The 57,671-nt window shown below is 44.3% G+C and carries 39 protein-coding genes, 4 tRNA genes and 2 pseudogenes; 34 read left to right on the top strand and 11 right to left on the bottom strand.

Annotated features, from left to right (window positions below; genetic code table 11):
- The first annotated feature begins 5 nt into the window (after positions 1-5).
- A complete protein-coding gene (locus NYP69_RS04525; protein WP_004131216.1) occupies positions 6-470 on the top strand; it encodes a sterol carrier family protein in 465 nt (154 codons plus the stop codon).
- A gap of 77 nt (positions 471-547) precedes the next feature.
- Here the strand turns inward: NYP69_RS04525 and NYP69_RS04520 are convergent, their stop codons facing one another.
- The gene (locus NYP69_RS04520; protein ID WP_004131217.1) at positions 548-973 is read right to left on the bottom strand and encodes a DUF3073 domain-containing protein; all 426 of its coding nucleotides are present in this window, start codon (positions 971-973) and stop codon (positions 548-550) included.
- A gap of 155 nt (positions 974-1,128) precedes the next feature.
- Between NYP69_RS04520 and trpS the strand changes: the two genes are divergently transcribed.
- Complete coding sequence (gene trpS, locus NYP69_RS04515) at positions 1,129-2,220, top strand: tryptophan--tRNA ligase (RefSeq protein WP_115757082.1); 1,092 nt, start codon at positions 1,129-1,131, stop codon at positions 2,218-2,220.
- Between the two features lie 115 nt (positions 2,221-2,335).
- Here trpS and NYP69_RS04510 read toward each other — a convergent pair whose 3' ends face one another.
- Positions 2,336-4,141: a threonine/serine exporter family protein gene (locus tag NYP69_RS04510; RefSeq protein ID WP_004132401.1), complete on the bottom strand. Its 1,806-nt coding sequence runs from the start codon at positions 4,139-4,141 to the stop codon at positions 2,336-2,338.
- Positions 4,142-4,347: 206 nt separating this feature from the next.
- On the opposite strand from NYP69_RS04510, the gene NYP69_RS04505 reads away from it, so the two are divergent.
- The 13 genes and pseudogenes from NYP69_RS04505 to NYP69_RS04445 all read left to right on the top strand — a co-directional run bounded on the left by NYP69_RS04505 (position 4,348) and on the right by NYP69_RS04445 (position 18,412).
- A complete protein-coding gene (locus tag NYP69_RS04505) occupies positions 4,348-7,104 on the top strand; it encodes a phosphoenolpyruvate carboxylase (protein ID WP_473412981.1) in 2,757 nt (918 codons plus the stop codon).
- Between the two features lie 188 nt (positions 7,105-7,292).
- Positions 7,293-7,952 carry a carbonic anhydrase gene (locus NYP69_RS04500; protein WP_115757084.1) on the top strand — a complete coding sequence of 220 codons (660 nt, stop codon included), beginning with the start codon at positions 7,293-7,295 and terminating at the stop codon, positions 7,950-7,952.
- Positions 7,946-9,088, top strand: coding sequence for a permease (locus NYP69_RS04495; RefSeq protein ID WP_004132405.1), 1,143 nt, complete (start codon positions 7,946-7,948; stop codon positions 9,086-9,088). The genes NYP69_RS04500 and NYP69_RS04495 overlap by 7 nt, the downstream gene beginning before the upstream one ends.
- Positions 9,085-9,900: a TIGR03943 family putative permease subunit gene (locus NYP69_RS04490; protein WP_004132407.1), complete on the top strand. Its 816-nt coding sequence runs from the start codon at positions 9,085-9,087 to the stop codon at positions 9,898-9,900. Before NYP69_RS04495 ends, NYP69_RS04490 begins: the two co-directional genes overlap by 4 nt.
- A 109-nt stretch (positions 9,901-10,009) precedes the next feature.
- Positions 10,010-11,341: a hemolysin family protein gene (locus NYP69_RS04485; RefSeq protein WP_004131228.1), complete on the top strand. Its 1,332-nt coding sequence runs from the start codon at positions 10,010-10,012 to the stop codon at positions 11,339-11,341.
- A gap of 25 nt (positions 11,342-11,366) precedes the next feature.
- A complete protein-coding gene (locus NYP69_RS04480; RefSeq protein WP_004132408.1) occupies positions 11,367-11,846 on the top strand; it encodes a Dps family protein in 480 nt (159 codons plus the stop codon).
- A 97-nt stretch (positions 11,847-11,943) separates the two neighbouring features.
- Positions 11,944-12,017, top strand: a tRNA-Ile gene (locus NYP69_RS04475).
- A gap of 32 nt (positions 12,018-12,049) precedes the next feature.
- Positions 12,050-12,122, top strand: a tRNA-Ala gene (locus NYP69_RS04470).
- Between the two features lie 283 nt (positions 12,123-12,405).
- Positions 12,406-14,802, top strand: coding sequence for a heavy metal translocating P-type ATPase (locus NYP69_RS04465; RefSeq protein WP_473412980.1), 2,397 nt, complete (start codon positions 12,406-12,408; stop codon positions 14,800-14,802).
- A 190-nt stretch (positions 14,803-14,992) separates the two neighbouring features.
- Entirely contained in the window at positions 14,993-16,501 is a 1,509-nt protein-coding gene (locus NYP69_RS04460; RefSeq protein WP_473412979.1) for an FAD-dependent oxidoreductase, read from the top strand.
- A 199-nt stretch (positions 16,502-16,700) separates the two neighbouring features.
- Positions 16,701-17,743 (top strand): annotated as a pseudogene (locus tag NYP69_RS04455) (M48 family metalloprotease).
- Between the two features lie 100 nt (positions 17,744-17,843).
- Positions 17,844-17,917: transfer RNA gene (locus NYP69_RS04450), tRNA-Gly, on the top strand.
- Positions 17,918-18,100: 183 nt separating this feature from the next.
- Positions 18,101-18,412 (top strand): hypothetical protein, encoded by a 312-nt coding sequence (locus tag NYP69_RS04445; protein WP_014554263.1) that lies wholly within the window; start codon positions 18,101-18,103, stop codon positions 18,410-18,412.
- Between the two features lie 408 nt (positions 18,413-18,820).
- Here NYP69_RS04445 and NYP69_RS04440 read toward each other — a convergent pair whose 3' ends face one another.
- The gene (locus tag NYP69_RS04440) at positions 18,821-19,711 is read right to left on the bottom strand and encodes a Fic family protein (RefSeq protein WP_020757056.1); all 891 of its coding nucleotides are present in this window, start codon (positions 19,709-19,711) and stop codon (positions 18,821-18,823) included.
- 336 nt (positions 19,712-20,047) lie between these two features.
- On the opposite strand from NYP69_RS04440, the gene NYP69_RS04435 reads away from it, so the two are divergent.
- Complete coding sequence (locus NYP69_RS04435) at positions 20,048-21,304, top strand: ATP-binding protein (RefSeq protein ID WP_473413079.1); 1,257 nt, start codon at positions 20,048-20,050, stop codon at positions 21,302-21,304.
- Between the two features lie 73 nt (positions 21,305-21,377).
- On the opposite strand, the pseudogene NYP69_RS04430 reads toward NYP69_RS04435, so the two are convergent.
- Positions 21,378-24,099 (bottom strand): annotated as a pseudogene (locus NYP69_RS04430) (Rib/alpha-like domain-containing protein).
- A gap of 279 nt (positions 24,100-24,378) precedes the next feature.
- Between NYP69_RS04430 and NYP69_RS04425 the strand changes: the two are divergent.
- The 10 genes from NYP69_RS04425 to nagA all read left to right on the top strand — a co-directional run bounded on the left by NYP69_RS04425 (position 24,379) and on the right by nagA (position 36,470).
- Positions 24,379-25,311: a DUF4862 family protein gene (locus NYP69_RS04425; protein ID WP_004131251.1), complete on the top strand. Its 933-nt coding sequence runs from the start codon at positions 24,379-24,381 to the stop codon at positions 25,309-25,311.
- Positions 25,312-25,376: 65 nt separating this feature from the next.
- Positions 25,377-26,393, top strand: coding sequence for an ROK family protein (locus NYP69_RS04420; RefSeq protein ID WP_473412978.1), 1,017 nt, complete (start codon positions 25,377-25,379; stop codon positions 26,391-26,393).
- A gap of 62 nt (positions 26,394-26,455) precedes the next feature.
- Positions 26,456-27,124: an N-acetylmannosamine-6-phosphate 2-epimerase gene (locus NYP69_RS04415; protein WP_004131256.1), complete on the top strand. Its 669-nt coding sequence runs from the start codon at positions 26,456-26,458 to the stop codon at positions 27,122-27,124.
- A gap of 322 nt (positions 27,125-27,446) precedes the next feature.
- Positions 27,447-29,012: an ABC transporter substrate-binding protein gene (locus NYP69_RS04410; RefSeq protein ID WP_473412977.1), complete on the top strand. Its 1,566-nt coding sequence runs from the start codon at positions 27,447-27,449 to the stop codon at positions 29,010-29,012.
- 196 nt (positions 29,013-29,208) lie between these two features.
- A complete protein-coding gene (locus NYP69_RS04405) occupies positions 29,209-30,114 on the top strand; it encodes an ABC transporter permease (protein ID WP_004131261.1) in 906 nt (301 codons plus the stop codon).
- Between the two features lies 1 nt (position 30,115).
- Positions 30,116-32,140: a dipeptide/oligopeptide/nickel ABC transporter permease/ATP-binding protein gene (locus NYP69_RS04400; RefSeq protein ID WP_004132421.1), complete on the top strand. Its 2,025-nt coding sequence runs from the start codon at positions 30,116-30,118 to the stop codon at positions 32,138-32,140.
- A complete protein-coding gene (locus NYP69_RS04395; RefSeq protein WP_016635891.1) occupies positions 32,137-32,997 on the top strand; it encodes an ABC transporter ATP-binding protein in 861 nt (286 codons plus the stop codon). Before NYP69_RS04400 ends, NYP69_RS04395 begins: the two co-directional genes overlap by 4 nt.
- A gap of 178 nt (positions 32,998-33,175) precedes the next feature.
- Positions 33,176-34,135 (top strand): dihydrodipicolinate synthase family protein, encoded by a 960-nt coding sequence (locus NYP69_RS04390; protein ID WP_421778714.1) that lies wholly within the window; start codon positions 33,176-33,178, stop codon positions 34,133-34,135.
- 193 nt (positions 34,136-34,328) lie between these two features.
- Positions 34,329-35,141, top strand: a complete 813-nt coding sequence (gene nagB, locus NYP69_RS04385) for a glucosamine-6-phosphate deaminase (protein ID WP_473412976.1) — start codon at positions 34,329-34,331, stop codon at positions 35,139-35,141.
- Between the two features lie 69 nt (positions 35,142-35,210).
- The gene (nagA, locus tag NYP69_RS04380; protein WP_473412975.1) at positions 35,211-36,470 is read left to right on the top strand and encodes an N-acetylglucosamine-6-phosphate deacetylase; all 1,260 of its coding nucleotides are present in this window, start codon (positions 35,211-35,213) and stop codon (positions 36,468-36,470) included.
- A gap of 107 nt (positions 36,471-36,577) precedes the next feature.
- On the opposite strand, the gene NYP69_RS04375 is transcribed toward nagA, so the two are convergent.
- The 4 genes from NYP69_RS04375 to tgt all read right to left on the bottom strand — a co-directional run bounded on the left by NYP69_RS04375 (position 36,578) and on the right by tgt (position 42,043).
- Entirely contained in the window at positions 36,578-37,369 is a 792-nt protein-coding gene (locus NYP69_RS04375) for a FadR/GntR family transcriptional regulator (RefSeq protein WP_016636256.1), read from the bottom strand.
- The gene (locus NYP69_RS04370; protein WP_473412974.1) at positions 37,353-40,076 is read right to left on the bottom strand and encodes a sialidase family protein; all 2,724 of its coding nucleotides are present in this window, start codon (positions 40,074-40,076) and stop codon (positions 37,353-37,355) included. The genes NYP69_RS04375 and NYP69_RS04370 overlap by 17 nt, the downstream gene beginning before the upstream one ends.
- A 180-nt stretch (positions 40,077-40,256) precedes the next feature.
- A tRNA-Leu gene (locus tag NYP69_RS04365) sits at positions 40,257-40,339 on the bottom strand.
- A 366-nt stretch (positions 40,340-40,705) separates the two neighbouring features.
- A complete protein-coding gene (tgt, locus tag NYP69_RS04360) occupies positions 40,706-42,043 on the bottom strand; it encodes a tRNA guanosine(34) transglycosylase Tgt (RefSeq protein WP_473412973.1) in 1,338 nt (445 codons plus the stop codon).
- Positions 42,044-42,336: 293 nt separating this feature from the next.
- On the opposite strand from tgt, the gene NYP69_RS04355 reads away from it, so the two are divergent.
- Together NYP69_RS04355 and NYP69_RS04350 are read left to right on the top strand one after the other, a co-directional pair.
- Positions 42,337-44,229 carry a S1C family serine protease gene (locus tag NYP69_RS04355; protein WP_473412972.1) on the top strand — a complete coding sequence of 631 codons (1,893 nt, stop codon included), beginning with the start codon at positions 42,337-42,339 and terminating at the stop codon, positions 44,227-44,229.
- Between the two features lie 9 nt (positions 44,230-44,238).
- Entirely contained in the window at positions 44,239-44,949 is a 711-nt protein-coding gene (locus NYP69_RS04350) for a nitroreductase family protein (protein ID WP_473412971.1), read from the top strand.
- A gap of 79 nt (positions 44,950-45,028) precedes the next feature.
- Here the strand turns inward: NYP69_RS04350 and NYP69_RS04345 are convergent, their stop codons facing one another.
- Together NYP69_RS04345 and rlmB are read right to left on the bottom strand one after the other, a co-directional pair.
- Positions 45,029-46,762 carry an ABC transporter ATP-binding protein gene (locus NYP69_RS04345; protein WP_128813910.1) on the bottom strand — a complete coding sequence of 578 codons (1,734 nt, stop codon included), beginning with the start codon at positions 46,760-46,762 and terminating at the stop codon, positions 45,029-45,031.
- 46 nt (positions 46,763-46,808) lie between these two features.
- Positions 46,809-47,804 (bottom strand): 23S rRNA (guanosine(2251)-2'-O)-methyltransferase RlmB, encoded by a 996-nt coding sequence (gene rlmB / locus NYP69_RS04340; protein WP_032839766.1) that lies wholly within the window; start codon positions 47,802-47,804, stop codon positions 46,809-46,811.
- 223 nt (positions 47,805-48,027) lie between these two features.
- On the opposite strand from rlmB, the gene NYP69_RS04335 reads away from it, so the two are divergent.
- The 6 genes from NYP69_RS04335 to NYP69_RS04310 all read left to right on the top strand — a co-directional run bounded on the left by NYP69_RS04335 (position 48,028) and on the right by NYP69_RS04310 (position 56,664).
- Positions 48,028-50,985, top strand: coding sequence for a cation-translocating P-type ATPase (locus tag NYP69_RS04335; RefSeq protein ID WP_473410646.1), 2,958 nt, complete (start codon positions 48,028-48,030; stop codon positions 50,983-50,985).
- A gap of 90 nt (positions 50,986-51,075) precedes the next feature.
- Complete coding sequence (dcd, locus tag NYP69_RS04330) at positions 51,076-51,657, top strand: dCTP deaminase (protein WP_004131288.1); 582 nt, start codon at positions 51,076-51,078, stop codon at positions 51,655-51,657.
- A gap of 294 nt (positions 51,658-51,951) precedes the next feature.
- Positions 51,952-52,827: an alpha/beta hydrolase gene (locus NYP69_RS04325; protein WP_004131290.1), complete on the top strand. Its 876-nt coding sequence runs from the start codon at positions 51,952-51,954 to the stop codon at positions 52,825-52,827.
- The gene (locus NYP69_RS04320) at positions 52,824-53,288 is read left to right on the top strand and encodes a nucleoside deaminase (protein WP_473412970.1); all 465 of its coding nucleotides are present in this window, start codon (positions 52,824-52,826) and stop codon (positions 53,286-53,288) included. The genes NYP69_RS04325 and NYP69_RS04320 overlap by 4 nt, the downstream gene beginning before the upstream one ends.
- A 240-nt stretch (positions 53,289-53,528) precedes the next feature.
- A complete protein-coding gene (locus NYP69_RS04315) occupies positions 53,529-54,497 on the top strand; it encodes a ketopantoate reductase family protein (protein ID WP_032817083.1) in 969 nt (322 codons plus the stop codon).
- Between the two features lie 214 nt (positions 54,498-54,711).
- Positions 54,712-56,664 (top strand): alpha-glucosidase, encoded by a 1,953-nt coding sequence (locus NYP69_RS04310; RefSeq protein ID WP_473412969.1) that lies wholly within the window; start codon positions 54,712-54,714, stop codon positions 56,662-56,664.
- A 56-nt stretch (positions 56,665-56,720) separates the two neighbouring features.
- Here the strand turns inward: NYP69_RS04310 and NYP69_RS04305 are convergent, their stop codons facing one another.
- The gene (locus NYP69_RS04305) at positions 56,721-57,503 is read right to left on the bottom strand and encodes an SIR2 family NAD-dependent protein deacylase (protein WP_473412968.1); all 783 of its coding nucleotides are present in this window, start codon (positions 57,501-57,503) and stop codon (positions 56,721-56,723) included.
- Positions 57,504-57,671: the final 168 nt, after the last annotated feature.

Raw genomic sequence — 57,671 nt, 5'->3', positions numbered from 1 at the left:
CAAATATGGCTGTTATACGAGAAGCGGATATAAGTGGCGCTAAAAAATCGTTTGAAACGTGGGTAAATAGTGCAAAATCTTATATAAATTCTATGAAAATAGATTCTACGAACAATAAAAAAGATTTGTGCTGCATAAACACAAGCGAAATAGGCGTTAGCGTAAACGATGAAGCAATGGCTGTTAGATACTCGCTTTATGTGCTAGAGCATATAGCTCCAGGATGCGCTGTAGAGGTAAGAGTGGCGCCTTGGGGAGCTGTAAAAATCTTAGAAGGACCACATTCAGATCCGCATAATTTAACACCGCCAGATGTTATAGAACTTGACCCAGATGTTTGGTTGCGACTTTCTTGCGCAATAACAAAATGGGATTACGAGCAGCAAATTGGGAATATAAGCGCAGTTGGAGAGCGAGACGATTTAAGCAATTTGCTGCCCGAACTTACAAAAGCTCTTTTTAATAATTAATGCTAACTAAGGGTATTTGCCTACATGCTTATCTACATATAGAATTAAGCGTTCTTGTGCAAATTCTTGTGCAAAAATTACTTGTTCTTATGCATAAAACTAGGCATAGGCATAGGAATGTGATGATGAACAACGCCAGAATTGCTAGACGACTTGTCTTTAGTAGCGGCCTGAGCGGCAGACTGAGCAGCCCACTCGGCGTAGTCGTCTAAATCGTCATCTCCACTCGAAACGGAATCATGCAAGCTACCAACACTATCATTACCAGCATTAGTGTTGGTGTCTTTAGAATCATCTTCTACAGATAAGCTTTCGGAATCATCTTGATTATCTAGATAATCCTCATTCTTGTAGCTATCAGATTCAAACGGATCGAAGGATCCTTGACCAGGCTCGTGAGTATTAAGCTCTTTAGCAAGCTCGTCGTAATCCGTATCGGTCGTCAGGTATTTGAGCTTACGGGCAATTTTCTGTTGCTTTGCCTTCTGTCGTCCGCGGCCCATCTGACCCCCTCTAATTTACCGAAACAATCAATTCATCACACAAGAGCGTACCACTTTGCCGCAACAGAGTATATTGTCTGAGTGAACTTTTACCATAAAAGCCATATTTTAGGCGTAAAAATCGCAAGAAAAATTGCGTGTGTAAGGAGTTAGAAATGGCAGAAGAAGCACAGGTTACAGCTGCTGGAAACGAGATAAGCGCAAGCTTTGTGGCAGCTCAAAAACGTTCAGACGCAACGCTTGAGAAGCTAAAAGCAAATCCTAGCTCCTTTACAATGCTTACGGGAGATAGGCCAACAGGAAGACTTCACTTAGGTCATTACTTTGGTTCGATTCGCGAGCGTGTCGCAATGCAAAATCTTGGCGTAAACACAAACGTGATTATTGCAGACTATCAGGTGATTACGGATAGAGACACTGTTGAGCACGTAGAAGATAACGTGCTAAACCTTGTTCTTGACTACATGGCTGCTGGAATTGACCCTAAGAAAACCATGATTTTTACGCACTCCGCTGTGCCTGCAGAAAACCAGCTTATGCTGCCATTCTTGTCTTTAGTTACAGAAGCCGAATTGCATAGAAATCCTACTGTTAAAGCCGAAATGGAAGCTTCTGGTCATGCCTTAACAGGACTTTTGCTTACATACCCAGTGCATCAAGCTTGCGATATTCTGTTTTGCAAAGCAAATGTTGTGCCAATTGGCAAAGATAATTTGCCGCATATTGAGATTACGCGCACGATTGCTCGCAGATTTAATGAGAGATACGCAAAGAAGAATCCTGTTTTTCCAGAGCCAGCTGCAATTCTTTCGGATACGCCAGAAATCCCAGGATTAGACGGCCGCAAGATGAGCAAGTCTTACGGAAACTCGATTATGCTTGGCGCAAGTGCAGAAGAAACAGCAAAGCTGATTAAGAAGAGTCCAACTGATTCTGAGCGCACAATTACTTTTGACCCAGTGGCTCGTCCGCAAGTTTCTGCGCTTTTGACTACTGCTGGTTTGGTTACAGGCAGAGATCCAAAAGATATTGCGCAAGAAATCGGCAACGCGGGCGCAGGAGCACTAAAAGCGTACGTTATTGAATCTGTAAACAACTTCCTTGCTCCACACCGCCAGCGTAGAGCGGAATTGGCCAAAGATATGGATTCAATTCGAGATATTTTGCATGATGGAAATGCGCGAGCTGCTGCGATTGCACAAGAAACACTTGATCAAGTACGCGAAGCAATGAATATGAAGTATTGATTAATTCTTGCTTGATAAAGCTTTCTTGATTGCATATTTTGATTGCATGCAAATAGAACGCGCATAAATAAAACGCCCAGTAGTAGCTGGGCGTTTTATGTTTATTAGCTTATGACTAAATGTCGTATCGCCAGCTTTTATCTGTTATAACGCGCGCAACTGCAAGCCCTAATGGCAAGCAAATAATCACCATAAACGCGCGGAAAGTCCAGTCTAAAGCAGGAAGAGTATTAAACTGACCGAGATAGAACATTGCGCGATACATATAAAGTCCAGGAACCATAATCACAATAGATGGAACCGTAAGACCAATGCGCGGATATCCCAAGTATTGCGGCGCCCAGCCTCTATGCACAATTGCACGCCAAGCGGAAGCCAAAAGACCAGCAAGCAAAGCGCCAGTAAACGCTGCGATCTCTGCAGCTACGCCAAAATCAGCCATTGTTAAGCGCAAAGTATCGGTAATTGCTCCGATTATTCCAGCAACAAAACACATTCGTTGAGGAGAATTAAACAGAACGGAGAATCCCCACACGCCTGCAAACGCTGTAATCATTCTAAGAACAGCATTAAGCCAAGGATTTAAGCCAAGCGGAGTAAAGCCTTGAGGGTCTAGCTGAACAAGGCTTGCAACCATCCAGCCAGCAAGAGTGCCCATTAGAATAATCGCCATTGTGTAGCAAAGCCGCTGAATGCCAGAAGGAAAATCAATCTTAGCAATATCTAAGCCACCTGTAATAAGAGGAAAACCTGGAATTACAAACAAAACAGAGCCAATATAAGCCGTATTGTGATGCAAAGCAGAAGGGTCAAAGCAACCAATAATGCGCAAAGAAGCAATGCAACTTAAAGCGCCAACAGCAACAGCAATAAACGTTACAACGAATTGGTTTAGATGATGCATAAACATGCGTCTTCTAACGTAGTGGCCTATTCCTGCGCCAATAAAAGCACCAAGCATGTCGTAAGCGCCACCGCCAAGCAAAAATGCGAAGGATGCGCATGCTACTGCAGAGGCAAGGCCCGCAAACCAAGGTTTATAAAGAGGTTTGCGGTTTTTTATTAAGTCTAAGCGGTCGTGAACTTGACGAACTGTAAGCGGCGCGGAAAAATCGCCAGCAGGATTTGCGTTAGAGGAAGTAGAAGAATTGTTTTTAAGATCTGAATTCAAATTATTTTGGCTATTTTGAGCATTTTTAACATTCTTGACATTTTTAACGTGAGAAAAATGCTCAACATACGTTTTTTCTGGCTGGAGCGCAAAAATTCCGCGAGGTTTTTCTTTACGAATCGCCTCTTGAATTGCCATTTTTTCTTCGACTTTTGCAGCATTCTCCTCTGACTGCTTAGCTGTTTGAACAATCGCGTTCTCGTTACTGCTAGCTTGAAGAGTATCCACTAATTCCTTGGAAACAGTGGCTTTTGAATGGTATAAGGAATCGTTTCCAAGTTTAACGTTAAACCAGTCTGCAAAATGTTCGAGCAACCAAATTCGCTCAGTGTTTACGCCAGTAGTAGGCAAATCAACAACTTCTGTAATTCGCTCGTGCTTATCTGTGCAAGTAGCTTCAATATCTGTTAGATTAACGTCTGCACGAACGTTCACGCCCATAGGTTCGCCAACCCTATGCATAAGCTCGCGAACGCGGTAGCTTCCAGTTCCAGCGCCTAAACCTAAAGCACCAACACGAATAATAATGCTGGATTTTGCTGCAATTCCAGCTTGCGTAACTGGTTTATCCCAATCGCGCTCAACATCTTCCATATCTAGCGGAATCGCGTGCGTTTGAAAACGGCCAGAAGGCTTTCCAACAATATGGCCAGTCGAAAGTATTTTTGGCTTATTACTATCGCTGTTACTGCCGTTATTATTGCTGCTATTGCTATCGCTGCTATCCGCGTTATTCTCTTCTATGCTCACAATTTTTTAGTATACGCATTGCATTGCCTATAAAAATTTATATAAAAAATTTATACAAAAAATCAGTCCTAAGGTCGGTTCACAATTATTTTGGAATCTCGCTGGAAACAAAGGCTGTGGGCTTGCAACTTTTGACCTAAATAACCGCGGAGGAGCCGTGGAAGTCGAATGACCAAGCAACCTTATGACTAGCACAAGGAGGTCTGATGACAACTCAAAATCAACAGGTAACTCCAGCAGACGCAACGATTGTAACGTCTGGTTTAGGGCGAAAAGGTCCCGAGGAGCGCGAACTGCCAGCATCGCTTAAGCAAGACATGGATTTGTGCTTGCATATTCTGCGCGATGTTTTAGGCGAATTTGATGAAAAATTATTAACCGTATTTGACGAAGTGCGCTTAAATGCTGTAGACGCAAGTGCAGCACACTTTAATCAAATGCTTGATGCTCAAGAAACAGAAGACGACGGATTAAGCAAGGCTGTAGAAAAAATCAATGGCATGGATTTGCCAGATATGCAATTGCTTGCGCGCGCGTTTGCTACATACTTCCATCTTGCAAATCTTTGCGAAGAAAACTACAGGGTTTCTGTGCTTCATCAGCGCGAATGCGATGTTGAGGATTCTAATCCAGTGGATCCAGTGAACGAGCTAACTTGCGCATATCACAAGTTGCTTACAGAAATGAGCCCTGCGCAAGCTAAGGAATTACTTGCAAAGCTTGAGTTCCACCCAGTTTTTACTGCGCACCCAACAGAAGCTAGGCGCAAGGCTGTAGCTGGTAAAATCCGCAGAATATCGCAGCTTTTAAGTAAGCACAATACTTTAGGTGGATCGGATAAGCGCGAGAATTATCGTAAGCTATACAACGAGATTGACGCATTGCTGCGTACATCTCCAATCGCACTTAAAAAGCCAACTCCTGTTGAAGAAGCAGACACGATTCTAGATATTTTTGACGCCACTTTGTTCAACACAATTCCTCTGGTTTATCGCAGATTTGACGATTGGCTGCTAGGTAAGAAGGCTGGCTTAGTGCCGCCGCGTTGCCCAGCGTTCTTCCACCCAGGAAGCTGGATTGGCTCCGATAGAGACGGAAATCCAAATGTTACGGCAAAAGTTAGCAGGCAAGTTGCTAGAAAGTTTAGCGACCACGTTCTTGCTGCTCTAGAAGCGCGTACGCGTGAAGTTGGAAAATGCTTAACAATGGAAACGCGCACAACTCCTCCAAGTGTTGAGCTTTTGGAGCTTTGGAATCGCCAGCGAGAAATGAGCGAGCAGCTAACGGAAAGCGCATCCGACGTTTCCAATAGCGAGCCGCATAGAGCCGTTATGCTTGTTATGGCAGATCGTTTGCACAGAACAATTAGCCGAGATACAGACATAATGTATCATTCTTGCGAAGATTTTATTGAAGACTTGCACATTGTACAAAGGTCTCTTGCGGCTGCTGGCGATTCGCGCGCGGCTTATGGTCCATTGCAAGATCTTATTTGGCAAGCGCAAACATTTGGATTCCACATGGTGGAAATGGAGTTCCGTCAGCATTCGCTCGTGCATTCTCGCGCTTTGGAAGATATTCGCGAACACGGTTTGCATGGTGAGCGTGGATCTCTTCAGCCAATGACTCGCGAAGTTCTAGACACTTTCCGCGCGCTTGGTGCTATTCAAAAGCGAAATGGTATGCGCGCTGCTCGCCGCTACATTATATCGTTTGCAAAGTCTGCTCAGCATGTTCGCGATGTGTTTGAGCTTAATCGCCTTGCGTTTGCTCACCCACAAGATGCGCCAACAATCGATGTAATCCCGCTTTTTGAGCAGCTTGAAGACTTGCAAAATTCGGTTAATGTTCTGGAAGAAATCATTAAGATTCCAGAAGTTCAAGCTCGCTTAAAGGCCACTGGCCGAAAGATGGAAGTTATGCTCGGCTACTCCGACTCTTCCAAAGACGCTGGCCCTACTTCTGCAACGCTTGCTTTGCATTCTGCTCAAGAGCGCATTGCTCAGTGGGCTAAAAAGCACGATATTGACCTAACGTTGTTCCACGGCCGCGGTGGTGCTGTTGGACGAGGCGGAGGCCCTGCAAACCGTGCTGTTTTGGCTCAGCCAGTTGGGTCGGTAAACTGCCGATTTAAGCTTACTGAGCAAGGCGAGGTTATTTTTGCTCGCTATGGTAACCCAATTTTGGCGATTCGCCACTTGGAATCTGTTGCTGCAGCAACTTTGCTTCAGTCGGCTCCAAGCGTTGAGAAAACAAACACAGAGATGACGCATAAGTATGCGGATATGGCTCAAAAGCTTGATGTTGCAGCGCATAATCGTTTTATTGATTTGCTTCAAACAGATGACTTTACGCCGTGGTTCTCAACCGTTACTCCGCTTAGCGAGATTAGTTTGCTTCCAATCGGCTCTCGCCCTGCAAAGCGAGGCCTTGGCGCAAAGTCTTTGGATGATTTGCGCACAATCCCGTGGGTTTTCTCTTGGGCACAAGCTCGAATCAACTTGGCAGCGTGGTACGGCTTGGGTACAGCTTGCGAAAAGTTTGGCGACTTGCAAACTTTGCGCAAAGCGTACGAAGAGTGGCCACTTTTCAGCACTTTTATTGACAACATTGAGATGTCTTTGGCTAAAACGGATGAGCGCATTGCTTGCATGTATCTAAGCCTTGGAGATCGCGAAGATTTGAGCGATAAGGTGCTTTCGGAAATGCAACTTACGCGCAAGTGGGTTTTGCAAATTGTTGGAGATAAGTGGCCGTTGCAACATCGCCATGTGCTTGGCCAGGCAATCCGCGTGCGCTCGCCTTACGTGGACGCGCTTTCTGTAATTCAGTCACTTGCATTGCATAAGTTGCGCAACAAGGTAGATAAAGAAGAGCTTAGCGAAAGCCAGCAAGCAGAGTTTATTTACTTGATTCTTTGCACAGTTTCTGGTGTTGCTGCAGGCTTGCAAAACACTGGATGATTTTAATAAATTACTGAATCAAGAAGGCTCTCGTATTTGCGAATTGCAATACGGGAGCCTTTTTGATAATAGGCTTATATTCTTAAACAAAATTCTTATTTACTACGAAAGATACAATATATTTTAAGTCAAAAATTTTACACTTTAAGCAACTGAAAATATTGCCAATGCCAGTGTAGGAGGTAATAATGCAAGAAGAAGTCAGCGAAGATTTTGCTAATGAAGATTCAGTTTTAGCTACATCGGTATTAAACGCAATGCTTGCAGGGAATCGCAAATTTGCAGACGGCAATTCAGATCATGCAGGCGTAAATTCAGAATCGCGCATGAAACTTATTGACGGTCAGCATCCTGGAGCTGTTGTGCTTTCGTGCGCAGATTCGCGAGTTGCTCCAGAATTTATATTCGACGCTGGTTTGGGCGATATTTTTTCTGTTCGCACAGCTGGAGAAGTGTTGGATGATGCCGTAATAGCTTCGCTAGAATACGCTGTAAGTGATTTGGGGGTAAAAGTGTTGGTTGTGCTTGGGCATGAGCATTGCGGCGCTGTACAGGCTGTTTTGCCGAACGTGCAAAAGCTGGTTTCTGAATACGGCGAAGATAAAACAAGCGAAACAATTGAGTCGAGCGAGTCAATATTACTGCGTTCTTTAGGGCCTGCTGCGCTCGCAGGTGTTGAGGAAAATTTAGATACAGATGATATTGAACGTATTCACGTGTCTAATATTTTGGCTGAAATTTGCGAAAAATCACAAATAATTCGCGAAGCTGTTTTCAAAGACGCTTTGATGCTTGTTGGAGCAAGGTATCGAATGAGTGACGGCTTGGTGGAAGTGTTGTCATGCTAAAAACAGAAACCGAAGCAAAAACAACGAGCCAAGTAGAAAAAGCAAGTAAAGCAAAACAAGCAAATTCTGCAAACTATCTTTTTTTGATTGCAGGAGTGCCTTTTGTAGCTCTTATTATTGCAATGCTTCCAGCTTTGCAAGCGCGCAACCCGTGGTTGCCTGTAAACACTGTTATTAGGGGTGTTTCTGGCTTGCTTTTGCAAGCTGTTCCTTTTACGCTAATTGGTGTTCTTGTTTCCGCTGCTGTAGAAACATGGGTTACGGAAGATTTTATTGAAAAACACGCTCCAAAGTCTATTGCAAACGGCTTTTTGGCTGCGATTTTTGCAGGTGTGTGCGTTCCTGTTTGCGATTGTGTTGTTGTTCCAACTTTTTCTCGTCTTGTTGCGCGAAAGCTGCCATTGCCTTGTGCTGTAACGTTTTTGTGCGCTGTTCCAGTGGTAAATCCTGTTTCTATTTGGGCTACTTGGTACGCGTTTGCGGACGTTCCAGCAGTTGCTGTAACTCGAGTGGCTTTGGGTGTTGGTGTGGCTCTTTTAGTGGGTGTTAGCTTTGTGATTTTTCCTGTAAAGTCGCAAGTTTTAAGGCGAAATGTATTGGAAAAAGTTCGCGCTGATTGTTCGGATTGTGCGGATTGTGCGTATTGCGGCGGCTGCAATAAGTCGCAAAGTGGCCATTCTTCGTATAAAAATTCTTCCAGCTTTAAGTCTGGTATTAAAAATAGTTTGAAAACTTACGCACATCACATTTATTCAGATTTTATGCGACTAATGCCAATAATTTTGTTTGGAACGATAGTTGCTTCGATTATTCGCGTTTGGCTTGGTGCAGATCCTGCATCAAAGGTTAATACAACAATTGTTTTTGTGGCAATTCCAGCAATGATGTTAATAGCGTATGCAAGCTCACTTTGCTCCAGTTCCGACGCTGTAATCGCGCGCTCTTTGGCCTCCTCGCTTCCAATGAGTTCAGTAATTGTTTTTCTGCTTTTTGGGCCAATGCTAGACATAAAAAATACGCTTATGCTTGTTGAAGATTGCAAAACTAGCTTTGTTTTGCGCTTAATTGCAACGATTGTTGTGTTCTGTTTGTTTGCTGCGCTTATTGTTCATTTTGCGTGGGGAGTAATGCTGTGAGTGATATAAATTCCGCAAATTCCGCAAATTCTGCAAAATTGTCTAAAAAAATAACATTTGCAAGCATTATTCAAGCATTGTGTTTATTTTGTTTTTCTGCAACTTTAATGCACAGTGCTCTAAGTGGATCTTATGCAATTTTGACTACTCCGCGCGCGTTTGCTTATCTTATTTTTGCTGCGATTTTGCTTTTGGTTTTGGGAATTTGCTCACTTTTTGGACTTTTCCCTGCACATGCTAAAGATTGCAAAAAAATAATGGTTTCAATTGTAGTGCCAATGCTTATTATTTTGATTCCACTTCAAATGTCTCAATCGTCGCTTGCGAGCGGTTTTGCAAAGTCTGCAGGTTTTGACGAGTATGCTTCTGGTCGCGCAATAGCAATCGCGTCTAATCGTAAAAATAATAAAAAAAATTTAAGCGGATTAGATGTAGTTAATAAAAAAATTGTTGTTGCAGACGATGATTTTGGCAATTGGTACAACGAAATTGACCATAATTTTGATAAATACAAAGATTATACGATTGTTGTAAAAGGGTTTATAAGCAAAGAATCTACGCTTTCTAAAGATCAAGTTCGCATATCTAGACAGTTTATGTCTTGTTGCATTTTAGATATGAGCCCGTTTGGTTTTGTTGCACAAATGCCCAAAAATATGCGATTTGAGCATCATCAATGGGTTGTTGTTAAAGCCAAAATAGCCCTTGGGAAAGTTGGGCTAAAAGGTTATTCGCAAGATGGAATTGTTCTTAAAGTTGAATCCGCTAGCGATTTGAATAAAGCGCCTTCGGGGTATTTCTATAGAACTTGATTGCGCGTATTTGTTTATTGTCCGCATATTATCCGCATATTATCAACATTATTAACATTGCTTTTATACGCACTTTTTATATGAGCTAAATTCAACTAAGATAGCAAGTATGTCGTTGGGTTTTAACATTGCACTCATTGTTGTGTTCCTTTTGTTTGGTTCCATATTTGCAGCAACCGAACTTGCGCTTGTTAACTTGCGATCGTCGCAGCTGGATCGCATGGAAGCTCAGGATGCGCGAGGAGCGCGCGTAGCAAAAATCGCCCGCGATCCAAACACTTTTCTTTCCACTCTTCAAATCGGAGTTACGCTTTCTGGTTTTCTTTCGGCATCTTTTGGCGAATCTGCAATAGCACCTCATGTTGTGCCATTAGTGGAGTCTTGGGGTGTTTCAAAACATGTAGCAGGCCCGCTTACGACTATTGTTTTAACGCTTATAATATCGTATTTTTCAATCGTAATTTCTGAGCTTGTTCCAAAAAGAATCGCAATGCAGCGATCGGAGCAAATCGCAAGGACTGTTGTTCCTGCAGTAGACGTGTTCTCTAAAATATGCAAGCCCCTAATATGGTTGATTGCTAAGAATACCAACGGTTTTGTGCGCCTTCTTGGGTTCGATCCAAACGAAAAAGAAAGTGAAGTTTCCGACGAAGAGTTGCGCGTTTTAGTTAATTCCAATAAAAAACTTAGTCAAGATGAGCGCACGATTTTAGACGATGTTTTTGACGCTTCCGAGACGATTGTTGCAGAAGTCATGCGTCCTCGTGCAGACGTTGAGTTTTTGGATGGCTCACTAAGTCTAGAAGATGCTGCTGCAAAGATTCGCGAGCTTCCGTACTCTAGGTACCCAGTAACAGGCAAGGATTTTGATGATGTTATTGGATTTGTTCACGTTCGAGATTTGCTGGATGTTAAAGATCCAAACGCAAAAACAGTAGCAGACGTAACTAGAGAGGGAATAAGTCTTCCTGGAACGTCTAAGTTGCTCCCAAGTCTTGAGCTTCTTAGAAAGCGAGGGGTTCATCTTGCGGTTGTTATTGACGAGTATGGTGGAACGGATGGCATTGTAACTCTTGAAGACATGACCGAGGAGCTTGTTGGAGATATTCGAGACGAGTACGACTTGCCAGATGAGTCGGATTTAAGCCGCGATAGCAAGTCTACAGCGTTTGTAAACGGAGTAGCTACTGTTGATGGCGGAATGACGATTGAAGACTTTGCAGACGTTACTGGAATCGAATTGGAAGATGGCCCTTACGAAACGGTTGCAGGGTATTTTCTGGCTCGCACAGGCTCGATGGGTAAGGTTGGCGCTGTTTTGCATGATGCGGATGGCTACGATATGACTGTTGCAGAAGTGGATGGTCGTAGAATTGCTACGATTGAAGTTAGAAAAACAGAGCAAAATAAAGATTTGAACAAAATCAATAACAAAAATTAATAAAAAACAAAAAATGGAGGATACTATGGCTTTAATGCATATTGTGCCAGGTTTAGACGAAGTTTCTAGCGAAAAAGCTATTGCGGTTTTGCAAAATCGCTTAAGCCACGAGCAGGAAGCTGCTTTAGTCTTAAAGCATGCGCATTGGAATGTTACAGGCCCAGACTTTATTGCAGTTCACGAAATGCTTGACCCTCAAGTTAGTGAAGTTTTGGCTCAAGCAGATGAGACAGCTGAGCGAATTGCAACGCTTGGAGGCTCGCCATCGGGTCGCGCGGACGATATTGTTGCATCGCGCACATGGAAGCGTTTTTCTCTTAGTGGCAGAAAATCCACTAAAGAATATTTGCAAGCATTAATTGAGTATTACAACGATATGATTGCGGACGATAGAAATGCCATTGCACAGCTTGATAATCTTGATATTGTTAGCTCAAATATTATTCAAGACCATGTTCAGCAGCTTGAAAAGTTCCAGTGGTTTATGCGCAGTCATTTAGAGTAATTTTGTAGAATAATTTTGCGACACGCTTAGATTTGCTATTTGACATTTTTGTTTCATGTGCTAATCTAACTACTTGTATGTTTTCAACATACAAGTTGGGCCCGTAGCTCAGGTGGTTAGAGCGCATCCCTGATAAGGATGAGGTCGGAGGTTCAAGTCCTCCCGGGCCCACGAAATTGAACATCTTGTTCTTTTTCTCCAATGGGGCTATGGCGCAGCTGGTAGCGCATCTGCTTTGCAAGCAGAGGGTCAGGAGTTCGAGTCTCCTTAGCTCCACAAATAGGGTTTCTAGCATTTGCTAGAAGCCCTTTTTTCATGCATGGGGTCCGTATTGTGTTTTGGGGTGTTTGTTGTGCTTGCGCGCGTCTTGCTATATGAGAATGCTTCTCATCTAGGCCTTTTGGTAAACTAAATTTGTTAAGTCAATATAACCTCTTACGCCGTGTATTGGGCTTACTGTTATAAATCTTATAAATAGCTGCTCAATGGGTTAACAAGGCGTGAAATCGTGTGTTAGCAGCGTTTAACGCGGTTAACCTGATCAGCGTAAGGAAAGTGTATGCGTAAACTTTTAGCGTATTGCCGTCGTGCTCCTCAATTAGTAATCGTTTTAGTTTTGTTCCCGTTTATTGCGGCGTTTTATTCTAGCAATCTAAGTTTTATACTCGATTTTTGCAAAGCTATAAGCAAGACGTTAAATCAACTATTTTCACTAATAAACGTTGATTTTAATGCGCAAATAAGCCTTACAATCGGGCAAAGTATAATAACATGTTTAGTTTTATACACATGTGCTAAGTCGCTTTTAAGTATGATTGATGATTTGGCGCATGGCACGCTTGGAATTGACTTGCTTGCGTTTGTTGCATTGCTCGCAACGCTTTGTATAGGCGAATTTTGGGCAAGTTATTTGATTGTTGTAATGGTGTTTACAGGCGGTGCAATCGAAGACTTTGCGCAAGATGCAGCGCAAAAAAATCTGTCGCTTTTAGTAAATGCGTCTCCTCAAACCGCGCATTTAATGACACTTCCTGGAATAGTGTGCGGTGAATCTTGTGAGCAATGTGCTCTGCTTGATCATAATCATTTTAGAAAAGTAAGCGATGAATCTTCGCTAGAGGCATTGCAAGAACCTAAAGATTTTACTAGTTGTGAATCGTGTAAAAAATGTAACAATAACTCTAAAGAATGCCCAATATTGCAAGATGTAAAGTCTTCTAGCCAATTGCAAAGATACAAAACAGTTCCAGTTGAAGATCTAAAAATTGGCAATGTAATAGTTGTGCTTCCAGGAGAAACGGTTCCTGTAGATGGTCAGCTTTTAAGCGGTTCTGCGGTTTTAGACACAAGCGCAATAAATGGCGAGTCGCTTCCGCGTGAAGTGTTTGCTGGCGCGCAAGTGTTGTCTGGGTGCGTAAATGGCGGTGTTGTGTTAATTATGCGCGTAACTAAGTTATCGCAAAATTCGCAATATCAAAAAATCATGAAGTTGGTGGAATCTGCAAGAAGTTCCAAGGCTGCTGTGGTTCGATTTGCGGATATGCTTTCCGTGCCTTTTACGGTGATTTCTTTTGTGATTGCATTTAGCGCTTGGGCTGCATCTGGTCAGGCTTTAAGATTTGCGCAAGTGTTGGTGCTAGCTACGCCTTGCCCGCTATTAATCGCTGTGCCAGTGGCATTTATGGCAGGAACGGGAAGGCTTGCAAAGCTTGGGATTGTTGTAAAAAGTCAGGATGTTTTAGAGCAATTAAGTTGTGTAAGTGATGTTTTCTTCGACAAAACAGGAACGCTTACTGTTAAGCAGCCTCAAGTTGTTAGAGTGGATTTAGCGAATCATAAAGATGGCGAAGATAGCGCAGATAGCGCAGATGGCAAAGATGGCGTAAATCAAGAAAATAGTGGGTTGCAAAATAGAATCCTAATGTTTGCAGGTGTTTTGGAAACCTACTCGCAGCACATTCTTGCAGGAGGAATTGCAAAAGCTGGAGCAGATCTTTGGCAAAACGCGCATCCATCTGCTATTCCGCAACTTCCAAGCGTTCGCGAATATCCAGTTATAAGCGGTGTTAAAGAAACTGCTGGGCAAGGTATATGCGCAAGTGTGGATGGTATAAACGTTAGAGTTGGGCGAAAAAGCTACGTTTTGAATGCGTGCCCTGGCAAGCTCGCGGAAAAGTCGCAAGCAGCCGAAGATAAAGCCAAACATGCAAATGTAGAAAATATAGAAAATATAGAAAACGCAAAAAATATATCAAAAATAGAAAGCAACTTTGAAAAACTTGCTGCCGACGAAATGGCAACATACGTTTCTTTTGATGGCAAACTTGTTGGTCGAATCGTTCTAAAAGACGTGCCTAGAGAAAATGCAAAATCAACGATTCAAAAACTAAAGGAGCTTGGCATTCGTTCAATAAGCATGCTTACAGGAGACGGCTTGCAAGCTGCTCAAACAATAGCAAAAAGCGTTGGGATTGAGCGAGTAAAGGCTAATTTGCTACCGCAAGACAAACTTGAGTGCATAAAACAGCACTATAGTGATTACAAAAGCGAAGAAGATTGCGGCAGTTTTGGCATCTTTAGCAGCTTTATGCATAAGAAAAAAGATAAGCGCGTAACAATGATGGTTGGAGATGGCGTAAATGATGCTCCAGTTTTGGCTGCAGCAAACATTGGTGTGGCTTTAACAGATGGCACGGATACAGCAGCTTCGGAGTGCGCGCAAGTTGTGATTATGAACAACAACATTTATGCTGTAGCAAACGCTGTAAGCGTTGCAAAACACACGAAGAGAGTTATGATTCAAGCTGTTATGTTGGGAATTGGTTTGGCTGTTATAAGCATGATTGCGGCTGCTTTTGGGCTGATTCCTGCCGTTCTTGGAGCTATGATGCAAGAGATGATTGATGTTGTGTCAATTTTGTGGGCGCTAACAGCGTTGAAAGGCAAACGTGCGTAAGTGACAATATTCACTTTGCTCTTTTCTTGAATGAATCAAGGCGCTAGTCTAAGTAGTGGAGCATTTAAGGAAGCGATTATGTAAATCTTCAAAAAGATTAGGCTTAAGAATGCTCGAAACACGCAAAATGTAATGTTTTAACATAACAAAAGTTGAATAACAAAATTTGAATAACAACATGGGAAAATTTATGGAAACGAATTATAATGCGGATTCGCACGAATTGCGAATCGCAGTTATTGGCGCGGGGCCTGCTGGAATTTACTCGTCAGATATTTTTCTTCGTCAGCTTAAAAAACTAGGCGACGGCATGGGCTTGGGTACGGCCGCTAGAATCGATTTATTTGAAAAGTTGCCAGTGCCATTTGGCCTGGTTCGATATGGCGTTGCTCCAGACCATCCGAGTATAAAATTTATTGCAGATGCATTAGCTAAAACGCTTGATAATCCAAATATTCACTTGTATGCGAATGTTGAATTTGGCAAAGATATTACACTAGAAGATTTATTGCCGCGCTACGACGCAATTCTTTTTGCTACGGGCGCTGTAGAAGATAAGCCGCTTAATATTCCAGGAGCATCGTTGAACGGCGTGTATGGCGCTGCAAAGTTTGTGGAATGGTACGACGGATATCCTACCAGCGAGCGTACGTGGCCGCTTGATGCAAGCGAAGTGGCTGTTATTGGCGGCGGAAACGTTGCTATGGATGTTGCGCGCGAGCTTTTGCGAGATGCTGATTATCTTAGAGAGCACACGGATATTTCCGACGACGTTTACAATGGTTTACTTAAAAACCAGGCTAAAACACTTCACTTGTTTATTCGACGAGGCGTTGCTCAAGCTAAATTCTCCGTGCAAGAATTGCGTGAGATGGAAAAGCTTTCTGGTGTGCAAATAGTTGTAAACGAAAGCGATTTTGACCTGGACGACGAAACAATTGATGTTGCTGGAAAAGACAAATTGACTCGCCAAATGGTAGAAGAGCTTTTTGCTATACGCGATTTGAGTGAAGATATGGAAGATGGTGGAAACGTTGACTTTGAGGGCAATACTGCAAATAGGCGCTACATTATTCACTTTAACGCAAATCCAGTTGAGATTTTAGGCAAAGATGGGCGAGTGTGTGCGATTCGAGTAGAGCGCACGGCTACAAGCGCGGATGGCAAAATGACTTGCACTGGTGAGTTTGAAGAATATCCAGTTCAGGCAGTTTACCATGCGATTGGATATAAGCCTGCGCAAGTTAGTGGAGTTGCTTACGATTCTTCTCGCGCACTTCTTGCAAACAGAGATGGCAGGATTTTAACTTCTGCGCAAAATGGGGTTGTTTGCCCACGCTTGTATGCAACTGGTTGGGCTAAGCGAGGGCCAGTCGGGTTGATTGGTTCTACAAAGTCGGATGCTTTGCAAGTCGTTGAAAATATGCTGGAAGACTTGGCAAAAAGCTCGACCGAAGAATGTGAAACCGCGCTTCCTGCGCTTCCTGAGATTCCTGCGCTTCCTGGCAGATTGGCAACAGATAGAGACCCTAAGTCTATTGAAAATCTTCTTGAATCTAGAGGAGTCAAAGTGGTTGATTTTGAAGGGTGGAAGAGGATTGATGCTTTCGAGGTGGAATCTGGATTAGCGGAAAATCGCGCTCGCAAAAAAGTCGTATCTAAACAAATGCTTATGGATATAGCGGAAATTAAACAATAGTTTATATTGAGCGTACGCATTGATTAGTAAATATTGATTAGTAAACATTGATTAGTGGCCATTAAACTGTAGCCAAATTGCGCAGAAAGTGGCCACTTTTCAACATTTATTCACCTGTTTTAAGTGTGTTAAATCATAAACATTAAATACACAGTTTTCATTCAGCAAAATTACAGTTGCGATTATTAAAATCAAAATCATGTTTGGCAACATGGGTATGCGCTATTGCAACAATTTGAAAACAGTAGTGTTGTTTTCTCTAATATGGCTATTTGCTGCTTTGCTGTGGATTGTTGCTGGATTGCGTTTGTCGATGCTGGTTTGGTTTGCAATTATTGCAATAATTTTAAGCTTATGTGCTTATTGGCTTTCTGGAAAAGTTTCCACGCGCATTATGCGTGCTAGCGAAATTAGCGAGAATGAAGAACCTGTTTTATACGGCATTGTTCGCGAGATTTCTGCGCAAATCGAAAAGCCTATGCCGCGCCTTTATGTTGCTCCAACGGACAGTCCGAATATTTTTGCAATTGGTAGAAGCGAACGTCACGCAACAATTTGCTGCACTCGTGGTCTTTTGAATATTCTAAACGAGCGCGAGTTGCGTGGTGTTGTAAGCCACGAGCTTATTCACGTTTACAATCACGATATTTTGAATTCAACGGTTGCATCTGCAATCGCAACAGTTATTACGTATTTTGGGTATGTGCTTATGTATTCGGGAAGTGAGTGTGCAAAATCTGCTAAAAGGCGTTGCCCTGTACTAAAAGTTATTGGCAAGGTTTTAAGTGCCATTTTTGTGCCGCTCGGTTCTCTATTTGTTAAGCTTGCGATTTCTAGAGTGCGCGAGCTGGATGCAGATCGAAGTGCAAGTATGCTTACTGGCGACCCTGCGGCTTTAGCTTCTGCACTAAACAAAATTTCCTACGGAGTTAAGATGCATAAGATGGATTTGCATTCGGGAGTGCAAGCTATTGCTTCACTTATGATTGTAAATCCGTTTGCAAACTACGATTCCAAGCTTTTAAAGCTGTTTTCTAGGCGCCAGATGTTAACAAGCGAGTTGACTCTTTAATGCTTATGTCTAGTAAGATGGAAAGTCTTGTGCAAGAAGATGCACGTGGAGAAATCGATCATATTGAGCATGATAGCGATAGCGTGTTTCGTTTTAAGAATGGCGCTAAATACAATGTTGAATACAGCAAAGGTGTTTCTGGCGGAGTTGTAGCAGTTAGCGGAGCGTGATATTCTTAGATGGTTTGCTTTTTAGATTGATTCTTGAGCGCTTATTTGCTTGTTTGTAGGCAGATTATTTTGGAGGATTAATCGCGGAGTAACCGAGCATGCGGACATAGTTCATCGGTAGAATGGAAGCTTCCCAAGCTTCAGAGGCGGGTTCGATTCCCGTTGTCCGCTCCATGTAGAAAACGTTGATATATCAACGTTTGTGGCTTGTTCTTATGTCTTAAAAATACGCTAAATGTGAAAATAATGTGCAAAATTCTATAATTTTTTTTTTTAATATTGACACGAAAATCTTAGTTAAATTAAAATCGTATTAAATCCGATACGGTAGAGGATTTAATTGGGCAGGAGGTTTTTATGTTAGATATGTTGTTTGCACTTGTTGCTGTTGCATCAATGCTAATAGGCTTGGTTTTGTCTGTAATGCTTTGGGTTAAAAGCAGCAAGTCAGTTAAAGAATTGTATAAAAACGCATATGTATATGCAATTGTTGATGTTGTATTAGGCGTATTGTCGTATATTTCTTATGCTGCGACTATCAATTCCGTAGATGTTGATGTGCGTGAATTCTACACAAATTATTTCACTGCGCCATTGATTGTTCTTGCTGTTCTTGTTGTAAGTATTGCTGCTATAACCATCTTTAAGAGTAAAAAGATAGCTATGTAGCATAACTAGATTAAACAGTTTATTAAAAATAATAGCCTTCTGAGTTTAATTAAGATTCAGAAGGCTATGTTTGTTATATGTTGTGTTTGTTATATGTTGTGTTTGGTTTGATTGTGATTTGTTGATTTCAATCTGAAGTGTGTGTGATATTTAGACAAAAGATGCATAAATCGTAGTTTTTGTACATTGGATGTATAAAAAATTGTACATTGGATGTACAAAAACTACGTTTTTTGTGTATACAAGTTTTATAATCGCACGGTTGCAACGCAATGCATTTGAGTTATAGGCCAAGCAGAATCTGTGACCAAGTCGGAGATTTGACCACAGTGCTGTTAATAGTTCAGTCAACTATCTGAGAAAATAACAGTAAAGCCAATTGCGCGTAGCTTTAATTAAAAATAGCCACTACTCTAAAATAGACAAATACAAATCAAGTCTTTGATTTAAATATCTTGCAAACATGTTTGCCATGGCAGACACGTTATGTTTTGCGTGATACTCATCAAAAGCTTCATAATATTTCAAGCGATCAGTAAATTTTATATCTATTGGTGGGTACCCTGCTTTCATCAACTCCAAATTGACTAGCAGTCTTCCTGCTCTTCCATTTCCATCAATAAAAGGATGAATGCTTTCGAATTCTATATGAAAACGAGCAAGTTTAGTAACAATATCTTCATCGCTGTTTTTGTATTTTTTCAATAATTCTTCCATTTTTGAAGCGATTAAATATGGTTGTGGTGGCTCATGTGTAGCTCCCATAATTCGAACGGGAACTCTTCTATAAACACCTCTATCTTCTCTCTTGTTGGCTAAAACTAAATAATGTATGTCTTTTATAACTTTTTCATTTATCTGCTTATTTTCGCTAACAAGCTGCTTTACATAATCAAAGGCTTCTTTGTGGCCAATAACTTCTAGATGTTCTTTTAATGATTTTTGATCAACAGTAAGTCCTCTAAGAACCATGTCTGTTTCGCGCAGTGTTAAAGTGTTTCCCTCAATTGCGTTTGAGTTGTATGTATATTCTATTAGAAATTCTTCATTAAGTCTTTCTAATTCTCCTTCAGTTAGAGGTCTTCTTGTTTTAAGGGTCTCTAATTTAGTTTTTATGATTGGAATTAGCGATTCGCTAATTTTATATCTTCCGTCGGTTGGCTTTGATGCGTCATATGGTATTTTCCAGGATCTTCCTTCCTGATATGCTCCTGGAATTTTCCCTTCGGAGCATAGAATTCTTACTCGTCTATCTGATATGCCCCATTTTTCAGCAGCTTGCTTTACTGTTATGTACATAAAATACCTTTAATCATTGTTGCATTTTATTATATTTTAACGTTTTATCGGAATAACATAAACAGTAGCGGAATAACATATTTAATTTATCGGAACAATAGTGATTGATAAAACCAGTAACGTGAAGCTGCGTTAAATATTGGGATATCTTTGTTTAGAATGATTTTGCAAGTAAAGAATAAGTACATTTGATACGCTATAAGCCTTGATTTTGGTATGAATTTTGTGTGTGATATTTAGACAAAAGATGTGTAAATCGTAGTTTTTGTACATTGGATGTATAAAAAATTGTACATCGGATGTACAAAAAATACGTTTTTGTGTACACTTATTTTTATGAGCGCATATTTTCCTAGACCAATTGCTGATTCTATTCTTCAATCAAAACGAAAAGTCGTGATTCTTGAAGGCGCAAGAGCTGTGGGAAAAACTATGATGTCAAAGCATCAGCTTGTGTCTAAAGGATTCTCATACGTGAGTCTTGCGGATGAAAATACGTTTGCGCTCGCTTCAACAGATTTATATAGTTGGTTAAAAAATCTTAATACTCCAGTTGTTATTGACGAAGCGCAAAGGCTGCCAAATTTGCCTCTTGCAATAAAGGAAATAGTTGATGATTCAACGGAGAACAGTCTTCAATATGTTTTAACAGGTAGTGCACTTATAAATCGCAATGGACTAGATGGTCAAGATCCTCTTGCTAGACGTGCTCAGCACTTTACAATGAGTCCTTTTACGCAGTGTGAAATTACTCAAAATAGTAGAAATATTGTAGATAGTCTTATAGAAAGTAATCCAAATCTTAAATATGAAAAAGAAATAAGCAGAGAAGAAGTATATAAAATTATGGCTGCGGGAGGATTCCCAGAATATCAGCAATCATATGATTCTTACGAGGCTTGGGAGAGAGAAAAGCTTGTTTCAAACGATATTCTTGCAGTGTTGGGAGATACCATTCTTCCAGGAGAACGATTAGACAGAAGCATGGCTGTTAGCATACTTAATAAGTTGCTATGTGAGCCTGGTGGGATTCTTAATACGAGTTCAATAGGTCAAGATCTTGCTTTAGATAGGCGAACCATTGAGCGTTACATTAGCGTATTCTTGCGTAGATTCTTAATAAATTATCTACCGAATATAAAAACTGCGCCAAATCGTCAAACTTTTACTAGAGCAAAAATACACCCAGTCGATACGTCTTTAAGTGTTCAAACAATGATCAGTAAGGGTCATAATCCTTTGGAAGATCCCGTTACGTATGGGAACTTACTAGAAAGCTTTGTTGTAAATCAGATTATGCCTGCTGTGCAATGGTCTAAAACGCATCCAGATTGCTTCTACTGGCGTGAAACTGGTAGCAGTCCTAAAGAAGTTGACCTTGTGCTAAGCTTCCGTGGGAATCTGGTTGGAGTGGAAGTAAAAAGCTCTAGCATGGTGAATCGTAACGATTTTAAGGGGCTTGTAGCTCTTTCTAAAAAACCTGAATTTAAGCGCGGATATGTTGTTTATATGGGTCAAAAAATTATGCAGTGGGCAGATAATCTGTGGGCAATACCATTAAGCGCGCTGTGGGAATGCAATGCATTTGAGTGAATAAATAAAGACCAGCTTGGTTGTTTGCAAGCTGGTCTTTATCTAGTATTTAGTATTTAGTTTTTTGCATTAGCTATTTAGTTAGATGTGATTTTTTTGCAGCTGTAATGATTGTGCAAACAAACAGTATTAATGCAGTGCTAAAAACAGCTGGAATCACTTGTATTCCAGTATTAGGAAGCTTGTTGTTTACACATAGCACTATGTGTTTGCGATGAAACAATTCCACTTGAAGAATTATTTTGCAAAGATTCGTTTTTCTTTACTAACACATTAGTCCATGCAACTTGCTTGCCATTTTCGTCGATAAGAACAATAGTGTGATTGCCGCTATATTCTTGTGGAATAATCGCATCAAATATTGCTTTGCCCTGTTTGTTGATGCGAACTGTTACATGCCTTGTTCCATTTACGCTATAAAGAAGCTTAGGGCTTGAATAAATGTATGCGTATGCTTTTACTGCTTTGTTTAGTTGCAATTTACGCATGAATTCTGCTGTTGTGTTTAGAGAAACAGTAATCTGATTGTTCTTTCCTGCATAAGCAATGTTATTGTTTCCAACAGTTAGAGTGTTGGTTAATTCTGGCAGCAAATCAGCAATGCTCTTTGGTGCTTCTGGCACTTCTGTTGATTCTGGTGCCTGCTTCTGATTTGTGAGCGATTCTGTATTGTTGTTAATTTCCACAAAGCTTTTGCTTGGTGAGTTATTGTTAGCATTAGGAGTTTGTGGACTATTAGTCTCGCTAGGCGGCTCATGAGATTCCACATTTGGGGTTGGCTGATGAGTTTGATGAGTCTGCGGCGTTGTATTGTTTGTAGGGTTTGCAGGCTCTGGATTTGGTTGCGGTGTAGGTGGAACTGGAGTCTGTGGGTGCTCTGGTTGTGGCTGTGGATTTGGTTGAGGTTGAGGTTGAGGTGGTGTAGGAATATTAGGCTCTGGTTGTGGTGCTGGTGTTGGCGTTACTGGCGTTGCTGGAGTTAGGTTGATCCATGGGATTACTTCTTTCGCTGGCGTTAGCTCCGTCCACGGTATTGATTTCTTTGCTGGAGTTAGTTCTGTCCACGGAATGCTCTCTTGTGCTGGAGTCAAATTTGCCCAAGGCGTTGCTTCATAGATTTTTACGGGAATCTTTACCGTTCGCTTAGTGCCGTTAACAAAGCTTACTTTTACAGTAATGTCTTGTACGCCCTTAGTGTTCATATTTGGCGTATTGAGCAAAGAAACTTTAGCGTTACTAGGTACTCCATCAAGATATTTCTTAGCGTCAAAATCGTTAGGGAATGTAGAATTTAGCTCAAAACGAAGGTTGGCATCGCTTTTAACGGTGACTTCTGGCATATTTACTACGCGTATAGTAAATTCTTTTTCAATCGTTTTAGTGCCATTTATTTTTATCTTAAGCTTGCCTGTATAGTCTCCAGCTTTAGAGATGTTAATTAAATCGCGATTTGTAACATCTTCAAAAGTTGCTCCTTGGGGAAGATCCTTAGCGTTTGCTAAAGCATCCTTAAAATCGCTTGGTGAAGGCTCGTTGTTTGCAAGAAGAATTTCTTTAACTTCTGGCTTGTAAGTTTCTTCGTAAGGCTTTACTTCTGCAGGCTTTGGAGTTTCTTTAACTTTTGTAACTCCTGGGTTTACAGTTCCAGTGCCATCAATCTGTTTTCTGTTTCCAACGGTAAATCCTAGCTGATTGTCCATCTTTTTATCTAGGAAGTTGCGTGAGCTGTGACCATTGTTTCCAGTGTCTATAATTTTTGCACCATCAACATGACCAATAAAGCTTATAAGCGTATCTTTCTTTGTGGCATAATGCTCAGCGTAACCTTTTTTAGTAAGTTCGTTTAGTTCTTCGGCTCGTTTCTTCATTGATGGCCTAAAAACGCTTCCCTTAATTTTTGGAGCATTAAATGTATAAGCTTTGGTAAACCAATCGTAATTTTTCCGCTTAGCATAAACAAGCGCACGTTCTGTTAAATATCCGCCTAAAGAATGGCCAGTAACGTACAGATTGCTCACTAGATGATTATTGTTTAATTCATCCATAAGTTTTTCTGTAGTGGTTGCTTGGCTAATTTCGCCGCCAAAGAATAGCTTTAAGTCCAGACTTGCATCTTTTGCTCCTTGGGTTCCGCGGATTCCAAGAACTTGCACGCCGTTTTGCTCAATAAATGGGTATTCAGGATTAACATTTTCAAAAAGAACAGCGTCAAAGCCATCGGACTCGTGGTATGTTTTCTTTACTTTCCAATATGGCGCAAGCTCGTTATGCATAAGCTTATATTCGTTGCGATCTTTGTAAATCTCTGTAAGCTCATGCTTGTCGTCAAGCACTTTATTTACGTAATTATCCTCCCTATACGCAAGTTCCATAAACAGAGCCATATCGCGAGGGCTAATATCCCACCTGCGAGGATTTTTATCGTCTTTGTCGTCTAATCCGTCGCCATCAGTGTCTTTAATCAAAGGATGTGACTTGTATCCGTAGTATGTTCGTCCATCTTTTGTGTACGTGTAAAGCTCTTCGCTGTTCTTAAGTCCATCGCCATCGCTGTCTTCATTTGGATCTAGAGCTGGCTTTCCATACAACAATTGGTCAATTTGGCCATTTTCTAGGCGAATTCTGCCAGTTGAAATGTCGTGAGCGGTTTGTGCGGTAAGAGGTGTGGTAGATGGCAATGTCTCACTTGCAATTGCTGTTGACGTCAACGCGGGAATTCCAAGCAGTGACGAAAAAACCAATCCAAAAGTTAATACAATTCCACTAATTGTGCGAATAGTACTTACCTTTCTCATACCACAATCCTTACTTTATACAGTTTTATTTTGACGATTTGGAAAGTCTTATTGAGAGCAATTCAATAAATTTGACTCAACCTTACAAATTTATCAAATTTAATGTTTTTACAAAAGCTGCTTTAGTTTGAAAACAATTTAGTCGCAAGTACAAAGATTTATCAGACGTCTGACGAATTGTAGTGATATTGGTGTAATCTACGAATCAAAAGACAAATCGAAAGATAAGTCGAAAGACAAATCAGAATACAAATCAGCTACGATTTCAAGGAGGATATCATGCTGAAAGCTAAATTTGTTGTAGGCGCATACGCATCGTTGCCAAAAACTCGCGAGGATCAAGAAAAATACTACGATTTGTTGGGTAAGCAAAGCTGGATTGACGGAACGGAGATTCCATACCCAGGAGATTTGGCAGATCCAAAAAATCGCGCGTGGCTAGCAAGCGCAATACCATCGCATTGGCATGCAAATACGATTACGGCAATTCCAGGAACAATGCGTCACATAAACTTTGACCCAGACCCAGAATTTGGACTTGCAAGCCCAAGTGAAGAAGGCAGGCATCGCGCGCTGGCTTTCTTTAAGGATATTCGCGAAGCAATCGCAAACGTTGTAGACATTAGAGATAGCTGCGATATATCTCATGTAGAAATCCACACAGCGCCAACTCGTTTAGCTCAGGCGGATGCAATGAAAAAGTCGTTAGAAGAACTCGCGCAGCTCGATTGGTGTGGAGCAAAGCTAGTGATTGAGCATTGCGATAGATATATTGAAAGCCAAAATCCAGAAAAAGGATTCCTGCCTCTAGAAGAAGAGATTCAAATTGCAAAAGATGCTGGAGTTGGAATCACAGTCAACTGGGGAAGAAGCGTTGTAGAAGAGCGAAATGCTCAAGCGGCAGTGGAGCACGTGCGAGCTGCAAGGCAGGCTGGCGTTCTGCAAGGATTAATGTTCTCGGGAGCTGGTCCAGATGCAACACAATACGGATACGAGTGGATTGATGGCCACTTGCCAATGAACCCAGATGAGCCGACTTCGTTAATGACGTCTAAAGAAATTCAAGAAACCACTCGTGAGGCGCTAAAAGACGATTACGCAATCGACTATTTGGGCGCAAAAGTGTGCGTTCCGCAAGACGCGAGCGTTGAAGAGCGCTTGGGGTATTTGGCGCGCATTCATGATGCTGTGGTCGCTGCGCAGGGTGAGTGAATAGGTAAAGTCGAGTAAACAGTAAAAATAAGGTCGCAAACGCAAGAAAGAAAACGGAAATTGTTATGGACGAAGTAAAAGATTATCGCTCTATGTATCTTGCTTTTGACATAGGCGGAACAAAAATCGCGTACGGATTGGTGACTTTGCCAGAGCCTTTAGAATCTTCAGGGTCTAGCGTTGGTAAAGAAAGCGCAGATTGTGCGTCTCCAACAGTAGAAGACTATGGCTCTATGCCAACCGAAGCTGCAAAAGGCGGAGAAGATATAAAGAATCGCCTAGTAGCTCGCGCAAAGCAAATATTGGAAGATGCGGCGAAAAGTGGCAAAAAAATCAGCGGAATTGGAATAGCAGCTGCAGGAGTGCCAAATAGCAAAACTGGCGAAATTGTAGCAGCTACAGACATTTTGCCAGGTTGGAGAGGTCAGCGAATTTACGACGCATTTAAGCGCGTAACCGATTTGCCAGTTTATATGATTGGCGATGTTGGTGGTCACGGCCTTGGAGAGGCGATATACGGAGCAGGCCGCGGAAAATCGATTGTGTTCTCTGTTGGCATAGGCACTGGAATTGGTGGCGCGATTATTGTAAACGGCAAACTGTTTACGGGCGCGCACGGAGTTGCAGGACACGCTGGCCACGTTGTTAGTGATTTGGGAGTTGGCTTTGACTGCTCTTGCGGAGCGCATGCGGGTCATATTGAGCCAGTTGCCTCTGGAACTGGACTTGCCACTCTTTACAACAGCAATCTTCCGCAAGGCACCGAGCCTGCAAAAAACGGCTACGAGGTTTGTGTGCGCGCGAATTCTGGGCAGGATGCGCACGCTAAAGAAACGCTTGTTAGAAGCGGCAAGGCCTTGGGGCAGTGCGTTGCAGGAATGGCGAATCTTATAGATCCAGATGTGATTGTGCTTTCTGGGTCTGTTGTAGAAGCTGGCGATATTTGGTGGAATGCTATGCGTGCTGGGTTTGAAGATTCTGCATTAACGTTGATTAAAAGCACGCCGATTGTTAAGGGCAAGCTTGGTGGATCTGCTCCTTTGATTGGTGCGGCTTTTGCTGTTCACTCAAATCGCGTTTAATCGCATTTGATTGCGTTTAATTTTGTTTAGTTTAGTCATATTTGAAAAAAGGAGGAATCTATATGAATCCTGTGATTGAAAAAATCAAGGGCGGCTTAGTCGTTAGCTGCCAGGCATACCCTGGAGAGCCGCTAAGACACCCAGAAACAATGGCGCAAATGGCAATGGCGGCCGTAGAAGGCGGTGCTGTTGGCATTAGATGCCAGGGGTTGTCGGATATTTCCGCGATTAAAGGGCAGGTTGATGTTCCTGTAATCGGCATTTGGAAAGATGGTCACGAAGGTGTTTATATAACTCCGACTTTGCGCCATGCACGCTGCTGTGCTGCTGCCGGAGCAGATATTATTGCGATTGACGCAACCGATAGGCCACGCCCAGATGGATTGACTTACGAGCAAACTGTTCGCGCGCTGCACGACGAAGGCATAGTTGTTATGGCCGATTGCGGCAACTTCGATGATGCCAAGCGCGCGGCGGATTGTGGAACAGATATTATATCTACCACTTTGGCTGGCACTTCGCCTGGAAGGCCAAAAACGGACGGCCCAGATTTTGAGCTTTTAGGCCAGATTTTGCAAGCTTTCCCAGATTATCCAATTATTTGCGAAGGGCGTATTCACACTCCAGATCAGTTGCATAAGGTTATGCAAATGGGCGCTTGGGCTGCTGTTGTTGGAACTGCGATTACGCACCCAACGTCGATTACGCGCTGGTTTGCAGCAAAGTTGTAGGTGGCGAGTTGGCAGGCGGATGCGGTTGAGTGCGTTAAGGAAAAGTCGCAAGCTTCCGCAGATTCGCCGAGCGTGCGTAAGTAACAAATAAATAAAAATAGTGGTTATATGTGTGTCGATTATGTGCGATTTTGTTCTGATTTTTTGTACTTCAAAAAATAATCAAAATTTTCACAAATTCGACACACGCATAACTTGACATCAGACATCAGACCTCTTATGTTTGAAGTAACGTGAAAATAACGCACGCGCTATAATTTAATATGTTTTCGCATTCGAAGACGAAATGCAAAAAACCCAAACTCAATGGTGAGGAGAAAATATGGCACGAATTAACTCGAAGCTAACCGCGGCAATCGCCGCTGGTGTGGCCGCATTAATGATGCTTTCTGGCTGCGGTGGAGCTAAATCCCACAAGGCAGCAAAAGCAAAGACTGCTGTTAAAGACACGATTACCGCACAGGTTGCATACGCAAGCCGCGATTTTGCGCCGTCTACAACCTCTGGCGCGTTGCCAATGGCAGCAAACTGGCACGTTACAGAGCCACTTTACGCTCTTGATTACAGCAACTTTAAGGTTTTCAACGCTCTTGCAAAGGGTGAGCCAAAGAAGATTTCCGATACTGAATACGAAGTAACAATTCGCGATGCTGCTAAGTTCTCGGACGGAACGGAAGTAACAGCGGCAGACGTAGTGTCTTCCTTTAAGCGCACAACCGCAAAGGGCAGCCTTTACATCTCTATGCTCGACTTTATTGACTCTGTAGAAGCAAAAGACAATCGTCACGTAATCTTTAAGCTAAAGAAGGCGTTCCCACTGTTCAAGCAGCGCCTTGCTTTGATTCAGATTGTTCCATCTGCAAAGTCTGATGCAGATCTTAAGAATATGCCAATCGGATCTGGCCCATGGAAGTACGTTTCGATTACAGATAACCAAGTAAAGTTTGAGCGCAACGATCTTTACAACGGCAAGTACAAGGCACAGACCAAGAAGATGGTTTGGAATGTAACCGTTGACGATACTGCTCGTGTAACCGCAATGCAGGGCGGCAAGACCGACGTAATGGAAATGGTTCCAGCACAGGCATTCAACACTTTGAAGGCGTCTGGTTCCGAGCTTAAGACCGCACAGGGCTTTACTCTTCCATTCGTTATGTTCAACACAAAGCAGAAGCCATTCGATGACAAGCGAGTTCGCCAAGCAGTTCTTTACGCGATTGACGTAAACAAGCTGATTACAAATCAGATGAGCGGCCAGGGCGAGGCAGCAACAAGCTTCTTGCCAAAGAACTACGCAAATTACCACAAGGCAAAGAACGTTTACACCAAGAACATTGCTAAGGCAAAGAGCTTGCTTAAGGAAGCTGGCGTAAATGGCCCACTAAAGTTCACTCTTTACACAACGGACCACACTTGGATTACTCAGCTTGCTCCACAAATCAAGAACGATCTTGCAGAGATTGGTATGGATGTAGAGATCAAGTCCATGAAGTCTTCTGCACTTTACCCACAGATTACCGACCGCGACGACGCAAACTACTCCATGGTTCTTGCTCCAGGCGATCCATCCGTGTTCGGCAACGACCCAGACTTGCTTATGAGTTGGTGGTACGGCGACAACGCTTGGACCCGTCAGCGCACATTCTGGAAGAGCTCCGAAGGATACGCAAAGCTCCACAAGCTTATGGACGAAGCTCTTGAAGCATCCAAGCCAGCAGAACGCCAGAAGTATTGGAACCAGTGCTTCGATTTGATTAGCGACGAAGTGCCTCTGTACCCACTCTTCCACCGCAAGACTACGACCGCTGTAAAGAAGGGCGCATTGGCTGAGTGGAATGCAATCGGCTCCACTGGCATCAACCTTGTAAAAGCAAAGCTAACAAAGTAGGTGCAAGTCAAAGTAACAAACTTCATTTTCCCTAACCTCTAACCGCAAAACCGACCCAACTGTTTACCTTTCTCGCCTTTGTGCAGATGGGTCGGTTTTGTTATGCAAAAATAATAATTTTCTTCAATGGATGTGTGGATGTCTTATGAGTAATTTTCTTAGACTTTTAGGTAGGCGACTAATCGCCCTGCCGTTCATGGCATTCGGTGTTACGTTCCTCGTATTCTTCCTTATGTCATTTTCTAAATACGATCCAGCAGTTGCAGCATTAGGCGAAAACTCGTCTCCAGCAGCTCTGGCAGCCTTCCGCCACGAAATGGGCTACGACAGGCCATGGTGGGAGCAGTTTGGGTCCTACATAGTTGGACTCTTCCAAGGAAACATGGGTGTTTATGGTGTAAACAAGGATTCCGTAGCTCAGCGAGTGGCGGACGCCTTCCCAATCACCTTGCAACTAACCTTCATTGGCTTGTTAATCGCAATAGTCTTTGCAGTAATCTTTGGCGTTTTTGCAGCGCTTTACCGCGATACTTGGGTTGACCAAACGGTTCGCGTGCTTTCGATTATTGCAATCGCAACTCCATCCTTCTGGCTTGGCGTTCTTTTGATTTACGTCTTGCAAATCAAGCTCGCATGGCTCCCAGGATCTGGCGATTTTGTGCCGTTCTTTGAAGATCCAGAAGCGTATATTGCAAGAATGGCAATGCCTTGCTTCGCACTAGGTCTTCCAGTAGCAGGTCAGCTTACACGAATCATACGAACCTCTATGGTAGAAGAATTGGATAAGGATTATGTGCGAACCGCAATCGGCGCAGGTATTCCAAAGAGCGTGGTTGTTGCTAGGAACGTGTTCCGCAACGCTTTGATTACACCAATCACAACTCTTGGCATGAAGATTGGTTACCTTATGGGTGGTGCAATCGTTATCGAAGTTATTTTTGCACTACCAGGAATGGGTACCGCAATGTTCGACGGCATTAATGGCAACCAGCCAATGCTTGTGCAAGGCGTTGTTTTGGTTGTTGCAATCGCATTCATCTTTATAAACATTATTGTTGATTTGCTTTACGTGCTAATCAACCCAAGAATTAGGACGGTGTGACATGCTATTTGGAAAAAGTCAGGTAGTAGATGCCGCATCTAAGCCAGGCATCAAATTTAACAGATTTAAGAGCATGAGCTTAGGCTCTAAGATCTCGCTTATTGTGATTGCAATATTGGCGTTCTGCGCAGTATTCGCGCGATTCCTAGCGCCATGCGACCCAGTAAAGATTACGCAAAACTATCAGCCGCCAACAGGAGCGCACTGGTTTGGCACCGATAACCTTGGTAGAGACGTGTTCTCGCGCGTTATGTACGGCGCTCGCTACTCGCTGGTAATCGGCTTGTCGTCTGTGCTCTTTGCTTTGGTAATGGGCGCAATAATCGGCGCAATCGCAGCTGTGAGCCGCACTTGGATATCTGAGCTTATAATGCGATTGATTGATATAGTAATGTCTATCCCAGGAATCGCATTAGCGGCTGTGTGCCTTGCAATTCTTGGACAATCCATGATTGGTATCATCATTTCCATTGGTGTGCTTTACGTTCCACAAATCGCAAGAATTGTGCGAGCAAATATAATAAGCGAATATGGAAAAGACTACGTGCGTGCAGTAATCGTTTCTGGCGCTCGCGCACCTTGGATTTTGCTCAAGCATGTAACGCGTAATATTGCAGCTCCAGTTATGGTGTTCACAACGCTTTCTGTTGCAGACGCAATCGTGTTCGAGGCTTCTCTTAGCTTTATCAACGCTGGTATTCCAGAGCCAACTCCAACATGGGGCAACATTTTGTCTTCTGCTAAAGCGGGCGTTATCTTTGGATACTGGTGGCAGGCACTGTTCCCAGGCTTAGCAATCATGATTACCGTTTTGTGCCTTAACATTCTTTCTGAGGGAATTACGGATGCAATGGTTGCAGCTCCAACCGCTCCAGTAGCTAAGACTGCTGCAGATGCGGATGCGGCTCGCAAGGAAGACAGGATTCTTACTGACCCAGTGGCAGCTTACAAGGAGCAGCACGACGCTTTGGTTGAGTCTTTGGCAAAGCTTCGCGAGGCCGAGTTAAAGCGTACGGATCGCTTGCAACCAACGTCTACGGAGCCTCCAGTTATTGAGGTTAAAGACTTGTGCATTCAGTTCCCACGCTACGGCAGCGTAAACGTTGTGGATCACTTGAGCTTCTCTGTTCGCCCAGGCGAAACAATGGGCTTGGTTGGCGAATCTGGTTGCGGTAAGTCAATCACTTCGCTTGCGATTATGGGCTTGCTTGATCCAAAAGCTAAGATTAGTGGACAAATCCTCTTTAATGGCAAGGATCTTGTAAAGCTTAGCCCAAAGGAGCACAATGCTTTGCGCGGTCACGAGATTGCAATGGTTTACCAAGACGCGTTGTCTTCCTTAAACCCATCAATGCTTATTAAAGCGCAGATGAAGCAGCTAACTTCTAGAGGTGGTACTCGTAGCGCCGAAGAGTTGCTGGAGCTTGTAGGCTTGGATCCAAAGCGTACGCTTGAATCCTACCCGCACGAGCTTTCTGGCGGCCAGCGTCAGCGCGTGTTGATTGCAATGGCACTTACGCGAGATCCAAAGTTGATAATCGCAGATGAGCCAACAACCGCTTTGGACGTTACTGTTCAAAAGCAGGTAATTGACCTTCTTAACGAATTGCGCGAAAAGCTTGGATTCGCAATGGTGTTTGTAAGCCACGATTTGGCTCTTGTTGCAAAGGTTGCGCACTCGATTACCGTAATGTACGCAGGCCAGGTTGTTGAGCAAGGCTCCACTAAGGAAATCCTCACCGATCCACATCATGAGTACACGCGCGGCTTGCTTGGCTCCGTAACTTCCATTGAGGCTGGTGCTCCAAGATTGCACCAGGTTCCAGGAACGGTTCCAAGCCCATCCGACTTCCCTAAGGGAGATCGATTTGCTCCGCGTTCTTCTCATCCAGATCAAGGACTTGACGTGCGCCCAGTAATGAAGCGCATTCCAGGAACGTGGCACTTCTACGCTGCGCCTCCAGAGCCAGAATCGGATGTGCCTTCCGCAATTTTGACCAACTCCGATAAAGGAGATGTGCGATGAACATGAATGTTAACGAAACAAACAAAACTCAAAGCGAAAATGGCGATGTTCCAATCATCGAGCTGCGCGACGCCGAAGTGGTGTTCACTACTCGAGCAGGATCTGGCTTATTCCATAAGAACAAGATTACGGCCGTAAACAAGGTGAATCTTAAGCTTATGCCAGGCAAGACGATTGGTATTGTTGGCGAATCTGGTTGCGGAAAGTCTACTACTGCAAACATTATGTGCGGTCTTCAGCAAGTAACAAGCGGCAAGGTTTTGTTCAAAGGTCAAGACGTTACGCATAGAACTGCAAAAGAGCGCATGGATATTGGACGCGTGGTTTCCGTTGTGTTCCAGGATCCAGCAATGGCTTTGAATGCGCGCATGAGTGTGATTGATCAGTTGATTGACCCGCTTGTTGTGCACAAGATTGGAAGCAAAGCTGAGCGCGATGCTAGAGCCAAGGAGCTAATCCGAATGGTTGGTTTGCCTCATTCTGTTCTTGGCGCTTTGCCAGGTCAGCTTTCTGGCGGCCAGCGTCAGCGCGTGGCAATCGCTCGTGCGCTTTCGCTTAATCCAGATGCAATAATCGCAGATGAGCCAACTTCCGCTTTGGATGTTTCTGTGCGTGCTCAGATTTTGAATCTTCTTTCCGACTTAAAGAAGAAACTGAATCTTTCAATGGTGTTTATTAGCCACGATATTCAAACAATCCGATACATATCCGACGAAGTTGTTGTTATGAATCACGGAACGATTGTTGAGCGCGGCGAAACTCACCAAGTGATTAACAATCCGCAGGATGCGTACACAAAGATTTTGATGGGCGCAGCTCCTTCGCTTTTGCACCCAACGGAAGAAGAGTGCAAGTAGTGTGAGCAGTGCGAGCAAGCGCTAGTCGTTAGTCGTTAGTCGCTAGCTTGAATGCGCGGGCGGTCTGTTAAGACCTTGCAGTAAATCCATGCAGGCCGCCCATTAATTGCAAAATCTAAAGTCATAAGTCATAAATCAATAAGTCATAAATAATAAAAAATACGAAAGAAGTTTAATCATGACAGAAAAATTCCACGGTGTTATTCCACCAGTAGTTACGCCATTAACGGCAGACGGCGAAGTAGACGTTGTTAGCTTTGAGCGTTCACTTAACCGCATGATTGAGGCAGGCGTAGATGGCCTGTTTACACTTGGATCTTCTGGCGAAGTGGCATTTAGCACAGATAAGCGCCGCCGCGAAATCATTGAAACCGTAATGCGCATTGTTGACGGCCGCGTGCCAGTGCTGGTTGGCTGCATCGATACGGAAACAAACCGCGTTATTGAGCACGCAAAAGAAGCCAAGGAGCTTGGAGCATCTGCAATCGTTGCAACAGCGCCATTCTACGCACTCGGCGGCATGGCAGAAGTTGAGCGCCACTTCCGTCTTATTCACGAAGCTGTTCCAGATTTGCCTCTGTTTGCTTACGATATTCCAGTTTGCGTGCACACAAAGCTTCCAGGTGGTTTGCTTGTAAAGCTTGGTAAAGATGGCGTGCTTGCAGGCGTTAAGGATTCTTCCAACGACGACGTGTCGTTCAGGTTCCTTGTAGACGACAACAATAAGGCTGGTCACCCATTGACTTTGCTTACGGGTCAAGAGGTTGTTGTTGATGGCGCATACATGGCTGGCGCAGACGGTTCTGTTCCAGGACTTGCAAACGTTGAGGCCACTGGTTACGTGCGCATGTGGAAGGCTGCTCAGGCTGGCGATTGGGCAACGGTTAAGAAGGAGCAGGATTGGCTTGCTGCTTTGATGCGAATTGTTACTGTTCCTAGCGGAGTGGCTGGCTTTGGCGCTGGCGTTGGAGCGTTTAAGACCGCAATGGCGTTGCTCGGCGTGTTTGACACAAATCAGATGCCAGATCCAGTTTGCCCACTTAAGGGAGAAAACGTTGAAGCTGTGGCTGGCGTTCTTAAGGAAGTTGGCTTGACTTTGGCAAAGACTCCGCAAGAAGTGAGCGATTCCACAAAGTAACGTCTTAAGCGTGTGTCTTAAGTAAAAAATCAAATAATCTAATAGCCTTTTACCGATGGTGCATAGTAAGTAAATAGCGTTGCGGTGTGCGTTAATTCGTATGCCGCAATGCTAATAATTGCTAATAATTACTGATTAATGTTGCTTAAAAATTGCTAATTATGCTAATTAAAGCTTTAAAGGAGAAGCAAAGATGGCAGAAGTTATTATTGTAAAAGATCAAGATGAAGCTGGCGAGCTTTACGCAAAAGCAGTTGTAGATTTGATAAGTCGCAAGCCAGACGCAGTGCTTGGCTTAGCTACGGGATCTAGCCCATTAAAGGCCTACGAGCATCTTGCAAAGCTTGTTAAAGAAGATAATGTTGACGTAAGTCGCGTGCGCGGATTTGCACTTGACGAATACATTGGATTGCCATTAGAGCACGAGCAGTCTTACCACAGCACAATTCGCAGAACCGTAACAGACTTAATCGGCCTAAACCCAGATTTAGTGCACGTTCCAGGAGATGTTCTTAACGGAGCTCCATTAAGCGAAGGCAGCAAGATCGCGCACGCTGGAGCAGACTACGATGCTGCTATTGCGGCCGCTGGTGGAATAGACGTGCAAATCTTGGGAATTGGCTCCGATGGCCACGTTGGATTCAATGAGCCAGGCTCTTCGCTTGCGTCTGGAACGCGCGTTAAAACACTAACCGAGCAGACTCGCGTAGATAATCGCAGATTCTTCGACGGAGATATTAACCAAGTTCCAACTCATTGCATAACGCAAGGAATTGGAACGATTTTGCGCGCTAAGCATCTTGTTCTTCTTGCGTTTGGCTCAAATAAGGCAGACGCAGTGGCAGCAACGTTAGAAGGCGGAGTAAGCTCGCTATGCCCAGCTTCCGCGCTTCAAATGCATCCGCACGCAACTGTGATTGTAGACGAAGACGCAGCAAGCAAACTTAAGCTTGCTGACTACTATCGCTGGGTGTACGCAAATAAGCCATCTTGGCAGGGAATCTGATACTCAAGTCTAAAATTAAGTAACGTATTCAAAAGCACAAACTTCAAAAGCACAATGTAGGTGAGTGAAATGTCAAAAAATGCATATTTAGATGCCGTAAATAAGATTGATGATTCACTAAAATCAAGTGAGGGACGCAATTTTGTAGTGCGCAACGTGAGTGTTGTAGACGCGCGCGGAATTGTTCCTAACGCTTGGATTTTGGTTAAAGATGGCGTGATTCTAGAAACTGGCATTTTAGACGAAGACCTTGCGCTTGCGATTAATGCTTGCGGATTGCGCGCATCTGACTTAAGTGTTGTAGACGGGCGCGGCTGCTTTGCTGCGCCAGGCTACATTGATTTGCACGCCCACGGTGCCTGGGAGCATTCGTTTGACGACGGCGCCGAAGGGATTGCCATTGCACGCGCGTATCACATGCTTCACGGAACAACTAGGCAAGTTCTTAGCTTGATTACAAATCCTCTCGACGTAATGCAAGAGAATTTGCGTACTGTTAAGCGTGTTATGCAAACGCGACCAGATGTGCTTGGGTCTCACTTGGAGGGTCCGTTCTTGGCGCTTTCTAGAAAAGGCGCGCACGACCCTAATTGCCTAGTGGACCCTACTCCCGAGCGCGTTGAGGCGCTGCTTGAGGCGGCGGATGGCACTTTGCGCCAGATTACTTTGGCTCCAGAGCGCGCGCACGGCATGGAAGCTATTAAGCGTTTTGTAGAAGCTGGAGTGATTCCAGCAGTGGGGCATTGCGATGCGGATTATCAAACAGCGCGCGCAGCTTTTAACGCTGGCTCTACGCTTATGACTCACATGTTTAACGCTATGAACGGCATTCATCACCGCAAGCCAGGCCCAATTCCTGCAGCCTTGGAGGATTCGCGCGTAACGATTGAGCTTATTAACGACGGCTTCCACGTTGAAAACCCAGTTTTGCGAATGGCGTTTAAGGCAGCGGTTGGAAGGATTGCGTTTGTAACGGATGCTATGGCTGCAACGGGATGCGCAGATGGCGCTTATAAGCTTGGCGCTTTAGACGTTACTGTTACGGGCGGCCATGCAAGGCTTGTTTCTAATGGCGCTATTGCGGGATCTACTTTGATCCTAGAAGTTGCTATTAAGCGCGCTGTTAAAGAGCTTGGAATCGGATTGCCAGAGGCGATTGCTGCTGCGACTATTGTTCCTGCTCGCGCGCTTGGAGTAGATAAGCCGAATGCTATAACTAGTGCTCCTTTGGGCTTAGTTGAAAAGGGGTATGCAGCCGATTTGCTTTTGCTTAATCCAGGAACTTTGGCGGTTGAGCACGTTTGGTGCGACGGCCATAAAATTTCGTAACGTAAATCGTATCGTTGCGATTAATCGTGATGCTGTAGTACTCAGGCATCACCATTGAAGATGAAAGAACCGCTCTCGTTTAGTTAGGGAGCGGTTCTTCCATTTATTTAGTGCTTTTGCAGTCTATTGAGCAAAATCGACTGAATAGGCTCGTAATGGTCGTTTACAGCTTGCCTATATCCGTCTGCGTCTCCCGCAATAGCCGTTTTTAGCATAAGCTCGTGCGCTCTAGCGGTTTTTTCAAGCTCGTCCGAAACTTCCAGCCCCAATTGTGGCAAAACAGCCATATGCACAAGCCACAAGCATCGCACGAATTGCTCTGCAATCGTATTGTTTACCGCGCGCAAAATGCCCGTGTGGAAAGCAATGTCTTGTTCCAAGAACGTTTTTCCAGCATGCGCTTCTTTAGTCATTATTTCCGAAAGCGCTTCCAGCTCTGGATGCTGCGTTCCCTTAAGTGACTCAACCACCTTATCCGCGCATCCAAGGTCTAGGAATTTTCGCATTTCTACAACATTATTCAAGTCTTCAAAATTCTTATTAATGGAGATTAAGGATCGAAAAGCGAGTGTTTCCACCATTGGGTCCAAAGATAGCGAGCCAACAAACATGCCTTTTCCTTGCTTAACTTCCACAATGTTAAGTGCTTCCAGCTTGCGAATCGCCTCGCGCACTGATGACCTTGATGCGCCAATCAAATTGCATAGCATTGGCTCAGTTGGCAGCATGTCTTTTGGTTGCAAGCGTTCTCTTAAAATAAGCGATCTGATTGCGTCCATTGTTTCATCGCAGCGCTTTCTTGCTGCGATTGGAGCGGAGTTAGAGCTTGCTTGCAATAACGATAAGCGGTCTAGTGTTGTCATCTCATCGTCTTCGCGGCTGCTAAATGTCTCTTCCATTTTGGCTCCTTTCAGTTCGCTTGAGTCTTCTCTCTTTTATATCTTCCATTTTTTTGTTTTTGTGTACTTTGTTTGTGTGTACTTTGTTTTTGAAACCTGTGTGCAAACTATCTTGCTGCCAAAGCGAGGAATCTATTGTTGTTATATAAATTCCAGTAGTCTCTCTTTCCCACATTAGTTGCAAAGTTCGTTTATTGCTAGAGCTAAGGCATTGATAAACGTGATGGAACGGGTTTATGCACACGCTTTTTGCCCATGTTTTTCCGCCGTCGTAGCTAAATCGCACAACTCCGCGACCGCGGTATGGCATCATTTGGCTTGCGTTTGCAAACGCTATGCAGTCGGCGTTTTGTGCGTTTCCATCGTTTTCGCTGCTAAAGCAGGTTGCGCTCGGCTGGCTGAATATTTCGGGCAAGCTTGTGTCAAAAATCAGCTCGCTCCACGTTTCTCCACAATCGTGACTAATGGCTTTGCCTACGCATCCCGAACGATTTTGATTGCGGAAGAATGCTAGAATATCGCCATTTTTGCGTTCAACAAACACGGTTTCGGAGCTTGTTGCATCGTCGTCTTGTATTGTTTCAGGGTCTACGATTTTTCCGTTGATTAATCGCCCTTCGTTAATCATTTTGCCTCGGCTCCACGTTTTGCCGTCGTCATCCGAAATAAGTGCTCCCGAAGAATAGTGCGATTTGCTTTGGCCGCTGCAATAGAATGGCACGAGTATTCTGCCGTAATGTTTCTCGTTTTGTCTAATAACAATTCCGTTCCCTGGGCACACTCCCGCAAAGCTCATCCACGGCTCCTTAACCATGTGGTCGATTAAGCGTGGCGCGCTCCATGTTTTGCCGTCGTCGTCCGAATAGATTTGCGCTATATAACACGTTTTTTCGGCAAATAATGGCTGACTTTCGCTTGCAATTTCTGGCGATTTCCATATGTTCCACGTGGAACAGTCGCAAGTTTGGTTACTGTGCGAGTTGATTTTTGAATCGTCATTCAAATCGTCATTCAAATCGCTATTTTTTATACTTCCGTCTGGGAAAACTAGCCACTTTGTTGCGCATTCTTTTTCGCTAGAATTGCATGGCAATTTTACGGCCGCACTTGCGTCCATTGCCGCCGCGTACTTGCCGCCTAAGCGGTCTATAAGCTTGATTCTTCCGCATTCGTCTACGCCTACATCGGTTTTGCAATTTGTTAGCCCAATTCCGCCAGGATTAATGTCGATTAATACGTTAATTCTTTCGCTTTTGCCTTCTGGGTCTAAAACAGGGCAGGAGTCGATTGCGCTAGCGCCTAGCTTTCCAAGGTTTTTGCCAGGCATGTCGATCACCGTTTGCAAAGGATCCCACGTTTTTCCGCCGTCTGTAGACCTGCGAATCACAAAGTTTATGTGGTTTGGAGCGTCGTTTGAAACGCTAGTTCGCTGGTCTGCTCCTGCGATTAGCGTTCCCATGTGCGTTTTTACAAGCGACGGTATTCTGTAGCTGCGAGAGCCCGCATATCCCGTGTCAAATAGTGCAGTTGTTACAAGTGGCTTTACTCTTGATATTCTTTGGATTTGGCCTTCGGTTAGTGCGCTAAAGTAGATTCCGCCTGTTCTAGCTTCGCCCATTAATCGCACTCCGCGCAAGTCTTCGCCAATGCTTACGGCGTCTAATTCTGGTATGTTTGCAAACCAGAATTGTCCTATGTTGTGCGACTGGCTGTATCCGTCTACGTAAATGTCGGTTGCTCCGCGATTTGCGCGAATAATCAAGTTGTGCCATTCTCCGTCGTCCACGCTTGCGGCTGCTTCGATTACGCTTTTTACGCACGTTTCGTCGTCGATTAGCGTGATTTTTATGCCTTCTGGCCCTGCATACACGCTTATTTTTTCGCTAGATTCTAGATTAGTTTTTGTTCCAGCAGTTCCAGCAGTTCCAGCAGCAAAAAGCACTCCGTGTTGGCCAGGGCCTCGCAATCTAAATTGAATGTGCAAAGTTCCGCTCGACTTGCAAGATACGCGTTTTATGTCTCTTGCGCAAATCGTAGGTCCTGCAAACCATATGTCTGGCTGTGCCTGTGTGGCCGAATTTGCGATTTCTTCTGGATTTGGCAAGTGGTTTGAGTAGTAAAAGTCGTAGATTTGCGAAGATTCTGCCTGCGCTGCACACACTTCGGCCGCTTTTTCGCTCACTCTTTGCGGCCCAAGATTCGTTGCGCTCGCAAAGCATTGGTATCCGTCTAAATAGAATCGGCTTCCAAAACTGCCGTACGTTATTGCAAAATCGTGTTCGCGCCCATCGCATGCGCCTAGCGCATCTTCCATGTGTAGCGCAATTTCTTTCGCACCGTTTGCGTCGGCGCTATCTTCTAAAAGATTTTGCGCAACAAGTAGTGGAGCATCTTCTTTAATACTTATTTTTATTATTGGAGTTGCGTCCTCTTGTAGTGCGGTTGCTGGTGATTTTTGTGCTGGCTTAATATGCAATAAATCACAATCCGTATTTGCTACAAATTTGAACCTTATTATTCCTTCGTTCTGATTTATTCCATCGTTTTTATCTTTACGATTGATGCTCGATGTGTTTTCGCTATATTCTTTGATTTCGCTAGATGGTGTAATTTTTATTGTGGCATGGCTAAATCGCGTATGCGTCGAACCCTCGATATCCGCGATATCTTCAATAAGGCTCGTCGTCTTCGTTGAACGACGTTCCATTTTAGTCCTCCATGACCGTAAAAATTAAAACCGCTATGTTTTAACACGTCTGACGTCTTATGACGTTCACTATTTAGTCTATCACATATTTTTAATCAAATGCACAATTGTTGCACATTACGTTGCAAAATGATGCTATAAAACAAGAAAGAACGTTGAAAAATCAACGTTCTTAAAGAGTGCGAACGGCGGGACTTGAACCCGCATGAGCATACACTCACTGCCACCTGAAGACAGCGCGTCTACCATTCCGCCACGTTCGCATACAAACCACAAAGCTACCATATTTGCGCTCTTTTAGCAAATATTGACACTTGTGTGTTTATGCAATTTGATCAAATGGCATCACTCAGCAAGGTAGAGATTCGAGATTTTTCGCCCTGAATGAGATGTTTCGCTCGCGCGGTCTAAGCGCGCGAGCGTCTTCGCCGCACGTAAAGTCCACTGGACTTTACGTTTGAGCGGCTCAGCGAATCGAAGTGCATTCGCGCGCTACGCTATTCCTCACGGCTATTAGTAGCCGTTCGGCTGATTTGGCATGTAAAGTCCACTGGACTTTACATTTGAGCCAAATCACGCTTTGAAGGAGCTTGAAATGCGTTATGCAATTTCAAGCTCAGTCAAAGCGCTCATGCAAGTCGATTCGCGCGAGACCCATTCTCATAATAATGGGCTAACGATTCATCTCTGAATTCTTCAAAGTAACCGCCGTCAATCGACGCGCGAATGTCGTCTAGAAGTTTAACAAAGAATCGCTCGTTGTGAATAGTAGCAAGCGTGTATCCGTTCATCTCTTTAGCGCGCAGCAAATGGCTAACATACATGCGCGAATAATGCGTGCAAGTGTAGCAATCGCAGCCAGCTTCAAGTGGCCCCTGGTCGTGCTTAAATTCCGCGCGCTTTACGTTGTAGCGTCCGTGGCGGGTAAAAATCGCGCCGTTTCTGCCGCATCGCGCAGGGGCAACGCAATCAAACGTATCGCCTCCGTTTTCTACGCAAGCAAAAATGTCGTCAACTGCTGCGATTCCAAGCACGTGGCGAGGGCGATTTTCTGGCATAGCATCGCAAATCCAAGCGCAAGTATCTCCAATAATGCGCTTTTCAATCGCTCCGCCAATTCCAACGCCGTCAAAGTCGAGCGAAGCAATCTGCTGCGCCGCGCGCCTACGCAAATCCTCGTAATTTGCGCCTTGAACAACGCCATACAAAGCCTGATACGGCTTTCCTAATCGCGCCTCGGTCAATCGCTTGTGTTCTTCAACGCAACGCTTAGCCCATCGGAAAGTGCGCTCAACAGACTCCTCCTGGTAGCGGCGAGTGTTCATAAGCGTTGTAAGCTCGTCGAAAGCAAACATAATATCCGCTCCAAGCTTGTGCTGAATCCCCATTGAGATTTCTGCGCTGAATCGGTGAATCGAGCCGTTTAGAGGAGACTTAAAAGTAACGCCATCTTCGTCAACGAATGCCATGCGCTCTTTGCCAGCTGCGATTACGTCGTCGGACTTCATGCCAGTAACGTCCATTGCAAGCGTCTTTTTGAATCCCGCTCCAAGCGAAAGCACTTGGAATCCGCCAGAATCCGTAAAAGTTGGACCATCCCAGTTCATAAACTTTGCAAGACCGCCAGCTTCGTCTAAAATGTCTTCGCCAGGGCGCTCATACAAGTGGAATGCGTTAGAAAGCATGCATTGGCCGCCCAAGTCTTTGATTGATTCTGGTAGCACGGCCTTCATTGCACCTTGTGTTGCAACTGGCACAAACGCAGGCGTGCAAATATCTCCATGAGGCGTGCGAATCACGCCAGTGCGGCCGTATCTGGCTCCATCTTTTCCCTTGCCGTCTGCCGCATTTTCTAAACGTGTTTTTGTTGTAAACGAGAATTCGCTGCGATCTCCCGGCTTACCAGGCTCTGCTCCGCGTGGGTGTTCAATAAGATTAGTCATACCTTTTACTCTATTAGAAGGCATGACGATACGCGCATAAGTTGCGGCATTGCGCGCGGAAAAGTCGCAAGCAGCCGTTCGTTAAATTTTACGTGTTTTTATAATTTTTATAAAAATAGTTAGCTAATTTATGGGTTATATGTGGTATTTATACGGCATTTATACTACTAAATATTCAGGTAATTTTAAGAGCGGCACGTTTAACTCGTATTGTAAGCGCAAAATTGTGTAAAAATTGCACATTAATTGCATATTAGCTTGTATGAATTTGTGTAATCAGATTAGAGTATGCTTTGTAAAAGATTTAAGGAGGATTAATGGCTGACGATATTTACGATTCTAAGGCCTACGATTCTAGTGAAGAGCATAATGGCAATGCTTCACAAGGCCAATCGGAGCCAACGAGCGCGCAGGAAAATCATGTGGAGCCAGAGCAGATTTATAGACCAGCTCCAGAATACGGAGCGTATGGCCCTGTAGACGCGAGTGATGCAAATAATGGTGATGCAAATAAAAATAGCTGTGATTCTAATCATTCTGTCGAATCGTTGCAAAATCAAGAGCAAATTGGCGCGAATGGTGCAAGTGTAGCGAATAGCGCAAATAGCCGTGATTATGCAAATTCAGAATACGGAAACGGTTTAGATAACCCATTTTTGCCATATGGCGATCCATATAATACAAATGGCGAGCAAAAGCGAACTAGATTCGGCAATCCTTACGATTTAAGCGATGACAATAGCGCAGATAGTAGTGTGGATAGTATCGATGACAATAGCGCGGATAATAGCGCGGAAAGTCAGCCTGCTGAAGCGCCAAATCAAGCGCTAAATCAAGCGCCAGGCCAAATGCTAAGCCAAACTCCAAATGTGGTTTATAAAAAGCGCGGGTTTAAGGCGGAATATAAAGAAAACTCAACAATAATGGTGGCAATTGTGTCGTCCATTATTTCTGCAATTGTGTGCGTTGTTGTAATGGCGTTTGTTCTTACTCAAGGCTTGATTCCTATTCCAGGCGCGGGAACACTTGCAGATGTGGGTGCGCAAAGTCCTTCAAAAGGAACAGCCGTAGTAAAAGGCGGTCAGTCTCCCGATTGGCGCTCGGTTGCTAAAAACGTTTCTGGCGGCGTTGTGTCTATTCAGGCGCGCAACAGCAAAAACATGAGCAAAGGCTCGGGTGCAATAATCGACAAGCAGGGTCACGTTGTTACAAACAACCACGTTATTGCTGGCATGCAACAGCTTCAAGTAACGCTTTCTAACGGCCAGATTTACAAGGCTAAGCTTGTTGGAACAGATAAAACAACTGATTTGGCTGTGCTTAAAGTAGACGGTTTGCCTAGCAGCATAAAGCCAGTTGATTTTGCGGATTCGGACGCGCTCGCAGTCGGCCAGCCAATAATGGCAATCGGAAATCCGCTTGGATACGACGATACTGCTACAACAGGCATTGTTTCTGCGCTTAATCGCCCAGTTTCTGTTATGGACGATCAAAGTCGTTCGGAAATCGTTACAAATGCTGTGCAAATTGATGCCGCAATTAATCCAGGTAATTCTGGCGGCCCAACTTTCGACGCTTCTGGGAAAGTGATTGGTATTAACTCGTCTATTGCAGCAACTTCTGCACGAGGCGGCACGGCAGGCTCTATTGGAATCGGCTTTGCTATTCCTTCTAACCTTGTTAAGCGCGTAGTAAACGAGATTATTAAGAACGGTTCTGTAAAGCACGTTGCTCTTGGAATCATGGTTAAAAGCGTAAATGTAACGCAAAATAACATTACGCGTGGCGGCGCTCAAGTGGCGTCTGTAACGCCTGGTGCTCCTGCTGCAAAGGCGGGAATGCGTGCTGGAGATACAATCGTAGCGTTTAATGGCAAGTCTGTTACAAGTAACTACTCGCTGCTTGGATTTGTGCGCGCTACCGCTTTGGGAGATAAAGCAACAATAACGGTTGTTCGTGGAAACGGAACCGTCAACTTAACTGTTAAGTTTAACCAAGAAGAAGCTGCGGTTAATGGTGCAACTCGCCAAGACCCTCGCTCGCTAAGAAAGCGCGGTAACAAGAAGCCTGATTCTTCCCAGAATAAGAGCCAAAAGGGCAGCGGCGGCGATTCTTCGGATGACGACGACGATCCTTTGGATCAGCTTCCTAGAGGCGGAGACGACGATTCCGACGACGGCGGCATTTTTGACCCATTCGGTTTCTGGTAAACTGATACCATGACTTACAAAGATTTTGGCAAACTTGCATCGGAGCGGTTTTCTGCACGCGACTTTTTAAACAAGCCGATTGAGCAAAACGTTTTAGAGTCAATATTGCACACCGCTTCGCTTGCGCCAAGCTGGAGTAACACAAGGGCTTATGCGCTTGCGATTGCGCAAGGCAGCAAAAAAGACAACATTGTAAAAGCTTATTTAGATAAGTGCAATGCAATGCTTAAAGCTAAAGATAAGAGTTTGAGTGAATCTGAGCGCGATCAGTTTGCTCAAGAGTCAGCGCCTAATGGCGACGTTCCTGTTGCAAAGCCGTACCCTAGCGACTTAAAGCAGCGAAGCGCTAAACTCGGTCTAGCGTTATATTCGCATTTAGGAATCGAAAGGCACGATTTTGCAGCCAGGAACGCCCATACGCGCAGAAATTTCGAGGCTTTTGGGGCGCCTGTTATTGGCTTTGTTTTAGCTAGACGCGACTTTATGCCGTTTGCTGCAATGGACGCTGGCCTTATGTTGCAAACGCTGTTTCTTGCTGCTAAAGATTTAGGCGTTGACTCTTGCCCGCTTGGCGTTTTGGCAACTTGGCGAGATCCGCTAGACGCGGAGTTTGATGTTCCAGAAAACATGGAGCTTTTAACTGGATTTGCGCTTGGGTATGCTAGCGATTCGCACACAAACGAGTTTAGAGCCGAGCATCCAAAGATTGAGCTGCTGTAGCGATTGTTTAGCGGCTGTTTAGCGATTATTTAGTGGTTGCTTATCGGCTGCTTAGTGATTGCTAAACAACCGCTTTTGCCTATTTTATGTGTGCTTTGCGCTCGTAAATAGTGGCAGTGCTTTCCCAAACAAGAGCTTTCCAAGACGTTTTAACGTTGGAAACAGCATGCGCTTTGTAATGCGAAATGTTGTAGTTTAATGCCAAGAAGTAGTACCACGGCTGGCTGGATTCGCTAACAAAAAACTCTGGCTCGCCTTTTGCAGCGCACGCTGCCAACTCTTTTTCTTGCTGTTTTGCGCTAGAACTTTCGTTTGTTATAAAAGTCTTGTTTTTGTAAGCGCAGTCTATAAGATTCTTAGAAAAATAAGGATTTGCGCCCACTAAAAGCCACGAATATTGGTGAGTGTCGGCTTCTTCGTGCGAAATAACGTTTCCACTATCGTCAACCTGCTCGTAATTATGGAGCCAAGATGCTACAAAACGCTTATTTTGCAAGTGATTACTAGATATGTATTGCGCTACAGCTCTAGAAGGCGAATAGTCAAACAGAATATCGTTTACGCAAGCAAACGCGTTCCAAATTAGGCTTGGTGCAAGAATTATTGAAATTAGCACGTTGATTTTCAAAGCTTTGTTTTTTATAAATCTGAATTTAGTAGGGGCGATTTTAACAAAAATCGCAGGAATATCTTTGCTGCTAAGCGGCTCTTTTATGTGACTTATCCAAAGCACACTAAGCAAAAACACAAAGATTAGACCTGCGTGGTGAAGCGTAAAATAGCGAACAGCTACGATTGTAAGAACGAGATAAGGGATTACAAGAACCGCAAGAAGTTTTCTGCGCTTGGCGATTCTAATTGCAAATGCCCAAATCGCAAGGCTAAACAGCGTGCATATTGCAATTGGCAAAAAGTCAAAAGGCATTCTTCGCATTGAAATATCGCCATAAAAGCTTGTAAACATGCTTTCGGAAGGCATTACAAATATAAAAGCGAAGCATTTTGCGATTGTTGAATTGCCATCAATAGTTGCGCGAGTGGCGAACGCATTTTTTGCGGGCCATGCAAGAGCAAGGTTTGCAACGCCAAAAATGGCGATTAATCCCCAAGATATAAGTCGCGCCAAATTTGATGAGATTGTTGCTTTAATCGCGTGAAAAATGGCACTAAAATTAAGAGTTTTGTTACATGCTTTGCTACAGGCTTCGCTGATATTTTTGCTAAAAACTCGCCAAATCCAAGCAATTGTAAATCCTGCAGCAAACGCGATTCCATACACGCTAAGCAGGCACATAAACATAAGACTAATCGCAAGTTTGCAAGCGCTAGAAGTCTTAGAATCTGCGCTATTCCAGTAATGTGCCGCTACTAGCAAGCTTAAGCAAAGCAAAGCGTATGGTCGCGATGTAACTCCGTACTGGAAGCAAACAAAATAAGTAAACGGAATAAGAAAAGTTACAAGGCTACTTGTGTGCTTAAAAGGCGATTTAAAAATAAGCCACGCGCCAAGTAAGCTTGCACAAATCAGCTGAGTTCCCTTAATTCCAAACTCGTATGGAACGCCATTTTTGGCTGCAATTGCAAGTAAAAGATTCCAAAAAGGAGGGTGACCTTCGTAATGCGTTCTAATGCTAAAAATGCTTGCGATTGGCGAATCGCGCGCAATCAGCCAGCTTTGAGCTTCGTCAAACCAAGGTTCGTGGAAACACATTACGATTGCAATAATCGCAATGTATAGAACAAAAGCCAATAGCTGTGCCAATGTGCGCGCGTTATGTGAGCTTTGTAAATTGCGTAGCTTTAAAATCCGCATTACCATTAACTCTTAAATCCGCAATACTCTTAATTGCAAACAATTGCTAATTTTGGTTTAAAGCGGCAAGCCTACGCGCATTAGCAACAGCATACAAGCTGATTCCAGCAGCAACGGATGCGTTAAGCGATTCAACAGCGCTAGAGATTGGGATTCCAGCAATAGCATCGCAAGCTTCGCGCGTTAGGCGACTCATGCCTTTGCCTTCGCTTCCAAGAACTACCACAAGCGGATCGGTTTCAAAGCCAGTTTCGCCAACAAGCTTATCTCCGCCGCCGTCTAGGCCAATCGCGTACCATCCGCGTTCGCGCAAACCTTGAATCGCCTTGTTTAAATTCACAACTCGAGCAACAGGCAAGTGCGCTGCGGCTCCTGCAGAAACCTTCCAAGCTGCAGCTGTAACAGATGCGCTCCTGCGCTCTGGCAAAATTACGCCATTTGCGCCAAAAGCGGCTGCGGATCGAATAACAGCACCAAGATTTTGCGGATCGGTAACGCCGTCTAGAGCTATAAACAATGGGCGTGCGTTAATGCGTGCAGATGCAGAATCTGCTGCTTCCATAGCGCGAGCCTTCTTTTCTGCGCGATCAACAAGCTCTTGCAGCGAATAGTATTGATAAGGCTGCACCTTTAAAATAATGCCCTGATGATTAGTGCTGTGAGCAATGCGATCCATCTCCAGGCGATCCGCCTCCAAAAGTCGCAAGCCTTGCATGCCAGCAAGCTTAACGATTTCGCGCGTGCGATCGTCGTGCTCAATGCGATTTGCAACATAAAGCTGCGTGCTAGGAACGCCTACGCGCAAAGCTTCAAGAGCTGCATTTCGCCCGATTACCAACTCGTCGCTATCTGTGCCCAACTTATCTACTCTGCGTCTAGCTGCCAAACGCGGATCTGCAAACGTGCGCTTAATCGCAGCTTTTTTGGCGAAATAAGCCTTATGGTAAACGCGGTCTTCTGCCTTAGGAGTAGGACCCTTGCCGCGCAATGCATTACGATGTTTTCCACCCGACCCCTTGGTCGGTCCTTTTTTCATAGCCATATTCTTATTTTCACATGCCCCCGAGGCATTGGCGATGCTTTGGTGCTGCATCAGCGAGGCATTAGTATTTGGCGCTTTATGTGGCATAATAGAACGGTACTTAATTATTGCAAATTATTGTTATTGCAATAATCCACAACCGCGCAATAATCAAGATTTTGAGTCAACTTTGCGTAAAAATTTTGATTATTGACTACTCCGCGGCGCTCCCAAGGGGGAAAATATGGTTGATCAAAGCGATCAATCCAAAGATCCGTCATTGCAAGACGTGCAAAATGTTGCAAATTCGCTTAATGTAAACGTTTCTACGGGTTTAAGCAGCGATGAGGCGTCTAAAAGGCTTGCGCAATTTGGCCCGAACGTTTTAGCTAGTGCTCCTAAAACACCAGCGTGGAAGAGATTCCTCGAACAGTTTAAGGATCCGCTTGTTTACTTGCTTATAGCGGCGACTATTATTTCCGCAATCGCATGGTTTGTTGAGCGCGCACAACATGGTGGCGAAAGTGGCGGCGAAGTTCTGCCGTTTGACTCAATAGTTATAATCGTGATTCTTATAGCAAACGCAGTTTTGGGCTATATTCAAGAATCGCGTGCGCAAGAAGCAGTTGAAGCGCTGGCAAAAATGAGCGCTCCGCAAACGTCTGTTCTTAGAGATGGGCGAGTTATGCGCATAGATACGGCAGATGTTGTGCCTGGAGATATTTTGGTTCTTGGCGAAGGCGATGCTGTTTCTGCAGATGCAAGGCTTATTGCAGCCGCTTCTTTGCGCGTTGCAGAAGCAAGCCTTACGGGAGAATCGGTTGCCGTTAGTAAGCGTCCAGAAACTCTAGCTTCACTAAAGTCTTTGGCAGACCGCACAAACATGGTGTTTAATGGCACTGCCGTAACGCAGGGCACTGGTCGCGCAATCGTCACGTCTACGGGCATGAAAACTCAGGTTGGAAAAATCGCAGATATGCTTTCTAGCGCGCAAGAAGAAGCTACACCTCTAGAGAAAGAGATGGTTCGCGTATCTAAGGTTCTTGGAATCGCAGTGTGTATTATTGCAGCCGTTGTGCTTGCGTCTATGTGGGCTCTTGAAGGCTTCCACACTATTGAAGACGTTATAGATTCTTTGCTTCTTTCCGTTTCTCTTGCCGTTGCTGCTGTTCCAGAAGGCTTGGCTGCTATTTTAACGGTTGTTCTTGCTTTGGGCGTTCAGCGCATGGTAAAGCATCATGCTGTTGTTAAAAAGCTTTCGTCTGTAGAAACTCTTGGCTCCGCATCTGTTATTTGCTCCGACAAAACTGGTACTTTAACTCGAAACGAGATGACTGTTGAGCGTGTTATAACGCCTAGTGGCCAAGTGCAGCTTACGGGTAGTGGGTATAAACCAGAAGGGCGAATGGTTTTGCTTGATTCTTTAGATGCGGATTTGGCAGTTCCTCCAGCGCTGGCTACAGAGGTGATTGGTGCGCTCGGATCTGGGTACTTGGCAAACGATGGCGACTTGCATCATAATGAATCGTCTGACGCATGGCAGCCAGTTGGCGACCCTACCGAGGTCTCGCTTATTGTTGCGGCGCGCAAAACCAAGGCAGACAAGCGTTACGCGCATCTTAGTCGCGTTGCGGAAGTGCCATTTACTTCTGAGCGCAAACGCATGTCTGTTGTTGTTAAAGATGGCTCGGATTCTGGAAATCTTATTGTTTGCGCTAAAGGCGCTCCAGATGTTTTGCTTTCTTATTGCACGCGAATCGCAGTGGCTGGCGCTGTTCGTCCGCTTACAGAAGGAGACCGCGAAGAAATTCTTGCAAATGTGGAAAAGCTCTCTGGCGAAGCGTATCGCACTCTTGCAATGGCGTATAGGCCGCTTGGCGTAGATAGTTTAGCTAAAGTTGACGGCATGGTTTCTAATGCTGCAGGCCAAATCGCAGATGTTGCTGAGCAAAGCGATGTTTTGGAATCTGATTTGATTTGGAACGGCATGGTTGCGATTATTGATCCTCCTAGAATCGAAGTTCGAGATAGCGTTGCTCAAGCGCATCGTGCTGGAATCAGAACTGTTATGATTACTGGCGATCATCCACTTACTGCCGCTCGAATCGCTCGCGACCTTGGCATTATTGGAAAAGATGAGCATGCGCTTACAGGCGATGAGCTTGACGAGTTGCTTTCTAGAGACGATGACAATATTGCTTTCGACGATGCGATTAGCAAAGTGAGCGTGTATGCGCGCGTTGCTCCAGAACACAAGCTTGCGATTGTTTCCTCGCTTCAAAGGCAAGGCAATATTGTTGCTATGACTGGCGATGGCGTAAACGATGCTCCTGCTGTAAAGTCGGCAGATATTGGCGTTGCAATGGGCATTACGGGTACGGAAGTCACTAAAGAATCCGCCAAGATGATTTTGGCAGATGACAACTTCTCTACAATCGTCGCAGCTGTGCGCGAAGGTCGCGGAATTTTCGACAATATTCGTAAATTCTTGAGATATTTGCTTAGCTCCAACGTTGGCGAAGTGTTCACCGTGTTTGGTGGTGTAGTGTTTGCTGGCGCTTTGGGAATTACGCAGCCAAACTCTGTAGGCGTGACTTTGCCTTTGCTCGCAACGCAGCTTTTGTGGATTAATTTGCTTACGGACGCGGCTCCTGCGCTCGCAATGGGTGTTGATCCGCAAACGGATGACGTTATGAATAGGCGTCCGCGAAGACTTACGGATAGCGTTATTGATAAGCCAATGTGGGGAGACATTGTGTTTATTGGCGTGATTATGGCAGCTATAACGTTGATTGGCATGGATATGCATTTGGCTGGCGGATTGTTTACAGACCGCTCCACAACTGTTTTAACTCATGCTGCCCAAATGACTCATGCGCGCACAATGGGCTTCACTATTCTTGTGTTTGCTCAAATGCTTAATGCTCTTGCATCTCGCTCGCATTTGCAAAGCGTGTTTGTTGGCTTGTTTGCAAATCGTTGGCTTTGGGGCGCAATCGCAGTTTCCGTAGTGTTGCAGCTTGCTGTAATTTATATACCATTCCTTAATGGTCCGTTTGGCACAGTTCCGCTCGACTTTATGGAGTGGGTGGAGTGCCTTGGGCTTTCAATGGTTGTGCTTATTGCTTCGGAGTTAAGAAAGTGCGTTTTGCGATTTATTGCTAAGCGCAAAGGCGAATCTTCTGTTGCAATATCTGCCTAATATTTTCGACCGCGGCACGCGCTACACTTGGCATATAAGTGTGTTTAAGTGTTTGTTTTACGAAGTTTTATCGCAAGGAGATTTGACGTTATGCTGTTGTCTGATCGCGACATTCTCAAAGCTCATGACGAGGGTCATATTGATTTGACTCCATGGACCCCACAAATGGTGCAGCCTGCGTCGATTGATGTGCGGCTCGACCGATTCTTCCGCTTGTTCAATAATCACGCTTACACATACGTGGATCCTGCAGAAAATCAAGGCGAGCTTACTGAGCAATTTGCGGTTGCGCCTGATGAGCCTTGGATTTTGCATCCTGGCGAGTTTGCGCTTGGCTCCACTTGGGAGTATGTGAAGTTGGATTCAACGATTGCTGCGCGCTTAGAAGGTAAAAGCTCGCTTGGCCGTCTTGGAATTTTAACTCATTCCACGGCTGGCTTTATTGACCCAGGTTTTGAAGGCCACATTACTTTGGAGCTTTCAAACGTTAGTACATTGCCAGTTAAATTGTGGCCAGGCATGAAGATTGGCCAAATGTGCTTCTTCCAGCTAAGCTCTCCATGCGAAAATCCTTACGGTTCTTCTGTTAACGGATCTCACTATCAAGGTCAGCGCGGCCCAACGCCGTCTAGGTCTTACGAGAATTTCTATCGCGCAAATTTGGAAGATTAGTCTTAATTAAGATTTGATTAGTCTTGATTAGTCTTGATTTTTAAGAAAAATCAGGGGAAAAGTAGAAAACTTTCAGCAAGTTATCAGCTAACGCACTATAAGCGCTAAGGATTGTGTGTTTTCATAATATTAGTGAAAAACTTAAAAGGTAATTCACGAAAGCTTATTCATATTTTTTCCTTAAATTTAGACCCCAGTCCAAGCGGCTGGGGTTAAATTTTTATGCAGCGTTTGCGAGTTTAGTGTAGCCTTCGCGCGTTTATAAATGCCAAAGCTGTGCCGTATGCTGTAATTATGACTAATCATAACGGTGTGATCTCTAGCGAGTTCGATAACGGCGATTTTAACAATAGTGATTTTGGCGGCGGCGATTTTGGTAGTGGTAATGGCGGCGGCAATGGCAGCAACGCCAATAATGGCGATTTTGGCAGCGAAGATAGCGCTGATGGCGCATCGAATGGCCTTCATGCTGGCCGAGAATCTAGTGTTGTTCCAGGCAGATTCGGCGAAGATTTGCATGTAAGCGTTGCTAAGTATTCTCGAGGCGAAGCAGCTGCATACGCCACAAGGCCTCTTCTTTTGCTGTTGCACGGATGGGGTTCAAACGAGGACGATTTGCTTGACTTAATGCGCGTTGTGGCTCCTTATAACGATGCGATTTCTTTGCGTGCTCCACTTCGCTTGGCTCAAGGCGCTTACAGTTGGTTCCATGATGCTGTGCCTAATGGAGATGACTTAGACCGAGATATGTATGCTGCGGCTGCTGCGATTGATGAGTGGGTTGCGGCGAATGTTCCCGAAGATCGCGCTGTTGTGCCATTTGGTTTTTCGCAAGGTGCGGCTCTTGCGATTCATGTTCTTAGGCTTAATCCAGATCGCTATCGCGCATCCGTTGCGCTTTCTGGCTTCGTGGCTCCTAATATTGCTAAAGATATTTCTCTTAACGACGACGTTCTTGCGGATCTTAATACGCCTGTTTTCTTTGGCTACGGCTTGGATGATGCTGTTATTGCTCCTTACGAATTTTCGGCGGCTGCAGCATGGCTTGAGGAGCATACGTGGCTGGAAGAGAAGCGTTACCGCGGCCTTGACCACGCAGTTCACATGGAAGAACTTGGCGATATTCGCTCTTGGTTTGCTTTGCACAATATTTCTTCGGGGTTAATGTGACTTTGCGCGCGCGCGAATATGTTTCGCTAATGCAAGAGGCGCTGCGACTTGCGCAAGTTGCTGCCGATTGTGGAGAAGTTCCAGTTGGCGCTGTTGTTGTAGATGGTTCTGGGGTGATTATTGGCCGTGGCTCTAATCTTCGCGAGAAAGACGCGGATCCTCTTTCTCATGCAGAAATTCTTGCGATTAGGCAGGCAGCAGAGGTGCGCAAGTCTTGGAATCTTAGCGATTGCACGCTTGTTGTTACTTTGGAGCCTTGCCCAATGTGCGCTGGCGCAATTTTACAAACGCATATTAGTAGCGTTGTTTTTGGCGCATGGGATTCAAAACTTGGCGCATGTGGATCCGTTTGGGATATTTTGCGAGACCCTCATATTGGCTCCCATCCGCAAGTTTTTGGCTCCGTTTGCGAATCGCAGTGTGTGCATTTATTGCGTAATTTTTTCGAAAATCATCGATAAAACTGAATAATTTTTTAATTAGAAACGCTGTAAAGATGTAATTAGAAAAATTTTGACATTCTCAAAAAACTGTGTAATATGCTATAAAAACCAAAGAGCAGTTGACTGATTGTTTTTCACTCATTCAGTCTTCTGCTTTTTGTTATATTCGTGGTTGCTTCCGCGTAATCAATGTAAATGAAAATTTATGAATTTATGTGCGGCTACCACTTTACTTACAAGCCTACATGGAGGTGTCATATGAGTGACATGAAATATGCAATGATCGGTTCTGGAGCTATGGGGTATCGCTATGGCGTTTTGTTGCAGGAAACGGCTGGCATTCATGTTGATTTCATTGATGCCTGGGATGAAAATGTGAATAAGGTTCGCCAGCAAGGCGGCGTAATGGTTAGCCGAGATCACGAGAATCGCCATCTTGTGCCAATCAATATGTATACTCCAGAAGATTATGACGGCGATCCAGATGTGTGGATTGTGTTTATGAAGCAAATGCAGCTTGCGGAGATGTTGGAGCGTTGCAAGCATTTGTTTAAGGATCATCAGGTTGTGTTCGCTGCAATGAACGGTTGGGGTCATTTTGAGAAGCTTCAGCAATATTTCTCGGACGATCGCATTTACGGCGGTACTGCAATGATTGCAACCGTGCTGAATGGTCCTGGAGACGTTGATTTTATTGGTAAAGTTGGCGTTGGCACAATGAATATGTGTGCGTTGAACGAGCAAGTGAGCGATGTTGAGCTTGCTATGCGAGATGATTTTAAGGCTGCTGGCTTGAATCCTACTATTACGGAAGATTTCAAGGGTACGTGCATGGCAAAGGTAGTTTTTAATTCCGTAGTTAACACTTTGTGCACAATGTATCAGATTCAAATGGGTCAGTTTATTTCGTACCCAGGGGCTATGGATATGGCTCGTCAACTTATTAACGAAGCGTACGATGTGTGCGATCGTGCAGGAATTCGTATGGTTAATACGCGTCAACAGGAGTTGGAGGCTATTGACTACGTAAGTCGCGTGGCAAATCCTTTGCACTATCCTTCAATGTATCAAGATATGAGTCGTGGTCGAAAGACAGAAGTTGATTATATAAACGGATATATTGCAAAGCTTGGTCGCGAAAATGACTACGTTTGCCGCACTCACGAGTTCTTGACTCACGGAGTTCATTTGGCGGAGCTTGCATTCAAATTGCATAATCAGCAGTGATTTGGAGAGTATTCTGCAATTCGTACAATGAATGAGAAGGAGGCACGGCTCGTAGTTTTTACTGCGGGCCGCTTTTTTATTATCCGCGCGTAACATCTAGTATGCTGATAGAATTTAGAGTCTAAAATCATAAATACTATTCAATAAATAAAATTATGCATAATAAATAAAACTGCAATAAAAATACTTATTAACGTAAATTAATGGGGTTTATATGACTACTTTTAACAGAGCGAACTTGCCGCAATCCGTGCGCACAAATGGTGCTACGCCAAACCCTTGGTGGGCAAATGCAGTTGTGTATCAGATTTATCCGCGAAGCTTTCAAGACACTAACGGCGACGGAATCGGCGATTTGAAGGGCATTACTTCGCGCCTTGACTATTTGGCGGATTTAGGCGTTGACGTGCTTTGGCTTAGCCCTGTTTACAAGTCTCCACAAGACGATAACGGCTACGATATTTCCGATTATCAAGATATTGATCCACTTTTTGGCACTCTAGAAGATATGGACGAGCTTTTGGCACAAGCGCACAAGCGCGGCCTCAAAGTTGTTATGGATTTGGTAGTAAATCACACTTCCGACGAGCACGCTTGGTTCCAGGCTTCAAGAGATGCTTCTAGCGATTACGCAGACTGGTATTGGTGGAGACCAGCGCGCAAAGGATGCGTGCCTGGAGAGCCAGGTGCTGAGCCAAATAAGTGGGGTTCGTATTTTGGCGGCTCGGCGTGGACGTATGATCCAAAGCGCGGCGAATATTACTTCCATCAGTATTCGCCAAAGCAGCCAGATTTGAATTGGGAAAATCCTGCCGTTCGCGCTGCAGTGTACAAGATGATGAATTGGTGGATGGATCGCGGAATTGACGGCTTCCGCATGGATGTTATTACGCAAATTTCTAAGCGCGTAGATAGCGAAGGGCGTTTGCCAGGTGAGTACGGTTCGCAGATTGAAGATGAGCCAGCAGGCGATGACGGCTACTCTTCTCCGTATTTCTTCTGCTCCGATGGCCCTCGTTTAGACGAGTTTTTGCGCGAGATGCGCGAAGCGGTTTTCAAGGGGCGCGAAGGTTTCTTAACTGTTGGCGAGGCTCCTGGAATTTCCGCGCATCGAAACACTTATATTACAAATCCTGCTAATGGCGAGCTAGACATGCTCTTCTTGTTCGATCAAGTTAATGTTGATTGCGCAAATGGCACTAAGTGGAATCCTACTCCTCTTAAGTTGACTACATTAAAGCGTGCAATGGCAGATCAGCAGCAAGCAGTTAGCGAGTCTGGTTGGGCGAGCCTGTTCTTTAATAATCACGATCAGCCGCGTGCGCTTTCTCGCTGGGGTAGTGAGGCTAGCGATGAGATGCGCGTGCTTTCTGCTAAGGCGATTGCAATGCTTCTTCACATGCATCGCGGCACTCCGTACGTGTATCAGGGTGAAGAAATTGGCATGACAAACGCGCACTTTACGCGTCTTGAGCAGTATCGCGATTTGGAAGCGTTGAATATGTTTAAGCAGCGCGTAGAAGAAGCGCATATTCAGTCTGCGGAGTCTATGATGGATGCGCTCGCAAAGCGCGGTCGCGATAATTCTCGAACTCCAATGCAATGGAATGCGTCTAAATATGCAGGATTTATGCCTTTTAATGTTCCGTCGCAAAATAATGCGCAGCCGTGGATTAGCGTGAATCCTAATTATGTAGATATTAATGCTGCTGAGCAAATGGAAGATTCGGATTCCGTTTATTCGTTCTACAAGCGTTTGATTGAGTTGCGCCATTTGCAGCCTGTTGTTTCGGCTGGTTCTTGGAATTTGGTTGATGCGGATGACGAGTGCGTTTACGCGTTTGTTAGGCAGGTTGAGCAGGTTGAGCAGACTTGTGATAATGCTAAGGCAGATGAGGCAGGTCTTGAGAATGTTGTGAATTCTTCAAGCGCGGTTGCTTGCGATTCGCCTTGCGCTTCTGTAAAGAAGTTGCTCGTAATGGTAAATATGACGGATTCATCTGTAGCAATACCTGCTCAAAGCGCCGAATTGTTGCGTAATATCGCCTCTAACAGCGTATCGTATGATGATGTGATGATTTCTACCTACAGCGCGGATCATGCTCTTAAATCGCTTAAAAATGGCACGCTTGCGCCTTGGGAGGGAATCGCTGTTAGCTTGCAATAATTATTTTGCAATAGTCACTTTGTGATAGTGAATAGTCACTTTGTAATAGTGAATAGTCACTTTGCAATAGTTTCGTCTACTAACTTTGGCAGAGCTTTCGCAATATCTTCGCGTATTATGCGCTCTGCCAAATAATCGTATTGCGTAGCGCCCAGGTTCATTATTGTAATCGGCACTCCTGCGCGAGCGGCTAGCGGCACAAGGCTTGCAGCTGGAAACACTTCTAGCGTAGATCCAATAACCCACAGCTCGCTTGCGTGCATAATCGCCTGCGCGCTGCGTTCCATTGCGCCTTCTGGCAGAGCTTCTCCAAAATATATAACGTCTGTTTTTATAAGACCGTTGCAAGGCATGTTTCCGCGGTACGGCAGCGCGCGCCTGCAATGTGGGTCTGGGTGTGCGTCTAAGTCGCGCATAATATCGGCTGTATTGTAGCTCGCGTGGCAGCTCATGCAGTGTGATGTTCCAATGCTTCCGTGCAAGTTCACTATAATGTCTGGGCTGTTTCCAGCTTTTTCGTGAAGCGCATCAAAGTTTTGAGTGGCGATTAAATCCAGCATCCCAGCTTTCTCAAGTTTTACTAGCGACTTATGCGCTGTTCCTGGCTGAGCGTTCCAAACTGGCGACTCTTTTTGCCATCTCCAAGAGTAAATGCGTTCTTCTTCGCTGCTTAAAAATGCGTCTATATCGTAGACGCTCATTTGCTCTGGGTGTTTAGTCCAAACTCCATCTGGACCTCGAAAGTCTGGAATACCCGCGCTTGTAGATATTCCTGCGCCTGTTAACACAACAATATGATGGTGTGCGCTGCTCTTGCTGTTTTTCTCGCTATTTCTCATATACCTATATATAGCACGCGCACATGTTGTGTGCATATATGCTGTTTGTTTTGATTATTTTGCGTATTTGGCTTGTGTGATTTTGCGCGACACTCCCGTGTTTTGGTTTTTGGGGGTGTTTTTCTTGTTTTTTTGGATTATTTTTGTTGTGTTTTTGTTGGTGTGTGG

Source organism: Gardnerella sp. c17Ua_118 (assembly GCF_055804255.1).
This window is presented reverse-complemented; position numbering and strand designations above follow the sequence as displayed.

Coding starts and splice junctions, on each gene's coding strand:
- NYP69_RS04355 (WP_473412972.1), top strand. CDS start 42,337: ATGGCTGACGATATTTACGATTCTAAGGCCTACGATTCTAGTGAAGAG.
- NYP69_RS04425 (WP_004131251.1), top strand. CDS start 24,379: ATGCTGAAAGCTAAATTTGTTGTAGGCGCATACGCATCGTTGCCAAAA.
- NYP69_RS04465 (WP_473412980.1), top strand. CDS start 12,406: ATGCGTAAACTTTTAGCGTATTGCCGTCGTGCTCCTCAATTAGTAATC.
- nagB (WP_473412976.1), top strand. CDS start 34,329: ATGGCAGAAGTTATTATTGTAAAAGATCAAGATGAAGCTGGCGAGCTT.
- NYP69_RS04345 (WP_128813910.1), bottom strand. CDS start 46,762: ATGCGGATTTTAAAGCTACGCAATTTACAAAGCTCACATAACGCGCGC.
- NYP69_RS04370 (WP_473412974.1), bottom strand. CDS start 40,076: ATGGAACGTCGTTCAACGAAGACGACGAGCCTTATTGAAGATATCGCG.
- NYP69_RS04335 (WP_473410646.1), top strand. CDS start 48,028: ATGGTTGATCAAAGCGATCAATCCAAAGATCCGTCATTGCAAGACGTG.
- NYP69_RS04525 (WP_004131216.1), top strand. CDS start 6: ATGGCTGTTATACGAGAAGCGGATATAAGTGGCGCTAAAAAATCGTTT.
- rlmB (WP_032839766.1), bottom strand. CDS start 47,804: ATGGCTATGAAAAAAGGACCGACCAAGGGGTCGGGTGGAAAACATCGT.
- NYP69_RS04350 (WP_473412971.1), top strand. CDS start 44,239: ATGACTTACAAAGATTTTGGCAAACTTGCATCGGAGCGGTTTTCTGCA.
- NYP69_RS04305 (WP_473412968.1), bottom strand. CDS start 57,503: ATGAGAAATAGCGAGAAAAACAGCAAGAGCAGCGCACACCATCATATT.
- NYP69_RS04395 (WP_016635891.1), top strand. CDS start 32,137: ATGAACATGAATGTTAACGAAACAAACAAAACTCAAAGCGAAAATGGC.
- NYP69_RS04445 (WP_014554263.1), top strand. CDS start 18,101: ATGTTAGATATGTTGTTTGCACTTGTTGCTGTTGCATCAATGCTAATA.
- NYP69_RS04315 (WP_032817083.1), top strand. CDS start 53,529: ATGAGTGACATGAAATATGCAATGATCGGTTCTGGAGCTATGGGGTAT.
- NYP69_RS04485 (WP_004131228.1), top strand. CDS start 10,010: ATGTCGTTGGGTTTTAACATTGCACTCATTGTTGTGTTCCTTTTGTTT.
- NYP69_RS04405 (WP_004131261.1), top strand. CDS start 29,209: ATGGCATTCGGTGTTACGTTCCTCGTATTCTTCCTTATGTCATTTTCT.
- NYP69_RS04505 (WP_473412981.1), top strand. CDS start 4,348: ATGACAACTCAAAATCAACAGGTAACTCCAGCAGACGCAACGATTGTA.
- NYP69_RS04410 (WP_473412977.1), top strand. CDS start 27,447: ATGGCACGAATTAACTCGAAGCTAACCGCGGCAATCGCCGCTGGTGTG.
- tgt (WP_473412973.1), bottom strand. CDS start 42,043: ATGCCTTCTAATAGAGTAAAAGGTATGACTAATCTTATTGAACACCCA.
- NYP69_RS04325 (WP_004131290.1), top strand. CDS start 51,952: ATGACTAATCATAACGGTGTGATCTCTAGCGAGTTCGATAACGGCGAT.
- NYP69_RS04390 (WP_421778714.1), top strand. CDS start 33,176: ATGACAGAAAAATTCCACGGTGTTATTCCACCAGTAGTTACGCCATTA.
- NYP69_RS04420 (WP_473412978.1), top strand. CDS start 25,377: ATGGACGAAGTAAAAGATTATCGCTCTATGTATCTTGCTTTTGACATA.
- NYP69_RS04310 (WP_473412969.1), top strand. CDS start 54,712: ATGACTACTTTTAACAGAGCGAACTTGCCGCAATCCGTGCGCACAAAT.
- NYP69_RS04415 (WP_004131256.1), top strand. CDS start 26,456: ATGAATCCTGTGATTGAAAAAATCAAGGGCGGCTTAGTCGTTAGCTGC.
- NYP69_RS04375 (WP_016636256.1), bottom strand. CDS start 37,369: ATGGAAGAGACATTTAGCAGCCGCGAAGACGATGAGATGACAACACTA.
- NYP69_RS04480 (WP_004132408.1), top strand. CDS start 11,367: ATGGCTTTAATGCATATTGTGCCAGGTTTAGACGAAGTTTCTAGCGAA.
- NYP69_RS04400 (WP_004132421.1), top strand. CDS start 30,116: ATGCTATTTGGAAAAAGTCAGGTAGTAGATGCCGCATCTAAGCCAGGC.
- NYP69_RS04435 (WP_473413079.1), top strand. CDS start 20,048: ATGAGCGCATATTTTCCTAGACCAATTGCTGATTCTATTCTTCAATCA.
- nagA (WP_473412975.1), top strand. CDS start 35,211: ATGTCAAAAAATGCATATTTAGATGCCGTAAATAAGATTGATGATTCA.
- dcd (WP_004131288.1), top strand. CDS start 51,076: ATGCTGTTGTCTGATCGCGACATTCTCAAAGCTCATGACGAGGGTCAT.
- NYP69_RS04495 (WP_004132405.1), top strand. CDS start 7,946: ATGCTAAAAACAGAAACCGAAGCAAAAACAACGAGCCAAGTAGAAAAA.
- trpS (WP_115757082.1), top strand. CDS start 1,129: ATGGCAGAAGAAGCACAGGTTACAGCTGCTGGAAACGAGATAAGCGCA.
- NYP69_RS04460 (WP_473412979.1), top strand. CDS start 14,993: ATGGAAACGAATTATAATGCGGATTCGCACGAATTGCGAATCGCAGTT.
- NYP69_RS04500 (WP_115757084.1), top strand. CDS start 7,293: ATGCAAGAAGAAGTCAGCGAAGATTTTGCTAATGAAGATTCAGTTTTA.
- NYP69_RS04520 (WP_004131217.1), bottom strand. CDS start 973: ATGGGCCGCGGACGACAGAAGGCAAAGCAACAGAAAATTGCCCGTAAG.
- NYP69_RS04440 (WP_020757056.1), bottom strand. CDS start 19,711: ATGTACATAACAGTAAAGCAAGCTGCTGAAAAATGGGGCATATCAGAT.